This is a genomic window from Delftia tsuruhatensis NBRC 16741, from assembly GCF_001571325.1.
GTDB lineage: Bacteria > Pseudomonadota > Gammaproteobacteria > Burkholderiales > Burkholderiaceae_C > Comamonas > Comamonas tsuruhatensis.
This window is the reverse complement of sequence record NZ_BCTO01000017.1, coordinates 1-54,590: the sequence shown is the minus strand read 5'-3', so window position 1 is coordinate 54,590 and position 54,590 is coordinate 1. Positions and strand designations below refer to the sequence as shown.

Genomic DNA, 54,590 nt, shown 5'->3' with positions numbered 1-54,590 from the left:
CGCACATGGTTGGCCGAGACGTTCAGGCCCACGCTGCGCCAGCCCTCGGGGATGGAGCAGGCCGCGGCCACCGAGCCCAGGGTTTCGGCCAGCACCACGTTCACGCCGCCGTGCAGGATGCCGTAGGGCTGGCAGGTGCGCTGGTCCACGTGCACGCGGCCGCGCAGGAAGTCGTCACCGATCTCGGTGAACTCGATGCCCAGGTGCGAGACGGCCGTGTCGGCGCTCAGCGAGGTGATGTCTTCAAGGGTGAAGCTGCGCTTCCAGATCGGCATGGGAGAAGTCCTGTGGGTGCAACGAAAAAGACGGCCCCGAGGGCCGTCCTTGCATGCTACGCCAGTCCAGGCAGCCATGCCGATGGCCGCCTGTAGCCCAGGAGACTGCGCGCTGGCGCGGTTCAGGCGCGCATGTCGCCCGTTTCGACAAAGCGCTGGTGCCAGCTCAGCGCTTCGCCCAGGATGTGGGGCGTGTGCAGCGCGCCCTGGCGCTGGGCGCGGTCGAAGTAGTCCTGCAGCTGGGGACGGAAGTCGGGATGGGCGCAGCGGTCGATGATGACCTGGGCGCGCTTGCGCGGCGACAGGCCGCGCAGGTCGGCCAGGCCCTGCTCGGTGACGATGATCTGCGTGTCGTGCTCGGTATGGTCCAAGTGCGAGCACATGGGCACGATGCAGCTGATCTTGCCGCCCTTGGCCACCGAGGGCGTGACGAAGAAGGACAGGTAGCCGTTGCGCGCGAAGTCGCCCGAGCCGCCGATGCCGTTCATCATCCCCGTGCCCATGACGTGGGTGGAGTTGATGTTGCCGTAGATGTCGGCCTCGATCATGGAGTTCATGGCGATCACGCCCAGCCGGCGCACCAGCTCGGGGTGGTTGCTGATCTCCTGGGGGCGCAGGATGATGCGATCGCGGTAGAAGTCGATGTTCTCCTCGAAGTCCCTGTAGGCGCTGCCGGACAGCGAGATCGAGGTGGCCGAGGCGCGGCTCATCTTGCCCGCGCGCAGCAGGTCCAGCATGCCGTCCTGCAGCACCTCGGTGAAGCCCAGCAGGTTCTCGAACGGACCCGTCAGCAGGCCGGCCAGCACGGCGTTGGCCACGTTGCCCACGCCCGACTGGATGGGCAGCATCTCCTTGGGCAGGCGGCCCATCTTCATCTCGTGCGCGAGGAAGTCGATGATGGACGCGGCGATCAGGTTGGAGTTGGCGTCGGGCTGGGCGAAGACGTTGTCGCGGTCGCCCTTGTGGGTCTCGACCACGGCGACCACCTTGGCCGGGTCCACGCGCAGGTAGGGCTCGCCGATGCGGTCATCGGCATGGGTCAGGGCAATGGGCACGCGGCGCGGCGGGATGGCCGTGCCGTAGTAGATGTCGTGCATGCCTTCCATCTTGGCCGGCGGCTTGGTGTTGACCTCCAGGATCACCTTGTCGGCGATCTCCAGCCAGGTCTTGTTGTTGCCCACGGCGGTGGAGGGGATGAGGCGTCCGTCCTCGGTCACTCCCAGCACCTCGACCACGGCCACGCTCATGGGGCCCAGGAAGCCGAACCACGCATGCTGGGCCACGTGGGACAGGTGCATGTCGATGAAGTCGATCTCGCCGGCATTGATCCTGGCGCGGCAGGTCGGGTCGGTGTTGAAGGGCAGGCGCTGGCCCAGTGCGCCGGCCTCGGCCAGGGCGCCGTCCATCTCGGCGGCCGTGGAGGCGCCGGTCCAGACATTGATCTTGTAGGGCCGGCCGGCCGCGTGTTCGCTCTTGGCGTGCTGGGCGATGGCCTGGGGCAGGGCCTTGGGGTAGCCCGCGCCCGTGAACCCGCTCATGCCGACGTTGACGCCGTGGGGGATCAGGGCGGCGGCCTGCTCGGCCGTCATGGTGCGCGAAAGGAATTCTGGGAAACGTACGCGGTCTGCGAGGGACATCTATGGCTCCGGCTGACGGCTCGCGCCAGCCGGCAGGGTGCCGCAGCGCTGGCTTGCAAGCCTAAAAAAAACCGCCCCATGCAAGAACGCAAGGGCGGTATATCTCCGGAAACCGATGGTAGCAGCGCTGGCAGCGGCCCTCGGGTTTCCCCGTAAAGGCCCTGCCGCGCAGTCAAAGGCTCAAAGAATGTTTGCGTGTGCTCACATTCAATGAATCAGCGGCTGATCATCGCGTGCGTGATCCAGCAGCGCGTACAGGATGATGGCGCCGAAAGTCGCGGTCCCGATGCCGCCCAGCGCGAAGTCGCCGAACTTGAGCGTGAAGTCGCCCGTGCCCAGGATCAGGGTGATGGCCGCCACGATCAGGTTCTTGTTCTGCGAGAAGTCCACGCGGTTGTCCACCCAGATCTTGGCGCCGGCCACGGCGATCAGGCCGAAGACCACGATGGACACGCCGCCCATCACGGGCAGCGGGATCGCCTGGATCAGCGCGCCGAACTTGGGCGAGAAGCCCAGCAGCACGGCCAGGACGGCGGCCACGAAGAACACGGCCGTCGAGTAGATGCGCGTGGCGGCCATCACGCCGATGTTCTCGGCATAGGTGGTCACGCCGGTGCCGCCAGCCGCGCCGCTGACCATGGTGGCCACGCCGTCGCCGATGAAGGCCCGGCCCATGTACTGGTCCAGGTTCTTGCCCGTCATGGCGGTCACGGCCTTGATGTGGCCCAGGTTCTCGGCCACCAGGATGATGACCACGGGCACGATGAGCACCATGGCCGGGCCGCTGAACACGGGCGCGTGGAACTGGGGCAGGCCGAACCAGGCGGCATTGGCCACGCCCGACAGGTCCACGGGCTTGCCCATGCCCAGCACATTGGTGAACAGGCCGTACAGCAGGCTGGCGGCGATCAGGCCCACCAGGATCAGCAGGCGCTGCACCATGCCGCGCGTGAACACGGCCACCAGGCCCACGCAGACGAAGGTCAGGGCCTGCATCCACGACTCGAAGTTGTTGGCCGCCATGTTCTTGACGGGGATGGCCGCCAGGTTCAGCCCGATCACGGCCACCACGGCGCCCGTGACCACGGGCGGCATGAAGCGCTCGATCCAGCGCGTGCCCACCAGCTGCACCACCAGGCCGATCAGCGCATAGACCGCGCCGCAGGCAATGATGCCGCCCAGCGCCACGCCGATGTTGCCGTTGGCGCCCTTGCCGCCATAGGCCGTGGCTGCGATCACCACGCCGATGAAAGCAAAGGACGAGCCCAGGTAGCTGGGCACCTTGCCGCCCGTGATCAGGAAGAAGATCAGCGTGCCGATACCGCTCATGAGCACGGCCACGTTGGGGTCGAACCCCATGAGGATGGGCGCCAGCACGGTGGAGCCGAACATGGCGATCACGTGCTGTATGCCCATCAGCCCGGTCTGGGGCCAGGGCAGGCGCTCATCGGGGCCGATCACGCCTCCCCGTTGCAGCTGGTCGGCGGATTTCTCCGTCCATTGGAAAAGGCCCATGTGGCATCGCTCCTTGTAAAAAATTGGCGCGATATTAGAGGCATTTGTTTTCTGGCAGGAGGGGGCGAGCGGAAATTTTTTCCCAGTGTTTGTGCGCAGATACGCGATCCGGCCCGCAGACTTTGTCGCCCAGGTGCCAGGCTAATGGCTTTCCCGTCTGGGCTCGCGGGCAGCGCGCGCGTACCGTGGCCGGTCATGAGCCACACCCCTGCCTTCATCCCCCAGATCCGCCTGTACCAGGACTGGCTGCGCGAGCGCCACGGCCTGCAGTTCGACAGCTACGACGCGCTGTGGCGCTGGTCGGTGACCGACCTGGACGCCTTCTGGCAAAGCATCTGGGACTACAACGCGCTGCAGTCGCCCACGCCGCACACGGCCGTGCTGGAGCGCAACACCATGCCCGGCGCCCAGTGGTTTCCGGGTGCCCAGATCAACTACACGCGCCAGGCGCTGCGCCATCTGGATGCCGCCCATGCGGCCGGCATGCCCGCCGTGGTCAGCCGCAACGAGACGGGCCGCCACCGGGAACTGTCCTGGCCCGAGCTGCGCCGCCAGGTCGCCGCCCTGGCCCTGCACCTGAAGGCCCAGGGCGTGGGCCGCGGCGACCGCGTGGCTGCCTACCTGCCCAACATCCCCGAGGCCATGGTCGCCCTGCTGGCCACGGCCAGCCTGGGCGCCGTCTGGAGCATCTGCGCGCCCGACATGGGCACCAACGCGGTGCTGGACCGCTTTCGCCAGATCGCGCCCAAGGCGCTGATCGCCGTCGATGGCGTGCACTACGCCGGGCGCGATATCGACCGCATGGCCGTGCTGGCGGAGCTGCGCGCAGGCCTGCCCAGCGTGGAGCATGTGGTCCTTGTGCCCAACCTGGACCTGCAGGCCAGGCTGGCCGATGCGGCCGACTACGGCCAGGTCACGGCCCGCGACGACGCGGCCACGGCGGCCTTCGAGCCCGAATGGCTGCCCTTCGACCACCCGCTGTGGATCGTCTACTCCAGCGGCACCACCGGCCTGCCCAAGCCCATCGTCCACGGCCATGGCGGCATGGTGCTGGTGGCCCTGCAGCTCAAGGCCCTGCATAACGACGTAGGCTGCAGCTACCACCCCAACAGCTGGGGCGAGCGCTACCACTGGTACAGCTCCACGGGCTGGGTGATGTGGAATGCCCAGGTCTCGGGCCTGCTGGGCGGCACCACCTGCGTGATCTTCGACGGCAGCCCCGGCGGCAGCAAGGACAGGCCCGACTGGGGCGTGCTGTGGCGCTTCGCGGCCGAGACCGGCGTGACCAGCTTCGGCTCGGGCGCGGCCTTCTACGCCAACTGCATGAAGGCCGGCGTGGACCTGGCCCAGTGCGGCGACCTGTCGCGCATCCGCAGCCTGGGCACCACGGGCTCGCCGCTGTCGCCCGAGGTGCAAAGCTGGGGCACGGCGCAGTTCGCAGGCATGGGGCGGCCTGACATCTGGTGGAACAACATCTCGGGCGGAACCGACTTCGCGGGCGCCTTCATCGGCGGCCACCGCGAACTGCCGCAGCAGCCGGGCATCATGCAGTGCCGCCAGCTGGGCGCGGCCGTGGAGGCCTGGAACGAGCAGGGCCAGCCCGTCATCGACGAGGTGGGCGAGCTGGTCTGCACCCAGCCCATCCCCTCCATGCCGCTGTACCTGTGGGGCGATGCGGACGGCAAGCGCTACCTGTCCAGCTACTTCGACATGTACCCGGCCGGCCATGGCCGCGCGCCCGGTGGCGGTGACGGCCCCGCCGCCATGGGCCCGGTCTGGCGCCACGGCGACTGGATACGCATCCTCCCGGAGGGCGGCTGCATCATCTACGGCCGCAGCGACGCCACCATCAACCGCCACGGCCTGCGCATGGGCACCAGCGAGATCTACAGCGCCGTCGAGGCCCTGCCCGAAGTGCTGGACTCCATGGTCGTGGACCTCGAATACCTGGGCCGCGAAAGCTACATGCCGCTGTTCGTGGTGCTGCGCCCGGGCGTGGATCTGGACGACGCCCTGCGCGCCCGCCTGCAGGGCGCCATCCGCCAGGCCCTGTCGCCGCGCTTCGTGCCCGACGACATCGTGCAGGTGGCCGAGATCCCGCGCACGCTCAGCGGCAAGAAGCAGGAGCTGCCCATCAAGAAGCTGATGCTGGGCCAGCCGCTGGACAAGGTGGTCAACAAGGAGGCCATGGCCAACCCGGGCTGCCTGGACTGGTATGTGGGCTTTGCGGCGCAGCATGCCAAGGCACAGGCTGCCTGATATTCAAACGGTATCAGTGGCGCGGTTTTTAATATTGGACTGCGACAGACCGGCTGCCTAGAGTGGGGTCCAACCATGGAGCCCTGCAATGAGCGTGCTTGATTCCCTTGCCCTGACCCGCATCCCCGCCGAGGACGAAGCCCTGCGCGCCGAGGTGCGCGCCTTCCTCGCCCAGGCCATAAGCGGCCTGCCGCCCCATGTGCGTGCGCGCTCCTGGGGCGGCTACAGCGCCGAACTGAGCCGGCAGCTGGGCGAAAAGGGCTGGATAGGCGTCACCCTGCCGCGCAAGTACGGCGGTGGCGGGCGCAGCGCCTTCACGCGCTACGTGCTGGTGGAGGAATACCTGGCCTGCGGCGCACCCGTGGGATCGCACTGGATTGCCGACCGCCAGAGCGGCCCGCTGATCCTCAAGTACGGCACCGAGGCGCAAAAGCAGTTCTACCTGCCGCGCATCTGCCGGGGCGAGGCCTTCTTTTGCATCGGCATGAGCGAGCCCGGCGCGGGCTCGGACCTGGCCAGCGTGAAGACGCGCGCCGCGCCGAACGGCAAGGGCTTCGTGCTCAACGGCCAGAAGATCTGGACCACCAACGCCCACCACTGCCACTACATGATCGCCCTGGTGCGCACCTCGGGCGAGGCGGGTGACCGGCACAAGGGGCTGTCCCAGGTCATCGTGGACCTGTCGCTGCCGGGCGTGACCGTGCGGCCCATCACCGACCTCTCGGGCGACAGCCATTTCTGCGAAGTCTTCTTCGACAACGTGCAGCTGCCGCCCGACGCCCTGATCGGCCAGGAAGGCCAGGGCTGGGAGCAGGTCACGGCCGAGCTGGCCTTCGAACGCAGCGGGCCCGAGCGGCTGTTCTCCAGCATCGTGCTGTTCGACGAATGGCTGGCCTGGCTGCGTGCAACGGGCGAGCGCAGCGAAGGCGCGCTGCGCCTGGCCGGCCGCGTGTTCACCGAGCTGGCCCCGCTGCGCGCCATGTCGGTTGCCGTGCAGGACAAGCTGGTGCGCGGCGAAAGCCCTATCGTCGAGGCGGCCCTGGTCAAGGAGCTGGGCACGACGCTGGAGCAGTCCATTCCCGCCGCCATTGCCGACGACCTGTTCGCACGCGAGGCGTCCGAGGTTCCGCTGGAGCTGCTGCGCACCCTCAACTACGTGACGGAGGTTGCGCCTTCGTATTCGCTGCGCGGCGGCACGCGCGACATCCTGCGCGGAATGATCGCGCGTGGCCTCGGCCTGCGTTGAATAAGGTTCCCCTTAAGTTGGGGCGCGCCAGTTTCAAACGGAACGCCCAAGGCCTGGCGTCATGTGTCATGAATGGAGAGAGACATGGAAGACGATTTGTTTGCCGATGCCGCACGCCAGCTGCTGCAGGGCGAGTGCACGCCCGCGCGGGTGCGCGCCATCGAGGCCGGGGGCTCGCCCCGGGCGCTGTGGCAATCGCTGGAGCAGGCCGGCTTTGCCGATGCCCTGGTGCCCGAGCACGCGGGCGGCGCGGGGCTGGCGCTGGCGCAGCTGTTCGATGTGTGGTCGCTGGCCGGCGCCCATGCGCTGCCCGTGCCGCTGGGCGAGACCATGCTGGCGCGCGCGCTGCTGGCTGGCGCGGGGGCGGAGCGTCCACCAGGCGCCATCGCGTTGGCGCAAGGCCTGCTCCAGCCGGATGGCAGCCTGCACTGCGCACCCGTGCGCCTGGGCGCGGTGGCGGACAGCGCGCTGGTGCAGCATGCGCAGGGCTGGAGCCTGCTGCCCGTGGCGCAGGCGCAGTCCGAGCCGGCGGCCTTCTGCCTGGACGTGAACCTGCGCTGGAGCGCCGATCAGGTCCGCGCAGCATCTGCTCCCGCTTTCGCCCTGCCGGATGGGCTGGACCTGCGCACGCTGCAGGCCGGCCTGGTGGCGGCGCAGCTGGCGGGCGCGCTCATGGAGGTGTTCCAGCGCACGCTGCAGTATGCGAATGACCGCCAGCAGTTCGGCCGCCCCATCGGCAAGTTCCAGGCCATACAGCACCAGCTGGCGGTGATGAGCGAGCATGTCTTCGCCGCGCGCATGGCGGCCCGGCTGGGCTGCGCGGGGCAGGGCATCTTCCCCGATCGGCTGCGCGTGGCCGTGGCCAAGGCGCGCTGCAGCCAGGCCGCGCTGGCCGTGGCCGAGGCGGCCCACGCCATCCACGGCGCCATGGGCTTCACCGAGGAATACGACCTGCAACTGCTCACGCGCCGCCTGCATGCCTGGCGCCAGACGGCGGGCTCCGAGTCGTACTGGCACGGTGTGGCAGGCGCCGCGCTGGTCCATGGCCACGCGGGCAGCACGCTGGACCTGATCCGTTCGACCACCGACATCACCGCATAAACCCTTGCTCAAGGAGTCTTCTCCATGTCCTTTCTGAACATCGCCCGCGACGGCGCCATCTGGACCCTCACCATGAACCAGCCCGAGACGCGCAATGCGCTCACGGGCAACACGGCCGTGGAGGAATTCGTGCAGGTCTGCGACGAGATCCGGCGCGACGCCTCGGTCAAGGCCGTCATCCTCACGGGCGCCGGCCCCATCTTCAGCTCGGGCGGCAACGTCAAGGACATGCAGCGCTTCTTCGACGACGCGCTCACGCCCGATGCCATCCGCGAGGAGTACCGCCAGGGCATACAGCGCATTCCGCGTGCCCTGACCCAGCTGGACGTGCCCGTGATCTGCGCCATCAACGGCCCGGCCATCGGCGCGGGGCTGGACCTGACCTGCATGTGCGACATCCGCATCGCCAGCGAGACGGCCACCTTTGCCGAGAGCTTCGTGCGCGTGGGCATCGTCCCCGGGGACGGCGGCGCCTGGCTGCTGCCGCGCGCCGTGGGCCGCGCCAAGGCGGCCGAGATGGCGTTCACGGGCGAGGCCATCGACGCGCAGCAGGCCCTGGCCTGCGGCCTGGTCAGCCGCGTCGTGCCGGCCGACCAGCTGCTGCCCACGGCACGCGCGCTGGCCGACAAGATCGCCGCCAACCCCGGCGCCGTGATGCGCATGACCAAGCGCCTGCTGCGCGAGGGCGAGCACAGCACGCTGGAGTCGCTGCTGGAGCTGTCCGCCGGCTACCAGGCCCTGGCCCACAAGACCGCCGACCACCGCGAGGCCGTGATGGCCTTCGTGGAGAAGCGTAAGCCCCGGTTTCAGTGACCGGGCCTGCCCGGCCCCCGCCACGGGGGCATGGGCCGTGTGTGACACAACACAAATGGACACTCCCCGGGGCCCGCCTCCCGGCGGGAGTGGGCGCCCATGTACTGCACACACAGTACACTTTGCGCGTCGAGAGGCAACTCTCCCATCCACCGCACTCCCAGTCCCATGGCCGTTGAAACGACGAGTACTGCCCGCCCCAGCTTCGACCTCAAGAGCGCGCAGCTGCCCGTGGTGGCCGTGACCCTGCGGGATACCGACGTACGTGCGCTCGTGGCCGACCTGGCCCAGCGCCTGGCCGACGACCCGGATTTCTTCGACAACGACCCCGTGCTGATCGACCTGGCCCATGTGCGCGAGGCCGAGGAGGCCATCGACTTCGCCGTGCTCGTGGAGGCGCTGCGCTTTCACCGCACCGTGCCCGTGGCCGTGCGCGGCGGCAGCCCCGCCCAGATGGAGGCGGCGCGCGCCGCAGGCCTGGCGCCCGCGCCCGAGGCCGCACCCGTGCGGCCCACGGTGCCCGAGATCGAGATCCAGGAAGTCGTGCGCGAGATCGAGGTGGTGCGCGAGGTGCCTGCTCCCCAGGCCGACGCCCTCATCGTGGACAAGCCGCTGCGTTCGGGCCAGCGCGTCTATGCGCGCGGCACCGACATCGTGGTGCTGGCTATGGTCAGCTATGGCGCCGAAGTCATCGCCGACGGCAACGTCCATGTCTACGCGCCGCTGCGCGGCAGGGCCATCGCCGGGGCGCGCGGCAACACCGAGGCGCGCATCTTCAGCACCTGCATGGAAGCACAGCTGCTGTCGATTGCCGGCATCTATCGCACAATCGAGACCGATCTCCCGGCGGATGTGGCCGCCAGGCCCGCCAAGGTGCGTCTCGACGGCGAGAAAATCCTCATCGAGCCGGTATGACACCGGACCCTTCTTCTTTGCTCTCCAGTCTTTAAGGAACCGTGCAAACATGGCCAAAATAGTCGTCGTGACCTCCGGCAAGGGTGGCGTGGGCAAGACCACCACCAGCGCCAGCTTCGCATCGGGCCTCGCATTGCGCGGGCACAAGACCGCCGTCATCGATTTCGACGTGGGCCTGCGCAACCTGGACCTGATCATGGGCTGCGAGCGCCGCGTGGTCTACGACCTGATCAACGTCATCCAGGGCGAGGCCAACCTCAACCAGGCCCTGATCAAGGACAAGCAGTGCGACAACCTCTTCGTGCTGGCCGCCTCCCAGACGCGTGACAAGGATGCGCTCACGCAGGACGGCGTCAAGAAGATCCTGGACGACCTGGCAGGCATGGACTTCGAGTACATCATCTGCGACTCGCCGGCCGGCATCGAAAGCGGCGCGCTGATCGCCATGCACTTCGCCGACGAGGCCCTGGTCGTGACCAACCCCGAAGTCTCCTCCGTGCGCGACTCCGACCGCATCCTGGGCATGCTCAGCTCCAAGACCGCGCGCGCCATTGCGGGCGAGACCGTCAAGGAACACCTGCTGATCACGCGCTACAACCCCAACCGCGTGCAGGACGGCCAGATGCTGTCGCTGGAGGACATCCAGGACATCCTGCGCATCGAGCTGATCGGCGTCGTGCCCGAGTCCGAAACCGTGCTGCAGGCCTCCAACCAGGGCATCCCCGCCGTGCACATGCAGGGCTCGGACGTGGCCGAGGCCTACCAGGACGTGGTCGCACGCTTCCTGGGCGAGGAAAAGCCCATGCGCTTCACCGAAGCGCAAAAGCCCGGCTTCTTCAAACGCATGTTCGGGGGGAGGTAAGCGGCCATGTCCATGCTCTCTTTCCTGCTCGGAGAAAAGAAGAAGACGGCCTCGGTGGCCAAGGAGCGCCTGCAGATCATCCTCGCGCGTGAGCGCGTGGGCGGCAACGGCGGCGGTCCCGACTACCTGCCTGCGCTGCAAAAGGAGCTGATGGCGGTGATCTCCAAGTACGTGGACATCGACGTCAACGACATCAAGGTGCACCTGGAGCGCCAGGAAAACCTGGAAGTGCTCGAAGTCAAGATCGAACTGCCCGACGCCGCGCGCTGAGCGCCGCCCGGCGCCGTGCTCAGCCCAGGCGCAGCGTGCAGCGCAACCCGCCCAGCGGGCTCGGCCCCATCTCCAGCGATCCACCATAGGTCTCGGCGATGTCGCGCACGATGGCCAGGCCCAGGCCGTGGCCCTGGGCCTGTTCGTCGAAGCGGACACCGCGCTCCATGGCCTGCGCGAGATGCTCCGGCGCCAGGCCTGGGCCGTCGTCATCGATCTGCAGCAGCGTCGTCGTGCCATCCTGGCACACGGCCAGCGTGACGCGGCTGCGCGCCCACTTGCCTGCGTTGTCCAGCAGGTTTCCCGCCATCTCCTCCAGGTCCGAGGCCGCGCCGCGCCAGCGCAGCCCATGGCCGGGCAGCGGCGTGGAGGTCTGGATGGACCAGGACAGGCGCCGCTGGGCGTGGATCTGGCGCATGGCATCCAGCAGCCGGGCCAGCACCTCATCCAGCGCCACGCTGCCGGCGCTGCCGGCGCCGCTGGCAAAGCGCGCCAGATGGCGGTCGATGGTGTGGGACATGGCCTGTACCTGGTCACGCAGCCACGGACCATCGACCTGATGGCCGCGTGCCTGGATGCCGAGCACGGCCAGCGGCTTCTTGAGCGCATGGCTCAGGTCGGCCGCCTGGTGGCGCGCGCGCTCCACGACCTGGGCATTGCGCTGCAGCACCTGGTCCACGGCCTCGGCAATCGGGTCCAGGTCGGGGCCGAAGTGCCGCCCCAGCTGCGTGCGTGTGCCGTCTTCCATGTCCTGCAGCGCCTGCTGCAGGCTGCGCAGCGGCTGCAATCCCAGGCGCACCAGCGCCACCGTGCACAGCAGCAGCGCGGCGACCAGGCCCAGCTCGGTGACCAGCAGGATGCGGTCGATGCGGCGCCATTCCTGGCGCGTACCGTCCAGCGGGCCGAAGACGTGCAGCTGCACGCGCCGGCCCGCGACATCGAAGCTGCGGCGCAGTCCCAGCAGTTCGCGCCCCTGCGGCCCGCGCAGCGACAGCAGCGTCTCCCTGCCCTTGTGCCGGGGCCAGGGACGGGCGTCGTCCAGCTCCAGGCTGTCGTCCCAGACCGAGCGCGACTGCTGCAGCCGCCCGTCCTGCTCCAGTGTCCAGTACCAGCCCGAGAAAATGCGGCCGAACTCGCCGCGATTGAGCCGCGTGCCCTGTCCGGTCAGGGGCCCCGGGGACTGCAGCTCGGCCTGCAGCCGCTCGGCACGGTCCTGCAGGCCGGCCTTGAAGCTGCGCAGCACCGCATCGTGCAACTGCTCGCGCAGCAGCCAGCTGGCGGCCGTGCCGCAGGCCAGCGTGGCCACCAGGCTCAGTGCCAGCAGGCGCTCCGACAGGCCCCAGTGTCTAGGACGCATGGTCGCCGCTGGCCTGCTGCAGGCGAAAGCCCCGTCCGCGCTCGGTATGGATCAGGCCATGCGGGGACAGTTTGCGGCGGATGCGGCCGACCAGCACGTCCACGGTGTTGGAGTCCGGGTCCAGGTCGCGTGCGTAGACATGCTCGCTGATGTCGGCGCGGCTGACGAGCTGTCCATGCCGGTTGGTCAGAAAGCTCAGGATGCGTTGCTCCTGCGCGGTCAGCGCAAGCGGCCGTCCTTCGAGCGTGAAGCGGTCTGCCATGGTGTCGTAGGCCAGCGGGCCTATCTGCACCAGGGGCCGGCTGCCGCCTGCTGCGCGCCGGTGCAGCACGCGCAGCCGCGTGACGACCTCCTCGTGCAGAAAGGGCTTGGTCAGGTAGTCGTCCGCGCCGGCCTGGAAGGCCGTGAGCTTGTCGCTCCAGCGGTTGCGGGCCGTGAGCACCAGCACGGGAAAGGAGCGGCCCTGCTCGCGCCAATGGCGCAGCACCGAGACGCCGTCCTGTCCTGGCAGCCCCAGGTCCAGCAAGGCGGCGTCATAGTGTTCGACGCTGCCCAGTTCCTGGGCGAGGCGGCCGTCCGCGCAGCACTCGGCCAGCATGCCGGCCTCCTGCAGGATGGCCTGCAGGCCTGCAGCAAGATCGGCGTCGTCTTCGACGATGAGCACCCGCATCAGCGCAGTCCGTCCTCTTCGATGGGCTGGCCGCTGTACGCATCCACATGCACTTCGATGCTGCGGCCGGCGCTCAGCTGCAACTCGACCTCGTAGTAGGCGCGCTGCCGGACGTCGATCTTGAGCTCGGCCTCTGTGGCGCGGGCCTGGTACTTGCGCTCCAGTTCCTCAAGAATGCGCGGCAGCGGTTGCAGCGTGGCGGCCTGCTCCCGGCTCAGGACAGGCTCCGCCAGGATGCGGCCCGTCTGGGCGTCGGCGCGCAGCAGCTGCTCACGGCCTTCGCGCGTGAGCAGCTGGATCTCGTAGTAGGGCCTGGGGCTGCGCGTTTCCTCCAGCTCGATCTGCAGCACGGTGCCGGGATGCAAGCGGGTGACGGCTGCCGCCACGGCGGACATGGGTATCAGCACGGCGGTGGTCGCGCCCGGCCGGGGGATGTCCTGTCCCGTGACTGCATCGATATAGATCTCCGTGCGCTGGCCATTGGCGAGCTTGATTTCGTACCAGCGCCGGCCGTCGGCGCCGCGCTCGAGTTCGATGTCGATGACGCGCCCTTTGTGGCGCTGCTGCACGTCCTGGAGGATTTCCGCCAAGGGCCGCAGGCGCTTGGACTGCACCTCGCGGCGCACGCTTTCATGCTCCGCTGGCGTGGTGGCAGAGGCGGGCGCCAGCGGCAGGGCCAGCAAGGCAGCAAGTGCGAGGCGGAGTTTCACGGCCACGCATCTTATGTGCACGTTCTTAAACAGTGCATGAACGCGCCATTCATGCGCGGTTTAGGCGCCTTTGCCGACACTGCAGGCGGTTGCACCGATGGCCCCGCCGCGGTGCCTTTTCATCTGTTTCTTTCTGGCATCGAACACCATGCATTTTCTTCGCTTTTCCCGCTCCGCCCCGCCATTGCCCTGGGTCCTGGGCGCTGGCGCGCTCTCGCTGTCCGTGCTGCTGGCCGCCTGCGGTGGTGGCGGCGGCGGGGCTGACAAGCCCGCCCCCACGCCGGTCACTCCCAGCGCCAGCTATGCGTCGGGCACCATTGACGGCTTCGGCTCCATCCTGGTCAATGGGGTGCGGTATGACGAGCGCCAGGCCCGGATCACCGATGGCGATGGCGTCCTGCTGGCCAGCGATGCGCTCAAGCTGGGCATGGCGGTCCATGTCACGGCCGACCCCGTGACCACCGGCAGCGATGGTGTGGCGCGCGCCATGGCCCGCCAGATTCTTGTGCGCAGCGATCTGGAAGGTCCGTTGAGCGCGGTCGTGGGCGACCGGCTGACCGTACTGGGCCAGACCGTGATCGTCGATGCGGCCACGGTGTTCGAGGACGGCCGCGCGGCGGCGCTGCAGGTCGGCCGTGTGCTGGAAGTCCACGGCCTGCGCGATGCGCAGGGCCGCATTCTTGCCAGCCGCATCGAGATCGAGGATGACGCCGACGAGCCCTGGCGCCTGCGCGCGCCTGTGGATGCCGTTGACATGTCGCGCCGCACCCTGCGCATCGGCGAGGCCGTCGTCAACTGGAGCGGCGTGCAGGTTGCCGCCGCGCTGGCTGCCGGCGACGTGGTCAGCCTGCGCCTGGCGCGCCAGCCCGATGCCGCCGGCCTGTGGGTGGCCACCGCACTGTCGGTGCAGCGTCCCACGCTGCCCGAACAGGCGGGCGTGGAGGCCGACGTCACCGGCCATATCACCCGCATGGACTCGCCGACCCGCTTCGTCGTGGACGGCCTGAGCGTGGACGCGGGCAGCGCCGCACGCCTGCCCGCAGGCCTTGCCGTGGGCGACCTGGTCGAGGTCGAGGGCATGTTCCAGGACGGGGTGCTTCGCGCCTCCGAGGTCGAGCGCAAGCTGCGGCTGGACAGTGACGATGGCTTCGAGATCGAGGGCCGCATCACCGCTGTCGACAGCCTGGCCGGCATCTTCGAGCTGCGCGGCGTGCGCGTGGACTATCGCAATGCGCGCTTCGAGGATGGCAGCGCTGCCCAAATTGCCGTGGGCCGCGTGGTCGAGGTCAAGGGCCGGCTCTCGGTCGATGGCGCGATGGTGGTGGCCACCGAGGTCGAGTTCGACTAAGGGTTCGCGTTCGCCGCAGGCCGCATCGCCTCGCTCTGCGCACGCGCGGCGGCGGGGCGCACCCACAGCAGGTAGGCGGCGCCCAGCAGCACGATCCACAGGCCGCCCACGACCAGCGCGGCTCGGGTGTGGGGGAAGTAGCCGAGCACGCCCAGCACCAGCAGCATGAAGGCGATGGCGGCCAGCGGCGCGGCGGGCCACAGCGGGACCGGGAACTTCAGCGCGGCCACCTGCTGCGGGCTCATGCGGCGGCGCGCCGCGAACTGCGACAGCAGGATCATCAGCCAGACCCAGACCGTGGCGAAGGTGGCGATGGAGGCGATCAGCAGGAACACGTCCTCGGGAATCAGGTAGTTCAGCACCACGCCGGCCAGCAGCGCCACGGCCATCACCACCACCGTCATCCAGGGCACGCCATGGCGCGAGACGCGGCCGAAGCCGGCGGGGGCCTGGCCCTGGTGCGCCATGCCGTACAGCATGCGGCCGGCGCCGAAGATGTCGCTGTTGATGGCGGACACGGCCGCCGAGATCACCACGACGTTGAGGATGGTGGCGGCCGAGGAAATGCCCAGGCCGCTGAAGATCTGCACGAAGGGGCTGCCCTGGCTGCCGATCTGCGGCCAGGGGAAGATGCTCATCAGCACGAACAGCGTGAGCACATAGAACAGCAGGATGCGCAGCGGCACGGCGTTGATGGCGCGCGGGATCACGCGCGCCGGGTCCTTGGCCTCGCCGGCCGAGATGCCGATGATCTCGATGCCGCCGAAGGCGAACACCACCACCGCCAGCGATGCGATCAGGCCCGAGACGCCATGGGGCATGAAGCCGCCGTGCACCCACAGGTTCTGCACGCCGGTGGGCGCCTGGCCGGCCGCCATGCCGAAGCCGAACACCATGATGCCCAGGCCGCCGCCGATCATGGCGATAATGGCCGCCACCTTGAGCAGGGACAGCCAGAACTCCATCTCGCCGAACACCTTGACCGAGCACAGGTTGAGCGCGCCGATGAAGCAGACGATGGACAGCACCCAGATCCAGCGCGGCACCTCGGGAAACCAGAACCCCATGTAGATGCCGAAGGCCGTCACGTCGGCCAGGCAGACGATGACCATCTCGAAGGTATAGGTCCAGCCCGTGACGAAGCCGGCGAACGGGCCCAGGTAGTCGCTGGCGTACTGGCCGAAGGACCCGGGCACGGGGTTGTACACGGCCATCTCGCCCAGCGCGCGCATCACCATGTAGACCGCCGCGCCCGCCAGCAGGTAGGCGATCAGCACCGAGGGCCCCGCCTGCTGTATGGCCTTGGCCGAGCCGTAGAACAGCCCCGTGCCTATGGCCGAGCCCAGTGCCATGAAGCGGATATGGCGGGCCGACAGCCCTCGGTGCAGGCTGCCTGCAGATGGTGAACTCATGTGCTGTCTCCCCCCGTCATTGGTGAAATGGCTGCCGCATCCACGGGCTTCATCAGCCTGCGGATGGGTCTGCGATCAGATGTATAAGCCTGTATATACAATATGCGCAGACACCGATTTCCCGGACCGGGGATTACCCGGAGGCGGGAAGGAACGGGAATGGGGGAGTGGCCGAAAGAGGCGACGGGAGTGCTGCCGCAGGCCCCGGTATCAGCCCAGGCCGCCCGTGTGCATGCGGCCTGCGTGGTACAGCAGCGGCGTGTGGCCGGCCTGATGGCTGCACTGCTCGACCTCGCCGATGAAGATCACATGGTCGCCTTCTTCATGGCGATGGCGGTTGCGGCATTCGAAGACGGTGGTGGCTTCGGACAGCAGCGGCACGCCCTGGGCCGAGCTGCGCCAGGCGGTGTTGGCGAAGCGGTCCACGCCCTTGCGCGCGAACAGCTCGGCCAGGGGCTTTTGCGAGGCCGACAGCACGTGGATGGCGTAGTGCGAGCAATGCTGGAACACGGGCAGCGAGGCCGCCGACAGCGCCATGCTCCACAGCACCAGCGGCGGTGTGAGCGAGACCGAGTTGAACGAGCTCACGGTGACGCCCACCGGATGGCCCTGCGGGCTGCGCGCGGTGACGATGGTCACGCCCGTGGCGAACTGGCCCAGCGCGTCGCGGAACTCGCGCGACGAGAACGGGGCCTGAGGGGCCAGGTTGGCCATGGCGGCAGGAGGCAGGGCGGAATTCACGGGTGCAAGAACCAGGCGGCAGCAAGGCGGCAGCAGGGCTGCCGCGTTTGGGACGGGCGCCCGTAGCCGGGCAGCAACCGTGCATTATGGGTGCGGATGCCGGCAGATGCGGCCGATGGGGATTTGGCCAGGGAGGTCTTTGCCTTGCGTGCGCTGTGCCGGCTCACAGCGCCATGCGCATCTGGGCGGGCGCGGCGTTCTCCCGCAGCCAGCCTGCCATGCGGGCGCGCGCGCAGCGCTGCAGCCGCATCAGCAGGGCATGCTCGGGCCAGGCCAGCGCATAGCGCCGGCACAGGTCCTGCTGCATGCGCGCCAGCAGGGCGGCGGCCATCTCGGCATCGGCCAGCGCCCGGTGGGCACGCTCGGCCACGGGCAGGCCCAGGTGGGCGGTGAGCCGGCTCAGGCTGTGGCTGGGCGCGTCGGGATAGATGCGGCGCGACAGCAGCACGGTGCAGGCAAAGGGCTGGGGCGCGGCCTCGCCGGCCAGGGCCAGTTCGGACTGCCAGAACTTGCTGTCGAAGGCCGCGTTGTGCGCCACCATGGGCGCGCTGCCCACGAAGCGGGCGGCATCGCGCATCACGTCCTCGGCGGGCGGCGCGGCTGCGACCATGGCATTGGTGATGCCGGTCAGCCGCGTGATGAAGGGCGGTATCCAGGCGCCCGTGCGCATCAGGCTCTGGAAACGGTCCACGACCTGGCCGCCCTCGATCAGCACGATGGCGACCTCGGTGGCACGCGCGCCCTGGGCAGGCGCCATGCCCGTGGTTTCAAAGTCGATGACGGCAATCGGCTGCGGCATGAGGCGATTGTGCCCGGCAGTGCCCGACCGGCGTGCCGGGGCGGCTATTCCTCGGCCTGGCTGCCGTCGGCCGCGCCCAGGCGCTGCACGACCTGGTCGAGCAGGGCGTAGAGCTGCTCGATCTCTTCATGGCCCACCAGGCGCTCGATCTCGGCATAGGTCTCGGAGGAATGCGGCGCGATCTCGGCCACGATGGCGTGGCCGGCCGCCGTGAGTTCGAACTCGGCGCCGCGCATGTCGCTGGCGTGGCGCGAGCGCTCCACCAGCTGCCGGCCTTCCAGCGTCTTGAGCAGGCGCGAGAGGCTGGGCATGCTGATGTAGGTGGCCTGCGACAGCTCCATGGGCCGCAGCCTGTGCGTGACCGCCGCCATGGCGCGCAGCACGCGCCACTGTTGTTCGGTCAGGCCATGGGCGCGCAGCATGGGCCGAAAGCGCACCATGACCGATTCGCGTGCGCGCAGCAGCGCCATGGGCAGGGAGCGCGAGAAGGCGCGCAGCGACTCGGGGGCAAAAGAGGTCGTGGTCTGGGGCATGTTCGGCAGCATCTGTCGGCTGGATTCTATGCAGCCGCCGCTCCCTCCCCGGAGCGGCGTTGCGCGCGCCTTGTCAGGCCGGGGCCTCAATAGGTCTGGCTTTTCGGCGCGGGGGCCGCTGCCTGCTTGAAGCGCGCAGCCAGCGCGCTGGTGGCCTGCACCAGCACGCTGGTGTCCAGGCCCACGGCCGTGAAGGTGCAGCCCAGCTCCAGGTACTTGCGCGCCAGGGCCTCGTTGGGCGTGAGGATGCCGGGCGCCTTGCCGGCGCGGCGTATGCGCGCGATGGCGTCGGCAATCGCCTCCTGCACCTCGGGATGGCCGGGGTTGCCGATGTGGCCCATGGAGGCCGACAGGTCGGCCGGGCCGATGAAGACGCCGTCCACGCCCTCGGTGGCGGCAATGGCGTCCAGGTGGGCCAGCGCCTGGCGCGTCTCCACCTGCACCAGCACGCATACCTGGGCGTTGGCTTCATGGGCGTAGTTGGCGCGCCGGCCCCAGGCCGATGCGCGTGCGCCGCCCATGCCGCGGATGCCGCCCTGGCCGTCGGCCTGCGGATAGCGCGCGGCGCGCACGATGCGTGCGGCCTGCTCGGCCGTGTCCACCATGGGCACGAGCAGGGTCTGCACGCCGATGTCCAGGTACTGCTTGATCAGCATCTCGCCGACCTCGCCGTGTCCCATGGGCACGCGGGCAATGGCATGGCTGTCGGGATAGGCCGCGATGGCCTGCAGCTGCGCCAGCAGGGTGCGCGTGTCGTTGGGCGAATGCTCGCCGTCGATCAGGAGCCAGTCGAAGCCGGCGCCCGCGCAGATTTCCGCCGAATAGGCGTCGGCCAGGCCCAGCCACAGGCCGATCTGGGGTTGGTCGGCCGCAATGGCGGCCTTGAAGCGGTTCACAGGTGTCTGCATGGTGTGATTGTCCGGGCCTCAGTGGCCCATGCACAGGTACTTGGTGCTCAGGTATTCCTCTATGCCGGCGGCGCCGCCCTCGCGGCCCATGCCCGACTGCTTGACGCCGCCAAACGGCGCCACGGCCGTGCTGATGATGCCGCTGTTGATGCCCACCATGCCGTACTCCAGCGCCTCGCCCACGCGCCACACGCGGCCCACGTCGCGGGCGTAGAAGTAGGCGGCCAGGCCGTACTCGGTGTCGTTGGCCATGCGGATGGCTTCTTCCTCGGTCTTGAAGCGGAACACGGGCGCCACGGGGCCGAAGACCTCTTCCCTGGCGATGCGCATGCGGTCCGTGGCGTTGGCCAGGATGGTGGGCTCGTAGAAGGTGCCGCCCAGCGCGTGGCGCTTGCCGCCCAGCACGACCTCGGCGCCGTTCTTCACGGCATCGGCCACCAGTTCCTCGACCTTGTCCACGGCGGCCTGGTCGATCAGCGGGCCCTGGCCCACGCCGGCCTCCAGGCCGTTGCCCACCTTGAGGGCCTGCACGGCGACCTTGAGCCTGGCCATGAAGGCGTCGTACACGCCGTCCTGCACCAGCAGGCGGTTGGCGCACACGCAGGTCTGGCCGGTGTTGCGGTACTTGGAGGCCATGGCGCCTTCCACGGCGGCATCCAGGTCCGCGTCATCGAAGACGATGAAGGGCGCGTTGCCGCCCAGCTCCAGAGACATCTTCTTGAGCGTGGGCGCGCATTGCTCGGCCAGCACGCGGCCCACTTCGGTGGAGCCCGTGAAGGTCAGCTTGCGCACGGCCATGCTGGCCGTGAGCACGCCGCCGATGGCGCGCGAGGAGCCCGTGATCACGCTGAACACGCCCTCGGGAATGCCGGCGCGCTGGGCCAGCTCGGCCATGGCCAGGGCCGACAGCGGTGTCTGCTGCGCGGGCTTGACGATGATGGTGCAGCCCGCCGCCAGGGCGGGCGCGACCTTGCGCGTGATCATGGCGGCCGGGAAGTTCCAGGGCGTGATCGCGGCGCAGACCCCCACGGGCTCCTTGGTCACGATGATGCGCTTGTCGGCCCAGGGCGCCGGCACGGTGGAGCCGTAGATGCGGCGCGCTTCCTCGGCAAACCACTGCACGTAGGAGGCCGCATAGGCGATCTCGCCGCGCGACTCGGCCAGGGGCTTGCCCTGCTCGCTGGTCATGATCAGGGCCAGGTCCTCCTGGTTCTCCATCATCAGCTCGAACCAGCGATGCAGCAGGCGTGCGCGGGCTTCGGCGGTCTGCTGCTTCCAGAGGGCGAAGGCGCGCTCGGCGGCGGCGATGGCGCGCTGCGTCTCGGCCTCGCCCATGCGGGGCACATGGCCGACGGCTTCGCCCGTGGCGGGGTTGTGGACGTCGATGCGGCTGCCATCGTCGGCGGCCAGCCATTGGCCGTCGATCAGGCAGAGGTTCTTGAGCAGGCTGGGGTCGCGCAGTGCAAGCGGCATGGGAAATCTCCAATAAGGGCGGGGCCGGCGTCGGGACGACGGCGCCTAGACAAAACGGAATTGCAGGCGGCCCAGCGGGCCGTAGTCGGCATCGAACAGGTCGCCGGCCCTGGCCGCCACGGGGCGCGTGAACGAACCGGCCAGCACGGTCTGGCCGGCCTCCAGGGCCTCGCCCCAGGGCGAGAGCTTGTTGGCCAGCCAGGCCACGCCGATGGCGGGATGGCCCTGCACGCCGGCAGCCAGGCCGGTCTCCTCGACCACGCCGTTGCAGCGCAGTATGGCGCCGCACCAGGGCAGGTCTATCACCTGGGGGTCAGCGCGGCCGGCGCCGGTGACGATGCCCGCATTGGCCGCGTTGTCGCTGATGGTGTCGTAGACCTTGCGCATGGCCTTGGTGTGGCGGTCGAACTGCTCGATGCGCGCGTCGATGATCTCGATGGCCGGCGTCACATGGTCGGTGGCGTCCAGCACGTCCTGCAGCGTGATCTCCTTGCCGCCGGGCAGGTCCGGGCCGCGCAGCGGCGCCTTGAGCACGAAGGCCAGCTCCACCTCCACGCGCGGCGCGATGAAGTGGGCGGCCGGGATGTCCAGCACCTGGCCCGGCGTGCAGCGGTAGAGCATGCTGTCGAGCAGGGTGCCGTAGTCGGGCTCGTCGATCTGGCTCGATATCTGCATGGCGCGCGAGGTCAGGCCGATCTTGTGGCCGATCACCTTGCGCCCCGCCGCGATCTGCAGGCGCACCCATTCGCGCGAGACGCGGTAGCCATCCTCCACGGTCATGCCGGGAAAGCGCTTGGAGAAATGCTCGACCTGCACGCGCGTCTTCTCGCTGCGGTCCAGCTCCTGGGCCAGTTGGGTCAACAGTTCTTGGGAAAACATTTCAAGGCCTGGAAAAGAGAGGGTGGAGGGTGCTGTGCTTGCCGTCGTAGACCTGGCCCGGGCTTTCATCGACCTGCACGGTCAGGCCCAGGTGGCGCTGCGCGAACAGCGGCTGCAGATGGCGGCGCGCGCAGGCCAGCAGGGCGTCGCCCGCTTGCTGCTGCACGGCGGCCGTGCGGCCCCGGCCCATGCGCAGGTTGATGTAGATGAAGCCGTAGTCGCCATCGCCGCCCGCTGCGCGGCCCGCAGCCCCGCCATCGGCCACGGCGCTGTGCGGCGCGGGGTAGGCCAGCACGCGCGTGCCGCCCGTGGGAAAGACCTGGGCGCCGTCTTCGGCGCGCACGGTGAGCATGGTGTCGGCCAGGGCGCGGCACAGCTGCGTCATGTCGGTGTGCGCGTCCAGGCTGGCCGTGTAGAGGATGACCACGTGCGGCATTCAGGCCACCTCCATGGTGGCGGCCGTGCAGCTCACGGCGAAGATGGGAATGGGCTGGCAGTACAGCACCTGGCCCGCGCCGCGCGCGGCGGCGGCCACGGCGATGAAGCTGCGGATCTCGAAGCCGCCCTGGCCGCCGTCGCGGTAGGTTTCGGCGTCGGTGTACGACAGCAGCGCGTCCCGGTCGTTGCGGCACCAGCGGTCCATGAACTGCTGGTCCCATTCCCAGTTGACCTTGCCCGAGTCGGGCGTGGCCGGCCAGTGCGAGATGCCGCCCGTGCCCACGATGGCGATGCGCTCGGGCGCCTTGTCGCAGGCGCGGCGCAGGGCCTCGCCAAAGGCCCAGGCGCGGTGCAGCGGCGTCAGCGGCGGGCCCTGGCAGTTGATGTTGACGGGGATGATGTCCTTGTCATAGGCCGGCGTCAGAAAGTGCAGCGGGACCATGATGCCGTGGTCGAACTTCCACTCCTCGGCAAAGGCCACGTCCACGGTCTGCATGACCTCGGCGATCAGGCGCCGCGACAGCTCGGCATTGCCGGGGATGCGGTGGCGCTCTATGCCCAGCCAGGCCGGGTCCTCGATGGGCCCTTCGTAGTGGTCTGCCATGCCGATGGCATAGGCCGGCATGTTGTTCATGAAGAAGTTGGCGAAGTGCTCGGCCGCGATGACGATCACGGCGTCGGGCCGCGCCGCCTCCAGCCGTGCGCCCATGTCGCGGAAGGCGGCATGGAAGGCATCCCGGGTGGCCGGATCGGCCAGGTGTGCGCGGCCCGTGATGCCGGGCGCGTGGCTGCAAACGCCTGCAAATACCAGACTCATCTCAAACTCCTGCGATCTTTTCGTTGGTGGCTGTCGTCATCGCGTAGACGCCCGCGCGCACCGGTCCGTGCTTTTGCACGCCGTCGCGCATGGCCTGCAGGTAGTCGGCCCAGGGCATGCCCAGCAGCGGCGCGAAGTGCATCAGCAACTGGCCGTTGCAGCCCAGCACGTAGAGCTTGCCGATGTCGCCGTGGAACATGGCTTCGTACTCCTCGGGCTCCAGCGCGTACTCGGCCAGCAGCGCGGCGCGGTCCTCGGCAAAGCGCCGCTGCACCTCGGGCTCGCGGTTGAGCTGGAACAGGAATTTCTGCATGGTGTACAGGCTCATGGCGTCTCCCGGTGGCTCGGCCTCAACCCAGCGTGATGTTGGCGCGGCGGATGATGGCTTCGTACTTGGCGATTTCGCTGGTGACGAAGGCCGCGAACTGCTGCGCCGTGCCGGCCTGCGAGACGATGCCGCCGCGCGCGAAGGCGTCCACCACGGCGGGCTCGGCCAGGGCCTTGACCACGGCGGCATTGATACGCTGCACCAGCGCATCGGGCGTGGCGCCGGGTGCCAGCAGACCCTGCCAGGAGTTGGATTCCAGCGCCACGCCCTGCTCGGCCAGCGTGGGCACCTGGGGAGCGAACTGCGAGCGCTGGCGCGTGGCCATGCCCAGTGCCACCAGCTTGCCGCTTTGCACATGGCCACGGAACTCGGGCCAGTTGCCGAACATCACGTCCACCTGGCCGCCCAGCAGGTCGGCCAGCGCCGGGCCCTGGCCCTTGTAGGGGATGTGGACCATGTCGATGCCCATCTCCTGGCACAGCAGCGCGCCCGACAGATGGGCCGAGGTGCCGTTGCCGAACGAGGCATAGCTGAGCTCGCCGGGCTTGGCCTTGGCGCGGCTGCGCAGATCGGCCAGCGTCTTCAGGCCGCTGCCCGGGTGGGTGGCCAGCACATGCTCGGACAGGCCCATCAGCGCCACGGGCTTGAGGTCGCGCGTGGTGTCGTAGGGCAGGTTCTTCACCAGCGTCTTGTTGGCCGTGAAGCTGTTGGCCACGCACACCAGGGTGTAGCCGTCGGCCGGCTGCTTGGACACATAGTCCACGCCGATCACCGTGCCCGCGCCGGGCTTGTTCTCCACGATCACAGGCTGGCCCAGGGACTTGCCCAGCTCGGTGCCCACCAGGCGCGCCACCAGGTCGGTGGTGCCGCCCGGCGTGAAGGGCACGATGATGCGCAGCGGCTTTGCGGGCCAGGTGCCGGCCGGGCTACCGGGCTGTGCCTGGGAAAGGCCCGGGAGCATCAGCGCTGCGGCCGTGGTGGCTGCGGTGGATTGCAGGAAATGGCGGCGTTGCATGTCTTGTCTCCTCGGTTCTCTTTGTCGTTGTCGCTGGTCGCCCGTTCAGACGCCCCAGTGCGGAATATGGTGCGAGCCCAGCGAGACGGCCACGTTCTTGGGCTCGCAGAAGACTTCGTAGCTCCAGCTGCCGCCCTCGCGGCCCGTGCCCGAGGCCTTGGTGCCGCCGAAGGGCTGGCGCAGGTCACGCACGTTCTGGCTGTTGACGAAGCACATGCCGGCCTCGATGGCGGCGGCCACGCGGTGGGCGCGGCCCACGCTCTCGGTCCAGACGTAGCTGGACAGGCCGTACTGGATGTCGTTGGCCAGGCGCACGGCCTCGGCCTCGTCGCTGAAGGGGATGATGCAGGCCACGGGGCCGAAGATCTCGTCCTGGGCGATCTGCATGCGGTTGTCCACGTCGGCAAACACCGTGGGCAGCACGTAGTTGCCCTTGCGCACGCGCTCGGACAGCACGGGCGCATCCAGGCCGCCGCACAGCATGCTGGCGCCTTCCTTCTGGCCCAGTTCGATGTAGTGGCGCACCTTGGCCAGGTGGCTGGCGCTGATCATGGGGCCGACGATGGTGGATTCGTCCAGCGGGTCGCCCACGGTGATCTTCCTGGCGCGCTCCACGAAGCGGTCCACGAACTTCGCGTAGATGCCCTTTTGCACCAGGATGCGGCTGCCGGCCGTGCAGCGCTCGCCGTTGTTGGAGAAGATCATGAACACGGCCGCATCCAGCGCGCGCTCGAAGTCGGCGTCGTCAAAGATCACGAAGGGGCTCTTGCCGCCCAGCTCCATGCTGAATTTCTTGAGGCCGGCGGCCTGCACGATGCGGTTGCCGGTCTGGGTCGAGCCCGTGAACGAGACGGCGCGCACATCGCGGTGGCGCACCAGGGGCTCGCCCGCGTCCTTGCCGTAGCCGTGCACCAGGTTGAGCACGCCGGGCGGAATGCCGGCCTCCAGCGCCAGCTCGCCCAGGCGCGCGGCCGTCATGGGCGACAGCTCGCTCATCTTGAGCACGGCCGTGTTGCCGAAGGCCAGGCAGGGCGCCACCTTCCAGGTGGCCGTCATGAAGGGCACGTTCCAGGGCGAGATCAGCGCGCACACGCCCACGGGATGGAACAGGGTGTAGTTCAGGTGCGTGGGCGTGGGATAGGTGTGGCCGTCCACGCGCGTGCACATCTCGGCAAAGTAGTAGAAGTTGTCGGCCGCGCGCGGCACCAGCTGCTTGCCCGTCTGGGCGATGACCTGGCCGCAGTCGTTGGTCTCGGTCTGCGCGATCTCGGGCACATGGCGGGCGATCAGGTCGCCCAGCTTGCGCACGAGCTTGGCGCGTTCGGTGGCGGGCGTGTTGGCCCATTTCGGGAAGGCGTTCTTCGCGGCGGCAACGGCGGCCTGCACCTCGGCCTCGCCGCCTGCGGCGACCTCGGCCAGCACCTCCTGGGTGGCGGGGTTGACGGTCTCGAAATAGTCCTTGCCGGCGACGGCCTTGCCGTCGATCAGGTGGTCAATGCGCATGGGGATTCCTTGGCGTGTGCGGTGGGTTCAGGAGGCGGCCGGCGCGTCGCCGACGATGGTGTTGACCAGGCGGCCCAGGCCTTCGATCTCGGTGACGATCTCGTCGCCCACGCGGGAGTCGGCCACGCCGTCGGGCGTGCCGGTGAGGATGAGGTCGCCGGGGTTCAGCGTCATGAAGCCCGACAGGTGGGCGATCAGCGAGGGGATGTCATGCACCATGTCGCGCGTGCTGCCGTCCTGCTTGAGCTCGCCGTTGACCCAGCTGCGCAGGCGCAGGTTCATGGGGTCGGGCACATCGGCCGCATCGACGAACCATGGGCCCACCGGCGTGGCGCCGTCGCGGTTCTTCACGCGCAGGTTGGGCCGGTAGAAGTTCTCCAGGTAGTCGCGTATGGCGTAGTCGTTGGCCGTGCAGTAGCCGGCGACCACGCCGTAGGCGTCTTCGCGGCGCACGTTGCGGCAGGTCTGGCCGATGACCACGCCCAGCTCGCACTCGAAGTGCATGTAGGCCACGTCGGCGGGCCGGTACGTGCGGCCGTGGTGGCCGTTCAGCGTGTTCGGGCCCTTGAGGAAGACCAGCGGTTCCTCGGGCGCCTTGTTGAAGGCGATTTCCTTGGCATGGTCCGCATAGTTCAGGCCCAGCGCGAAGACCGTGCCGAACTGCAGCGGCGGCAGCCACTGCACGGCGGTCTCCGCCACCAGGCGGCCATCGGGCAACTGCACCTGTCCGTGCGGGCCTTCGGTGACCTGCAGGCTCTGTCCTTCGAAGATGACGCGTCCGTGCTTCATGCTGCTGCTCCCTGCTCTGCCACCACCGAATGCGTGAGCCGGCCCAGGCCGGGCACCTCGATGACCACGCGGTCCCCGGGCCGCGCCAGCGGCGCGCCTTCGCCCGGGCCCAGCAGCAGCACGTCGCCGGGCGACAGCGTCATGAATTCGGTCACGTCGGCCAGCAGCCTTGCGGGCGGGCGCACCAGATCGGCAAAACCGCGCTGCCAGACCTGTTCACCATTGATGGACACCGTGAGCATGGCCGCCTGTGCGTCAAAGCCTGTGCCGCGAACGAGGGCGCCCAGCGGGCAGAAACCGTCGCGGCAGCGCTGGCGGATGGCGGGGCGGTAGTAGTTCTCGTGCGGCAGCGTGAGGTCGCTGGCGATCAGCCAGCCGGCCACATGGTCCAGGGCCGTTGCTTCGCTGACGCGCGTGGCGCTGCGGCCGATCACCAGGCCGATGCTGGCATCGACGCGGACCTCGCCGGGATCGGCCGGCACGGCCACCGCAGCGCCATCGCGCGCCCAGGTGTTGCGCGGCTTGAGGTAGAGCACGGGGGCGCACGGAGCGGCCTTGTAGGGCGCGCTGTCGAACTGCGGCGACAGGCGCTGCACGGTGACCTGCTGGTTGAGCAGCGTGCCGTAGACCGTGCCCAGCGCAAGGCCGTCATCCAGGAGAAAGGGCTGAATCTGCATGGTGTGGATTTAGTTAACGTGGTAATTATTGTTTTTGCAACAAGCCCCGTCAACACGGTGGATTCAGGGTTTTCCCAGGCCGCAGCAAAAAGCCCCTGCGCGGCGAACCGTGCAGGGGCTTGAAGGGGGTACCGGGCGCTGCTGGTGCTGGCCGGTGCTGGCGTCAGCCGCGGCGGCGGCGCAGTGCGGCGATGCCGCCCAGGGCCAGCGCCAGCAGCGCCTGGGCCAGTGTGGACAGGCCGGGCACGGGGGTGGCCGTGGCGCCGGGCGGCAGGGCCGCAGGCGCGGCCACCGCCACGGGGTCCACGATGACGCCGTTGACGGCCAGGTCGCTGTCGCCCGTCTGCCCGTCGGTGATGTCGAAGCTCACCGAGCGGCGGTCGGGTGCGAAGCGGTAGGCCGAGGCGCTCAGCTCATACCAGTGCGCCGTGGGCGTGGCGGCCGTGGGACCGTACTTCCAGAGCGTGGCCTGGGCGGGTGCGGCTTCAGGCAGGTCCATGCGGATGGTGGCCATGGAGCCCGGTGTGCCGCCCATGAGCACGAAGCTCAGGCTGCCGTAGGGCAGGCGCAGGTTGCCCGGCAGCGGGCTTTGCGAGGGCGCGGGCTGAAAGCCTGCCGAGTTCGAGGCGAACTGCCATTGGTCTGCACCCACATTGCCCGTGCCGTTGCTGACACCTGCCGTGTTGCTGCCCGTGCCGATCTGCGTGCCGATGGGCACGGGCTTGCTCAGGGCCAGCACAGCCGGCGCGCTGGCCGTGCCCGATGCCGGCAGGTTGACCGCATGCACGCGGTAGCTCACGGCAGGGTCCAGGCCGGTGAAGGACAGCGTGGCAGCGGTATTGGCCGCGGTGCTGACCGTGTTGCTGGCAGGGGCCGGCAGGCCGGCGGCATCCAGGCCGGCCATGACCTGTTCCCAGCTGGGGACGGGCGCATTGGCGGGCAGGGCCACGGCGCGCAGGCTGCCGCCCACGCTGGGCGTGGCCTGGACCACGGCCGATGTCTGGTCCACTGCCTGGGCGGACAGGGCCACGGTGGACAGCGCCGGCACCGCCAGGCTGTCCAGGCGCGCCTTTTTCCAGGCTGCATGGGGCAGGTCCTTGGCCACGGTGCCATCGCCGTAGAAATCGGCATCGCCGCAGTCGCTGAGGATGTCCACGCTGCCGCCCGCGTCCAGGCTGGCGGGCATGGCGCCTATGCCTTCGGCCGAGCAGGCGGTGTGGGGTGCGGTGATGGCGGCCAGGTCGGCAGCGCGCGGTCGCAGGTTCAGGGCCAGGCCTGCGCCGTTCACGCGGCCATCCCAGGAGTAGAGCTGGAAGTTGCGCGGCGCGGTGCCCGTGGCGCTGGCCGAGGGGCCGGCAATGATCAGGTACTCGCCCGCCGCGTTCTTGCGGATTTCGCGGATGCCGCGGCCGCCCAGGTCCAGGCGAATCGGCGGGCCCATGGACGCGCTGCCCTTGCTGCCGCCATCGGCCGCAGGCAGGGCCGCGAAGTTGGTCACGGGCACGATCAGCGCATGCGTGCGGCCCGTGGCGTCGTCGGCCGTGACGGCGGGCGCGCCCGGCGCCGGCACCAGCGGCGCGCGAAAGCCCAGCCATGCGGCGGAGTCGTCGGGGCTGGTGGACATGCCTTCGATGGAAAAACCGCTCATCGTCTCGGCCTCGGGCGCCTTGGTGGCACCTCCGTCCGAGCTGGCCACCAGGCCCAGATAGTTGGCGGCAAGGCCGTCATGCGCGGCCGCGTCCCAGCTGCGCAGGTCCTCGCGCAGCCAGCGGTAGTAGCCACTGGCGGTCAGCGCCGTGGAGGCGCCGGAGCCGGTCACATCCATCGCCGCCAGGCGCCAGCGGTCGGTGCGCGACTTGCCGCTCTTGTTGTTGGAGTGCGAGCCCGCCACGTACACGCGGCTGCCCAGGGCAAAGCTGGCCTCGATGTCCATTTCCTCGTCGCTCTTGCAGCTGTCTAGGCCCGTGAGGCCGGGGGCGGTGCAGGCGGCGGCATCGGCCAGGCCGAGCGCGGTCCTGTCCAGCATCAGCGGCTTGACGGGCAGCCCGCCGGCCGGGCCATAGGCCGAGAAGGAGTTGCCGGCCGGCAGCGCATTGCCCGAGGCATCCTGGGCAGGCGCCTCGTCGTCGCCCACCAGCATGGTGGCGGCATCGATGACGATGGCCGTCGATGCGTCCGAGCGCCCGGCCAGCCAGCGCGGGCTGGTGTTGGCTGCGGTGTTGGCCGAGGCCGCGTACTTGATGGTGCGGCTGACGGAGGCGCCGCCCGCGTTGGTCAGCGTGACGGTGATGTCGGCATAGCCCACGCCCGTGGGCGTGATCCTGAGCACGGCGTTGCCGGCCTGGTTGGACGCGGCCAGGCCGGCGTCGGCCACCACGGCCTGGTTGCTCGAACGCGCAGTGACCTGTACGCCGCCAGCGCCCCCCGCATCCTGCACCGTGAAGCCGATGCCTGCCGAGGCCAGCGGGTCGTTGGCGTCGCCGACCACGCCGGAAAACGCGGTCAGTTCGGGCAGCGAGGCCGTCGGCGGGGCCGAGGCCATGAAAGGCACGCTCACTGCAGCCGTGCTCCCGCCGAGGCCGTTGACGGCGCGCACGCGCAGCGTATAGCTGCCGGGCTGCAGGCCTTCCAGCGCCTGGCTGTTGCCCAGGGCCACGGCCGTGGAGGCTACCGATGCAAAGCTGTCCTGCGACAGCTCCACCACGTAGTAGGCGGCGCCCGGCACGGCGTCCCAGGCGGCCGTCACGCGGTTGCCGGCCGGGGTGGCCGCCAGGTTGGAGGGGGCGGGGGGCACGGTCGCCGGCACGGTCTCCAGCGGGGCCCAGGCCACGCCATAGAACACGCCGTCCTGCGGCGCAGCGATGGACTCGGCCGTGCCCGACAGCGTGCCGGCGTAGCCGCCGTGATCGAAGGCGCGGTACAGGCGGCCCGTGGTGTCGGTGGCCATCAGCATCACATTGCCGCCGCCGGTATCGAAGGCGGCCAGGCCGTGGACCTTGGACAGGCCGGCAATGGAGCCTGCGGGCTGCCAGCTGGTGCCGTCCATCGAGAGGCGGAATTTCCGGATGGCGCCGGTATCGTTGTCCGCCACGTAGACGGTGTTCGCCAGGGCGGGGCCGCCATCGAGTTGCAGGAAGGCGATGCCGCGGTAGGTGGAGGGCGTCAGGCCCGCCAGGGGCAGGGCCGTCTGGATGCCCGTGGTCGGCAAATTCGTGCCGATCTGGTTGAGCGAGCCTCCGTTGATGGCGGCGATCAACTGGCCGCCGGCGACCGCCAGGCCCTGGACATTGCTGCTGTTCAGTTGGGAGATGCCCGTGCCATCGGCAGCCACGTGCCAGATGCCATTGTTGGCCGTGGCCGTACCCTTGCCGCTGGCCCAGACGGCGCCGCAGTCGCTGCTGGCTGCACCGCGGATGGTGTCCTTGCTGAAGGCCGTGGTGCCGAGCGCGCGCAGGCTTTTCACGTCGGAGTCGAACCCCACCACGGCCACGGCGCGCGGGGCCGCCGCTGCCGTGACGCCGTTGGGCTCGGTGCCGCCGGTGGCCACGGCATAGCCGGGAACCACCAGGCACAGGCCATTGTCCGAGCGGTTGAGCAGGCCTTCCGAGCCCTTGCTGCTGGCCGTCAGCGGCGTCGCTCCGCCTGACAGCGGCAGCGATTGCACCAGCGTGCCGTCCACGCGGTACTCATCCAGGAACACGGGCAGCGCGCCTGTGCCCGTGCCCACGCGGTAGGCCACCAGGTTGCCCGGGGTGAAGGGCGCGGACCATGCAGCGCCACACAGGGCCAGGCAGGCCGTTGCAATCGCCTTGTGCCGCCAATCCAAAGTACTCGCGCGCATGCTCACCATCCCCCTGTGTGACAAATCGCGCGACTGTAAGAGGCGGCTGTGACAGCCCGGTGACGGCAGGCCCGCAGGACGGTGGGAAGGCACCATGCAAAAAAAGACGGCTCCCTCAGGGGAGCCGTCCTTGCCTCATTGCGCCGTGATGCCCGCGCTTTGCTTTTTCTGGTTATGGGCGCTGCGTGTGCACGGGGCAGCGTATCGAGCGGTCGATCAGCGGATCAGCAGCACAGGCACCTGGCTGCCGGCCAGCACCTGGGTGCTGACCGAGCCCATGACCAGGCGGCCCAGCGTGCCGTGGCCATGCGTGCCCATGACCAGAAGGTCGAACTTGCCTTCTTCGGCCGCCTTGATGATGGAGTCGGCAATCGGGCCGACCTTGCTCAGGCGGGCTGCCTGCACGCCGTGCTCGGCCAGGTAGCTGCACACGGGGTCCAGCACCTTGGTCGACTCCTCGGCGTAGTACTCGTCCACCACGTCCTTGCCCAGGGCGGCGCGCGCGCGGGCCGGCAGCTGGGGCTGGACGGTGATGGCGCTGTAGCTGTGGGCCGAACCCAGGATCTCCGGGTGCGAGGTCAGGTAGGCCAGCATCTTCTGGGTGTAGGGGCTGCCATCGACAGCGAGCAGGATGTTCATGAAGGTCCTCCTTGGATATGGCCCGAGACTAAGCCCAAGCCGGGGTGGAGTGCTTGATCCAGGTCAAGCACGGGCCGGTGCCTCTGCCGCCCCTGCGGTCGCATGCACCGGCAACTCGATGGTAGAGCGCGGCGAAAACCCCTCCTGCTCGCCCTTGCGCGCGTAGCCCAGCGGGTTGGCCACCACGCGGCAGCGCCAGGCGCTGCCATCGCCGCGCAGGCCCTCGGCCACATAGTCGCTGGGCGAATGCAGGTGGCCGTGCAGCCACAGATCGGCAAAGGGCAGCAGTTCATCCAGCACGTTGCAAAAGCCGGCCGTGCCCGGCACCAGGCCGTAGCGCGGGTCGGCGCTGCGCAGGCTGGGCGCGAAATGCGTGACGGCCACCGTGGGGCCATCGAAGGGCCTGGCCAGCGCCTGGCGCAGCCATTGCTGGCAGACCAGCGACTGCTCGCGCATGGGCTCGGCCAGGAAGGGCTCGCCGTCGCGCGTGCCGCCGGTCTTTTGCAGGTAGAAATTGGCGGCGCGAAAGGCCTTCTCGCGCAGCTTGAGCAGCCGGGCCAGATCGGTCACGCCTTCATGCATGGACATGGCGTCGTAGTCGCTCCACAGCGTGGTGCCCACGAAGCGCACGCCGTCCAGCACGGCCGTCTCGCGCTCCAGCCAGACCATGCCCATGCGCTCGCAGGTGGCACGCAGGCGGGCGTGGGCGGCGTCGAAGTCCTGCATGTCGTACTCATGGTTGCCCGGCACGAAGATCACGGGGCAGGGCCAGCCCGCGTACTGGGGCAGGGGAGAGAAGCGCTCCAGCCCGAAATCCTGGCCCGGCAGCAGGCTGCCGCTCTGGTAGGAGCCTATGTCGCCGGCCAGCACCAGCACGTCGGCATCGGGTGCGGGCTCGGCGATGAAATGCGGATGGGCCTCGAGGTGCAGGTCGGACAGCAGCTGGATCTTCATGCGGCCAAGTGTAGAACCTGCGCTGGCGCGGGCGCCCCGCAAACGGCGCTCAGGTGTGCGGGAAGGTCGCCTCTGCAGAGCGCGTGAGCGTGCGCAGCAGCCAGTCGTAGGCCTGAGGATGCTGGCCGCGCCGGCGCCACAGCGCGTCCACATGCACGGGCTGCACGTCGAAGGGCAGCTCGCGCAGCACCAGCTTGTCGGCCATGCCGGTCACGGGCACGAAGTGGCGCGGCAATATGGTCAGCAGGTTGGAGGTCATGACCACGCGCCCGGCCGTGAAGAACTGGTTGACGGTAAGCACCACCTGGCGCGTGCGGCCCAGCGAGGCCAGGGCCTCGTCGATGAAGCCGAAGGAGCGGCCCGAGAAGCTCACCAGCATGTGGCGCGCCGCGCAGTAGTTGTCCAGCGTCAGCGGCACATCGGCCAGCGGATGGCCCTGGCGCATCACGCACAGGTACTCGCCTTCATACAGGCGCCGGCTGTCGAAGGCCACCAGGGCGCCCGACTGCGCGCGCGCCGTCAGGTCGGCCAGCGCGGCGGGGAAGTAGCCCACGGCCATGTCGGCCTCGCCGGCCTCCAGCAGGCTGCGCGGGTCGCGCGTGGTCAGCGGCAGCACGCGGATGCCGATGCCGGGCGCCTCGCGCTCCAGCAGGCTGAACATGGGAGGAATCAGCGTGGCGGCCGTGGCGTCGGCCATGGCCAGCACAAAGGTGGCGGTGGCGGTGGATGGGTGGAATTCGCCTGGCGTCAGCGTGTCCTGCAGCTGCTGCAGCGCCTCGCGGATCACGGGCCACAGCGCCAGCGCGCGCGGCGTGGGCTCCACGCCCTGGCCCTGGCGCACCAGGAGCTCGTCGCCCAGCGCCTCGCGCAGGCGGCGCAGCGCATTGCTCACGGCCGGCTGGGTGATGGCCAGCTTGTGGGCCGCCCGCGTGAGGCTGCGCTCCGCCATCACCTCGTCGAAGACGCGCAGCAGGTTCAGATCCAGTGAGCGGAAGTTCAGGGCAGACATGGCGGCGGGCGCTGAGTCATCACTGGTGTGAATGCTACAGATTCAAGATATAAATTTGAAGAGCTCTAGGGTAAACCCTATAGTTACACCTAGTCGCCCGCCACGCCGTCAAAAGCGGCCATTTAACTGGGTTTATCTGCCATGAGCAACTTCATTTACAACTCCTACTGTGTCGAGCACCCTGGTGTGGTGCATGTCTATCAAGCCGCCGACGACCGCAAGAGCGCCGTCAAGCGTTTCTCCGGCAAGCGCGGCGCCAGCGCCCTGCTGCTCGCTGCCCTGGTGGCCGCGCTGATGGTGGTGGTCAACGAGGTCGCCCACAACTGGACCGACGGCCACATGCTGGGCGCCTGGGTCGTGCTGTGGGTTGCCGCCTTCATGGGCCTGGCCCTGTTCTCCGCCCCCGCCCGCCGCGCCGCCATGATGGCCCGTGCCGGCTACCGCGCCTGGACCGAGAGCCGCCAGCAGGCCGCCGCTGACGAGCGCATCTGGAACGCCGCCCTGCAGGACGCCCGCCTGATGGCCGACCTGGCCCGCGCCATGGATAGGCAAGGTAGCTGATCTCTGCCTGGGGCGCCTTGCGGCGCTCCTCCAAAAAAAGCCGCTGCCCACAAGGCGCGGCTTTTTTGTTGTCTGGGGGCGTCGTTGAAACGCCACAAAAAAAGCCTCGCACTGCGAGGCTTTTTCCATGGGTCGAGAGCTACTCAGGGATTCATTGTTCTGTGCATCTTCCACAGTCCATGAAACGGGCGCTGCCCAAAGCAAGGGGCACCGAGGAAGGGCCTACGCCGGCCGCGCCGCCCCGCACCGAGGGTGCCGTCCCCCCCGCGAAGCGAGAGGGGGAAGCGGCGTAGCCGCTCAGGGGGAGCTTTATGTCCCCAGGCGCTTTTCCAGTTCGGCCTTGGTCACCAGCAGCTCCTGGGGCAGCTTGTGGGCCAGCTTGTCGAAGTGCTCGGTGTGCAGCTGCATTTCCTCGGCCCAGGCGGCCTTGTCGATGCTGGTCACGCTGGCGAACTGGTCGGCGGAGAAGTCCAGGCCGGTCCAGTTGATCTCGGCGTACTGGGGCGCAATGCCGAAGGCGGTCTGCTCGCCCTGTGCCTGACCTTCGAGGCGGTCGATCATCCACTTGAGCACGCGCATGTTCTCGCCGTAGCCGGGCCAGACGAACTTGCCGTCGGCATTCTTGCGGAACCAGTTGGTGGTGAAGATCTTGGGCAGGGCCGCGCCCTGGGCCTGGATCTTGGCGCCCAGCGTGAGCCAGTGCTGGAAGTAGTCGCTCATGTTGTAGCCGGCAAACGGCAGCATGGCGAAGGGGTCGCGGCGCACCACGCCCTGGGCGCCGAAGGCGGCGGCCGTGGTTTCCGAGCCCATGGTGGCGGCCATGTAGACGCCTTCGGTCCAGTTGCGGGCCTCGGTCACCAGCGGCACGGTGGTGGAGCGGCGGCCGCCGAAGATGATGGCGTCGATCTTCACGCCCTTGGGATCGTCCCAGGCTTCGTCCAGCGCGGGGTTGTTGGTCGCGGCCACGGTGAAGCGGGCGTTGGGGTGGGCGGCCTTGGCGCCGGTCTCGCGGGCGATCTGGGGCGTCCAGTCCTTGCCTTGCCAGTCGATCAGGTGATCGGGCAGCTTGCCGGTGTCCTTGTCCATGCCTTCCCACCACACGTCGTTGTCGTCGGTCAGCGCGACGTTCGTGAAGATCACGTTCTTGTCGAGGCTGGCCATGCAGTTGGGGTTGGTGTGGTAGTTCGTGCCCGGGGCCACGCCGAAATAGCCGGCTTCGGGGTTGATCGCGCGCAGCGAGCCGTCGGCCTGGGGCTTGATCCAGGCGATGTCGTCGCCGATGGTGGTGACCTTCCAGCCTTCGAAGACCTTGGGCGGCACCAGCATGGAGAAGTTGGTCTTGCCGCAGGCGCTGGGGAAGGCCGCAGCCACGTGGTACTTCTTGCCTTCGGGGTTGGTCACGCCCAGGATGAGCATGTGCTCGGCCAGCCAGCCCTGGTCGCGGCCCATGGTGGAGGCGATGCGCAGCGCAAAGCACTTCTTGCCCAGCAGGGCGTTGCCGCCGTAGCCCGAGCCATAGCTCCAGATTTCGCGCGTCTCGGGGTAGTGGACGATGTACTTGGTCTTGTTGCAGGGCCAGCTGGTCTGGTCCTTCTCGCCTTCGGCCAGGGGCGCGCCCACGGTGTGCACGCAGGGCACGAACTCGCCTTCCACGCCGATCACGTCATACACGGCACGGCCCATGCGGGTCATGATCTTCATGTTGACGGCCACATAGGCGCTGTCGGACAGCTCCACGCCCACGTGGGCGATGGGCGAGCCCAGCGGGCCCATGGAGAAAGGCACCACATACATGGTGCGGCCGGCCATGCAGCCGTCGAACAGCGGCTGCAGCGTGGCGCGCATCTCGTTCGGGGCCATCCAGTTGTTGGTCGGGCCTGCGTCTTCCTTGTTGGCCGAGCAGATGTAGGTGCGGTCCTCGACGCGCGCCACATCGGACGGATCGGACCAGGCCAGGTAGCTGCCGGGGCGCTTGACGGGATCGAGCTTCTTGAAGGTGCCGGCATCGACGAGCTGCTGGCACAGCTGCTCGTATTCCTCCTGCGAGCCATCGCACCAATGGATTCTGGCGGGCTTGCACAGTGCGGCCATCTCGGCCACCCAGGCGATCAGGCGGCTGTTCTTGACATAGGCGGGGGCCTGGATGTTCAGGCCTTGCATGACGGGTGCGTTCATCGCGGAGCTTCCTTCAATTGAAAAAACCAGTTTTTCAAAGGGGACGCGCCTGCTGCACCGCGCCAACTTTGAGAAACGGGCTCTCGTTCAGTCGGCGCGCGAAGGAAGCTCTTCTCTGGGCGGCGAAGCGGCGCTGGCGGAAGCTGGCGGCGCACCGGCTGGGGATTCGATTCTAGGGAGCGGTCACGAATTTGTCAGCAAACGAATGGCAAAAACTATGCATTCTATGCATTGAAGTATGCAATATGAACGATGAAATTGCCTGTTGAAAAGGCAAGCAAAAAGCCCCGCAAAGCGGGGCCTGGTGCAGGGGCAGGAGGGCCGGATTCAGGCCATGTTGACGGCAATGAAGGCCAGCAGAAACATCAGCACGGCGCCTGCCAGGGGCAGGATGACAGGCATGTAGGGGACGACGGCCTCGGTGGCGTCTTCGGGGGCCGGCTGCTCGCCGTGGTGCGCTGCGGGATCGTGCGTCATGCAAAAGCTCCTGGCTTGCCAATGGGGATGCCTGATTCTAGGCAGGCCTGTCCCCTGGCGCCTTCGGGGAAAGCCATGACATCGGGCCTGCTAGACGGCATTGACCTGCATGCCTTCGGCCTGAAGGGCGGCTATGACCTCGTCGATATGGGCCTTGTTGCGCGTCTGCAGCACCAGCTCGATTTCCACGCTCTGCGCGGCCAGCATGGTGAAGGCGCGCTGGTGGTGGACTTCCTCGATATTGGCGCCCGCTGCAGCCACTGTGGCCGTGATGCGCGCCAGCACGCCGGGCACGTCGCGCGCGCTGACCTTGATGCGTGCCAGCCGCCCGGAGCGCACCATTCCGCGCCCGATGATGGCCGCCAGCAGCAGCGGATCGATATTGCCGCCCGACAGGATCATTCCCACCTTCTTGCCCGCAAAGCGCTGCGGATGGCGCAGCAGCGCGGCCAGGCCCGCGGCGCCCGCGCCCTCGACCAGGGTCTTCTCGATCTCCAGCAGCATGAGCACGGCCTGCTCGATATCGCCCTCATCGACCAGCAGCATGTCGTCCACCAGGCGTGCCACGACTTCCTGCGTGATCGCGCCGGGCTGGGTGACGGCAATGCCTTCGGCGATGGTCGAGGTGCCCATCGGCAGCTCGGCCTGGCGCACGGCATTGAACATGGACGGAAAGCGCTGGGTCTGCACGCCGATGATTTCGATGTCCGGGTTCAGCCCCTTGGCCGCCGTGGCCACGCCCGCGATCAGGCCGCCGCCGCCAATGGCCACGACCAGCAGGTCCAGATCCGGCTGTTCGGCCAGCATTTCCAGCGCCAGGGTGCCCTGGCCCGCCGCGATCTGCTCGTCGTCATAGGGATGGACAAAGCACAGGCCCTGCTGCTCGGCCAGCGCGTAGGCGTGCTGGCGCGCCTCGGCCAGGGAGTCGCCGTGCAGCACGACCTCGGCGCCGAAGCCGCGCGTGCGCTCCACCTTCACCCCCGGCGTGAAGCGCGGCATGACGATGACGGCACGCACCCCCAGGCGCTGCGCGTGGTAGGCCACGCCCTGGGCATGGTTGCCGGCGCTCATGGCGACCACGCCGCGTGCGCGCTCCTCGGGCGAGAGCTGGGCCAGCTTGTTGAGGGCGCCGCGTTCCTTGAACGAGGCCGTGAACTGCAGGTTCTCGAACTTGAGATACACCTGCGCGCCCGTGATCTGGGACAGCGTGCGCGATTCCACGCAGGGCGTTTCGAGCACGGCGCCGCGCAGGCGGCCGGCGGCGTTCTGGATGTCTTGGAGGCTGAGCATGGCGCATTGTGGCGCACACGCGGGCCTGCGCGCGCCAGGCCATGCAATGGATTCCCCGCAGCCAGCGTGGTGCAGGGGGCTTTCATAAAATAAGAATCATTCTTGTCTGTGGGGCGCGCACCGCTCCGGCTGGCCATGGCTTTCTCCTCTGTCCAAACACCTGCACGCCCTCCGCGCTGGCTGGGGCGGGGCACGCTGCGTGCCTGTGACTTCAGCGGGCCCGACTACCGCATCCTCGATGCCGAGGTCACGGCGCAGGATGCGCTGCTGGCCGGGCACCTGCAGGCCTGGCAGGTCCAGCCCGGCCTGTGGCTGCATGGCGTGGAAGCCCGCGACCTGCGCACCATGAGCACGCGTTCGCCGGCCGTGCCGGGCCTGCACATGGTCGTGCTGCTGGAGGGGTGCGTGGACGTGGCCTTCGGCAACCAGGGCCTGCAGCTGCAGGTGGCGCCCGCCAGCGCCGCCGGTGCCCAAGTGCAGGCCTGCGGGGCCGTCATCCACACGCGGCCCGGCGACATGTTCATGCGGCAGTGGCGGCGCGGCAAGTTCGAGCGCAAGCTCAGCATCACCGTGCAGCCGCAGTGGTTTGCCGCACAGACCCTGCCCATGGCGGCGCCGCCGCTGCTGCAGCACTGGATGGAGCAGCAATTGCTGGCCATACGGCCCTGGCAGCCCTCGCCGCGCGCCGTGGCGGTGGCCGAGCAGATCATCCAGCTGGCACGCGAGGGCTCGGCGCCCCTGCTGCTGGCCAGCCGCACGCTGGAGCTGGTGCACGAGGCCGTGCAGTCCCTCGAGGTGCCCGAGCCCGATCCGGCGCAGACCGTGCCGGGCGTGCTGGGCGTACGCGAGCACCGGCGCATGGCGCGCCTCAAGGCCCTGCTGGACAGCGGCGGCGACGGCTGCCGCACGCTGGCCGAGATCGCACGCGAAGTGGGCCTGAGCGCCAGTGCGCTGCAGCGCCAGTTCCGCCTGGCCTATGGCTCCAGCATCGACGAGTACCGGCGCGAGCAGCGGCTGGCGCGCGCCTGGGCCGCGCTGGAGCAGACGGGCTGCAGCGTGGCCGAGGTCGCACATGGGGCCGGCTATTCCAGCGCGGCCAACTTTTCCACGGCCTTCAAGCGCCGCTTCGGCATCTCTCCCAAGCTGGTGCGTGCCCGGGTCTGACGCCCGGCGGGCGTCTTTGGCGCGTGGCGCAAACATCGGCAGGCCTGCCGCAAAGCCTGCTTGCGCCAGGCGGTGCTGCAATCTGGCAAAAGAAAGGACATACGCGAATGACACAGCTGCAGGCGCGCACCTCGGTGCACATGGACAGGCCCGACGAAGCCATTGCCGCCATCGTCGGGCACATGCAGGAGCACGACATCACCGTGCGCCGCGAAGGCACGCGCTGGGTGGCCGACTACGAAGGCGGCCGGGGCCAGCTGTGGCTGGAGGGCCGGCAGGTGCATGCCGAGGTGGCCGCGCCCGGCGTGGAACTGCTGCAGGACATGAAGCTCATGCTGGCCCACCTGCTGCTGGAGGCCACGGGCGCCGCCGACGGCTCCCTGGCCTGGGAGGGTGACGGCGCCGCGCTGCAGCGCCCGCCGGCCTTCCGCGTGCTGCAGGTGCTGGCCGTGCACGACCTCACGCCGCACATGCGCCGCGTGCGCTTTGCCTGCGACGACATGGCGCGCTATGCGCAGGACACCCACATCCACGTCAAGCTGCTGTTCCCCCAGCCCGGCGTGACCGAGCCCGAATGGCCCACGCTGTCGGCCAGCGGCCTGCTGCGCCTGCCCGAGGGTGACATGCGCCTGGACATGCGCACGTACACCATGCGTGCGATGGGTGTGGATGGCGTGGACAGCGAGGCGGGCGGCGCCAACGGATGGATCGACGTGGACTTCGTGCTGCACGAGGACGCCGGCCCCGGGTCGGCCTGGGCCGCGCGCGCCCAGCCGGGCCAGCGCATCGGCATGACCGGCCCCGGCGGGCGCACGGCCACCCCGGCCGACTGGATGCTGCTGGCCGGCGACGACACCGGCCTGCCCGCCATGCTGCGCATTGCGGCCGCCCTGCCCGCGCACACGCGCGGCCATGTGTTTGCCGAAGTCCAGGGCCCGCAGGACGAGCAGCCCGTGCAGGCGCCCGAAGGCCTGCAATGGCACTGGCTGCACCGGGGCGCTGCCGAGGCCGGGACCACCACGCTGCTGATCGACGCGCTGCGCGCCGTGCGCTGGCCGGATGCGTTGGCCGGTCATCCCGCCAGCCGCTTCGTCTGGGCCGCTGGCGAGTTCGACACCGCCCAGGCCGTGCGCCAGTGGGCGCGCGAGGAGCGCGGGCTGGAAAAGCACGAGCAGCTGGTCGTGGCCTACTGGCGGCGGGGCATGAGCGAGTCGGATTTCAAGGCCGCGAAGTAGGCCGCCAAGTAGGCCGCCAAGTAGGCCGCGAAGCAGGCCACGCAGGAGGCCGGCGCCTCAGGGGGCGCTGCGCTCCTGACGCAGCAGAAACTTCTGCAGCTTGCCTGTGGGCGTGCGCGGCAGGCTGGCCGCAAAGACGAATTCACGCGGGATCTTGTAGCGCGCCAGCCTGTCGGCCAGGAACTGCTGCAGTGCCTCGGCCTCCGGCGCGGCCTCGCCGCGCGTCACCACGTGGGCGACGACGGTCTCGCCCCATTCGGGGTGGGGCCGGCCCACGACGGCGACGTCGGCGACCTGGGGATGGGCCGAGATCGCATCCTCCACCTCCTTGGAATACACGTTCTCGCCCCCTGTGATGACCATGTCCTTGGTCCGGTCCACGATGAAGAGATAGCCCGCGCCGTCCAGGCGCGCAAGATCGCCCGTGCGGTACCAGCCGCCGGGCGCGAAGGCGGCGGCCGTGGCCTGGGCGTCGTGCAGATAACCGTCCATCACGCTGCCGGTGCGCAGCCAGATCTCGCCGGTGTCGCCCGGGCCGGCATCCTCGCCGTCGTCGCGCACCACGCGCATGTCCACGCCGGGCAAGGCCACGCGGCCTATGGAGCCTGCGCGCTCCACCTGCTCCTCGGGGTAGAGCGTGGTGCCCGTGGGGCCGGTCTCGGTCATGCCGTAGACCTGGTAGAAGCGGTCGCTGCGGTAGGCCGTGGCCAGCTTGCGCGCCATGTCGGCACCGATGGGGCCGCCGCCGTAGACCCAGGCGCGCACGCTGCTCAGGTCGTAGCGGGCAAAGTCGGGCAGCATCTGCAGCGGCGCGAAGTAGGAGACGGGGGCGCCGAAGTACAGCGTCACGCCCTCGTCCTGCACGGCCTGCAGGAAATGCTGCGGGTGGTACTCGCGCAGCAGCACCACGGTGCCGCCCATGTACAGCGTGCCGCCAAACCAGTTGTTGAGCGGCGAGGAATGCCAGATGGGCATGGCCATCAGCGTGCGTTCCTCGCGCGTGATGGACAGGCCCAGCGCGGCCGTGATCGCCGCCAGCGTGACGGCGCGATGGCTCAGCAGGCAGCCCTTGGGCCGGCCCGTGGTGCCGGAGGTGTAGAGCACCTGGGCGATGTCGCCATCGGCGGGCCGCGCGCCTTCCAGGGGCCTGGCGGCCGCCACCAGCGTGTCCCAGTCCTGGACACCCGGGACGGCCTCTTGCGCCTCGGTCACAAGGCGGGCGCAGGGGTGTGGCGCGGCGGCGACCACGGGCGCGAGTGCGGCGTCAAACACCAGGGCCTTGCACTGTGCGTGGCCGAGGATGTACTGCAGCTCGGGCGCCTGCAGCTTGTGGTTGACGGGCACCAGCGCGGCGCCCAGGCGCCAGGCGCCGAACAGGGCTTCGACAAAGCCCGGCGTGTTCAGGCACATCAGGGCCACGGTATCGCCCCGGCCCACGCCCTGGGCCTGGAGGACGGCGGCCGCGCGCTGCGAGCGCCGCTGCATGTCGGCATAGCTGATGGAGGCGCCGCGGTCGCGCAGAAAGGCCTTGGCAGGCGTCTTGCGCACGGCGCTGTCGAAGGCGTCGAGCAGGTTCATGTCTTGTCTCCTTGTGCTTTGTTGTGTGGTGGGCCGGCGGCCACTTCAGGCGGGCAGCGCGCGCTGCAGGATGGCGGCAATGTCCAGGCCTGCGGGATCGAAGGCGCCCGCCACCATGGCGCCCTGCTGCGCGCCCAGGCGCGTGGCGATGAAGCCGTCGGCCATGGCGGGCGGCGCATGGCGGCGCAGCAGGCAGGCCTGGGCCAGCAGCACCAGGTCCTGCACCAGGCGGCGTGCCTGGGCCTCGAGCTGGTCAGGCGGGCCGGACAGGCGCCGGGCCAGCGACTGCGCCTGCTGCAGCAGCGCGGGCTCGCCCGCCGCCGTGTCGATCAGGTCCTGCAGCAGCAGCTGCGCGCCGTCGGGCTCGCGCGAGATGGCGCGCAGCACGTCCAGGCACATGACGTTGCCCGAGCCTTCCCAGATCGAGTTCACGGGCGCCTCGCGGAACAGGCGCGCCATCACGCCCGTGTCCACATAGCCGTTGCCGCCCAGCACCTCCATGGCCTCGCCCGTCAACTCCACGCCGCGCTTGCAGACCCAGAACTTGGCCGCCGGCGTCATGATGCGTTTCCAGGCGCGTTCCAGCGGATCACCCTCGTCGCCTCCACGCTCATAGGCCTGGGCCAGGCGCATGGCGATCTGCAGCGCGGCCTCGCTCTCCAGCGCCAGGTCGGCAAGCACGCTGCGCATCAGCGGCTGCTCGGCCAGCCGCTTGCCGAAGACGCTGCGCCGGCGCGCATAGGCCAGGGCCTGCACCGTGGCCGAGCGCAGGATGGCGGCGCTGCCCAGCACGCAGTTCAGGCGCGTGTAGGTGGCCATCTCGATGATGGTGGGAATGCCCCGGCCTTCCTCGCCCATCAGGATGCCCCAGGCGTCCTCGAACTCCACCTCGCTGCTGGAGTTGCTGCGGTTGCCGACCTTGTCCTTCAGGCGCTGCACGCGCACCGCATTCTTTGTGCCGTCGGGGCGCCAGCGCGGTACGTAGAAGCAGGCCTGCCCACCGCCTTCCCCCATGCGCGCCACCACCAGGTGGGCATCGCACATGGGGGCCGAGAAGAACCACTTGTGGCCGCGCAGCAGGTACTCGCCGCCGCGCCCGCCGGCGTGCACCGGCATGGCCACCGTGGTGTTGGCGCGCACGTCGGAGCCGCCCTGCTTCTCGGTCATGCCCATGCCCAGCCACATCGATGCCTTGTCGGCTACGGGCAGGTCGCGCGGATCGTATTCGTGGCTGAACAGCTTGCCCTGCAGCTGCTGCCACAGCGCCGGTTCCTTTTGCAGCAGCGGGATGGCGGCCGTGGTCATGGTGGCCGGGCACAGCGTGCCCTGTTCGACCTGGCCGTGCAGGTAGAAACCTGCGGCCCAGGCGCTCCAGCGGCCCGCGCTGCTGTCCTCGAAGGGCAGGGAGATCAGCCCCTGCTGCCGGTATAGTCCCAGCAGCGTGTGCCAGCTCGGGTGGAACTCCACGGCGTCGATGATGCGGCCGCGTGCGTCGAAGCGGTGCAGCTCGGGCGTGTGGCGGTTGGCCTGCTCGGCCAGCTCCCAGGTGGCGCGCTCGCCCAGCTGCTGCGCATAGCGCGACAGCGAAGGGATGTGGCGCGCAGCGCCGCTGCGCTGAAGGGCCTCGGCCAGGGCGGGGTCGGCCTCCAGCAGGTTGAAGTCGGTGAGTTCGTCGACCTGGTTCAGGACGTCGTGCGTGTTCCAGGTGTGCCGTGTCTGCAAAGTTTGGCCGGTGCTCATGCGTGTCTCCGTGATCGTGGATCTCAACGCAAAAGTCTAGGAAAAATGCCCAGCAAAGGTGTTCGGGTTTCACGGCAGCAGCCGCAGCCGCCCAAAGTGCGGCGCCGCCCCCTGCAATCGCGCGCGCAGGCCACCTCGCAGGCGCTGCAGGACGCCTTTGTTCGGCTTGTGATCGAGCAGGGCTACGAGCGCACCACGGTGCGCGAGGTGGCGGCCGTGGCCGGCGTGGGCCTGGGCACCTTCTACGAATACTTCGGCAACATGGACACGCTGGCGGCCATGTGCATCCACCGCCAGGTGCAGGCCCTGCATGCCCAGGGACTGCAGGCGCTGCAGGGATGCGCCGGCATGGCGCCGGCCACGCGCGTGGACCGGCTGCTGGACACCTTGGTGGACGGCATTGCGCGCGAGGCGCCGATGTGGGCTGCGCTGTTCATGCTCGAGCGCAAGGTGTCCGCGCCCGAGCCCTTCCGGCGCCACTACCAGGCCTATGTGCAGCTGTGGGCCATGGCGCTGCAGGACTGCGATCCGCCGCTGCCCGAGCCGGCCCAGCCCCTTGCGCGGCTGCTGCACACGATGACCTATGGCTGGGTGTCGCAGTCGCTGCTGGCGCTGGGGCCGCAGCAGACGCCGCAGCAACTGCGCGAGCCGCTGGGCTGGGCCATTCATGCGCTGCTGCGCAAGGCGCAGGCTGCGTAGTCCCTCAGGGCCCAGGGGCCCGAGACTCAGATGCGCGGAAAGCGCAGCGTGAAGCGGGCGCCGCCCCGCTCGGAATCGTCGGCCTCCACGCTGCCGCCCTGGGACAGGGTCAGCGCCTTGACGATGGACAGGCCCAGGCCAGAGCCCTCGCGGCGGCGCTTGCCGGGCACCTGGGCAAAGCGCTGGAAGGGATGGGCGCGCAGCTCGCTGGGCAGGCCGGGGCCTGCATCGCTGATGCGCAGCACGGTCCAGGCGCGGCCTTCGATATCGGACTCCACCGTGAGCGCCACGCCCAGCCAGGCGCCGCTGGCCGCATGGCGCATGGCGTTGCTGACCAGGTTGGAGAGGATCTGGCGCATGCGGTCGGCATCGGCGCGGATGTCGGTCATGCCTTCGTCGGTGGGGCCGGGCAGGGACAGGTCCAGCTGCATGCCGTGCTGCTGCAGCTGGGGGTGGAGCTGGTCCAGCGTCTCGGCCACCAGCAGGGTCAGGTCCATGCGCTGCTTTTGCAGCGAGAGCTGGCCTGCATCGGCCATGGACAGCGTGTGCAGGTCGTCCACCAGCCGGCCCAGGTGCTCGACCTGGGACAGCAGGGTGTTCAATTCGGTGTCGTCCGCCGCGATGACGCCATCGCAGATGGCATGCAGTCGCGCCTGCAGCACCGTCAGCGGCGTGCGCAGCTCATGCGAGATCGAGGCCGCCGTGGCGCGGCGCTCGGTCTCCAGCGTCTCCAGCGAATCGATCATGCGGTTGAAGGCCACCACCATCTCGGCCATCTCGCCGTGGGCCTTGCCGGGCAGGGCGCGCGCGCTGAAGTCGCCCAGCTCCACGCGCTTGGCCACCTCGACCATGGACGCCAGGGGCCGCGTCACCAGGCGAGACACCCAAAAGCCCACGGCCAGTCCGAAGGGCAGGCACACCAGCAGGCCGATGACCAGCGACCATTTCTCGCCGAACAGCAGATCGCCCGTCCAGTACTGGCCATAGATCTGCATGGCGCGCGGGCTGTCCTCCAGCGACTGGGCGTTGAGTTCGTCCAGCTCGATCTGCACGGCCGGCGGCAGGCTGTTGTAGAAGTCGCGGTACTGGATCTCGGAGAACACCAGCACGCCGATGGCCAGCAGGGCGATGGTGCTGAGCACTGTGGCCGTGATCCACAGGCCGAAGCGCACCCAGATGCGGTTGGGCCTCAGTCCCAGGGCCATAGCCGGTAGCCGATGCCACGCACGGTTTCGATCAGGCCTTCCTGGCCGGCCAGCTGCAGCTTGCGGCGCAGCTTGGACAGGTGCGAGTCGATGACGCGCTCCAGCGCATCGCTCTCGGGCAGGCAGTGCTCGATCAGGTGGGAGCGCGAGAAGCAGCGCCGGGGCTGGGCCGCCAGGCAGGCCAGCAGGCGGAACTCGGTCAGCGTCAGGGGCAGTGGCAGGGCGCGGCCCTCGTTGTCGTAGACCACGGCGCTGTGCGCCTCGGTATCGATCTCGATGGGGCCCACGCGGATGGGCGCGGGCGCCGGGTTCTTGCGTGCCTGGGTGCGGCGCAGCACGGCGCGCACGCGGGCCACCACCTCGGGCGGATTGAAGGGCTTGACCACGTAGTCGTCGGCGCCCAGGCGCAGGGCCAGCAGCTTGTCCACATCGTCGGCCAGGGCCGTGACCATGATCACGGGCGTCTGGCTGTCATCGCGGATGGCGCGCAGCACGTCGATGCCATCCATGCCGGGCAGGTGGATGTCCAGCAGCACCAGATCGGGCCGCAGCTGGCGGAACAGCTGCAGCGCCTCCTGCCCGTCCGAGGCCATGCGCGAACGCAGCCCGTCCCGCTCGAGATAGGCCGTCAGGATGCTGGCGATGGCGGGCTCGTCTTCGACGACGAGCACGAGGGGGGTGGTTGCCGTTGGCTGTGCTGTGGAGTTCATGGGAAAGCTGGCAGGGCCAAGCGCACATTATGGTGCGATGCCCTGCGAGCCGCAGCCCTCCATATTGGCTCCACGAAGTCTGCAATCGCGCGCAAGGCTGGCGCTGTTCATTTCCTGCAGGCCCATCAGCGGCTATTGGTAGCTCATCGTGAAGGTCGCCCTGCCATAGGCCACGCCAGGTGTCACGCTGCCGGCTGTCTGCACCAGGCGCGCGCTCAGCGGAATCTTCAGGCTGTTCTGCCCCTGTGCGACCTGGCCCGCATTCCATTGGTTGGCATTGCCCAGGCTGCCGGAGTCGGGGCCGAAGCTCACGGGCACGTTGTTTCTCAGTACCTGTATGCCGACACCCCGGGCCTTGGAGTTTTGGGCCAGCGTCAGCGTGCTCGATCGGTTGGTCGCCTGGGTGGCGTCCGTCAGCGTGATGAAGGCGGTCAGGCGTGTATTGGCTTCGCCTCCCGCGCAGGTCAACTCGATGCTGAAGTCCTTGGCTGCCGTGACGGTCCCGATTCCCTTGAAATCGGCGAACGGGGCGGGGGCCATGGCCACGTCGATCTTGCCCGTGGACACCCGGCAGGTCGGCGGCCTGGGGCGGCTGCTGACGTTGACGGTGATGCCACTCGAAAAGAATACCGTGGCCAGCAAGTCACGGGCATTGCTGGTCCCAGAGTAGATTCGTGCGAAGCTGCCATTCAGGAAACCGCCAGATGTGAGTTCCCCGGTTTTCACGAGCTCGATGGTCATGTTGTTGCTTGGCAGTGAATGGAATATGCCCTGTTTCAGCATGGACCCGGAATAAGGCGCGGCTCTTTCCCACGTGATTCTCATGCCCAGGTTGGGAATGGAGGTGGAATATATTCCACCGCTTTCCGTTCCAATGCCTTCTATGTAATAAAAATCATTGTCGCAAGAAATGTGGTAGCTGCCGGCCCCGGTATTTTGCAAAGCCATTGTCCTGGAATAGACAACGCTGCCAATCGGATAATTTTCGTTGACGATGGTGGGGGTGTTGGCCGAACCCGGAAACTGGGCATTCCAGCCCTGGGAGGAACAACGGGCCCAGGATGAAATAGGGGCCATGAAGAAAATCAAGAGGAGCGGCATGGCCAATGCATGGCGCAAGATGGCTGTGAAAGGCATGCTGTGGACTCCAGCCAGGAAGATATGGATCAATGTCCTTGGGACAGGCGGCACCGGGCGCGATATCCGGTCAATATACCGACCTGTATGCGGCATTGGAATCGGAGTGTTCTGAAAATAAACTCGGAATCATCCGAGTCCGCGGTAATCTGGCGCGGTCCGCGACTGACTCCCGCCCGGGATGGGCAAGAGAGGCTTGCGCACGGCGCCGCGTTCTCCATGTTTCCTCCATAAAGCCTGCAACCTCGCGCAAGCTTGGCCGCGTCCAATGGCTATCCGGGGACATGGTTCCCTGGCCTCGTTTTCCCGGTCCTCCCCCTCGATCATCCCCTCCCGCCTGTCCATCCCGTGAACCACGCCGCCGCGACGCAACGCCTCTCCAGCCTGTGCCTGGGCGCCGCCCTGGCGCTGGCCGGCTGCTCATCGCCGCCCCCGGCACAGCTCGACGGCTCGGTGCCTGCGCAGTGGACACAGCCCCTGCCCGCCGCCGCGCCGGGCGCATCTGGCTCGGCCGCCGCACCCGACCTGCAGGGCTGGTGGAAGGCCTGGGGCGATGAATCCCTCAACACCCTGGTCGAGGAGGCGCTGGCCGCCAACCTCGATCTGTCCCAGGCCCAGTCGCGCCTGCGCCAGCAGCGGCTGCTGGCGGGCACGGCCGGCGCTGCCTTCCGGCCCGTGTTCACGGCCGGTGCGCGCACGCTGCAGGACATCGCAGCCATCGACTCGTATTTCCACGCCAGCATCGACGTGAGCTGGGACCTGGGCCTGTTCGGCGCCCGCGAGGCCGGCGAGCGCAATGCCGCAGCTGCCGTGCTCGATGCACGGGGCCGCCTGCAGGCAGCGCGCGTGGCCCTGGTGGCCGACGTGGTGCACCGCTACCTGGACATCCGCATGGCCCAGCGCCAGCTGGCCCTGATCGACGAGCAGGCGCAGCTGGACGCGCGTGCCCTGCAACTGGCCCAGGTGCGCCAGCAGCAGCGCCTGGGCACGGCCGAGGCCGTGCGCCAGCTGCAGCTGCAGGCCGGCCAGAGCGCTGCCCTGCGTGCGGGCCTGCGTGAAACCCAGGCCCGCAGCGCCCACATGCTGGCCGCACTGCTGGGCCGCACACGGCCCGATGCGCAATGGCTGCAGGCCGATGCGACAGCGCCGCTGCCCGGCCCGCAGGCGCTGGGCGTGGCGGTCCTTCCGGCCGACCTGCTGCGCACGCGCCCCGACATCCAGGTGGCGCAGGCCGGCGTGGAACGCGCCGCAGCCGAGCAGGGCATTGCGCAAGCGGCGCTGTACCCGCGCTTCGTGATCGGCGGCTCGCTGCTGTATTCGTTCAACATCACCCAGAACCTGCGCACCACGCAGGACAACGCGCCCACCTTCGGGCCGCAGATCGACATTCCCCTGTTCGACTGGGGCCGTCGCCGCTCGCAGGCCGATGCCAGCGAGCTGGCGCTGCAGGCTGCCATCCAGGGCTACCGCCAGAGCGTGCTGGACGGCGTGGCCGAGGTCGAGTCCGCACTGGCCGCCATCGGTGCCCAGCGCCAGCGCATCGCCGCGCTGCAGGACTCGCAGCAGGTGCTGGCCGAGCGCGAACGCGTGCAGCACCAGCGCCAGAAGCTGGGCCTGGACAGCGAGTTCGGTGGTCTGGCGTCCCGGCGTGCCGCATTGCAGGCGCGCAGCGAGCAGACCACCGCCCTGGCCGCCCATGCCCTGGCCTATGTGGCGCTGTACAAGGCCCTGGGCGGCGCGCCGCTGCCTGCCGAGGACAGGCCGGAGGACGATTCCGGCAACGGCCCTGCGCCCGTGGCTCAGGGGGCATCCTCATGATCGCGCTGGCGCGCAAGACGCTGGTGCACGAGTGGCGCCGGTTCATTCCCTCCGTCTTCGCGGTGGGCTTCTCCGGCGTGCTGCTGGCCATGCAGGCCGCGCTGGTGCTGGGCATCTTCGGATCGGCCGCGCTGTATGTGACGGCGTCCTCGGCCGATCTGTGGATCGGCTACCCGGGCACGCAGAGCGTGAATTTCGGCCGCACCATCGGCCGCGACGTGGACATGCGCCTGCGCATGGACCCGGACATCACTGCCGTCGAGCCCTACGTCTGGGTCGATGGCGACTGGCGCTCCAGCACGCCGGCCGGCGGCGCGGCCAGCGAACACGGCGGCGGCGTGTCGGTCTACCTGTCCGGCATTGCCACCGATGATGCCTCCATGCTGTTTTCCCGCGTGCTCCAGCCCTGGCAGCGGCAGCGCCTGCGCGAACCCGGCGCCGTGATCGTGGACCGGGCCGACCTGCAGACGCTGGGCGCCAGCGAGGGCGGCGTGGCCTGGGTCAACAACCACCGCGTGCAGGTGGTGGCCGCCGTGGACGGGCTGCGCGGCCTGGGCGGCGTGAACGTGCTGGCCTCGCTGGCCACGGCGCGCGAGATTGCCGGTGACCCGGGCCAGGGCAGCACCTACTTCGTGGCGCGCGTGCGCCCCGGCGCCTCGGCCAAGGCCGTCCAGCAGCGCCTGAACCAGTCCACGCCCAGCTTCGGCCCCTACGAGGCATGGACAGCCAAGGAATTCGCGCGGCGCTCGCAGCGCTACTGGATGTTCGACACGGGCGCCGGCGCGGGCGTGCTGTTCATGGCCGTCATCGTCTGCCTGGTGGGCTCGGTGGTCACCAGCCAGTCGCTCAAGGCCGTGGTGGCTGCCTCGTCGCGCGAGTACGCCGTGCTCAACGCGCTGGGCGTGAGCCGCGCGGCCCTGGGCCGCGTGGTGGTGGAGCAGGCCTGCTGGATCGGCGGCCTGGGCTTCGTGATGGCCGCGCTGGCCAGCGCCGTGCTGCTGGCCGTGGCCACGGCCTACCGCGTGCCCGTGGCGCTGAACGCATCGGCCGTGCTGGCCTGTGCCGTGCTGGTGGCCGTGCTGTCCCTGCTGTCGGGCCTGGGCGCCATGCGCAGCCTGCTGCGCGCCGACCCGGCCACGCTGCTGCGCTGAAGACTTCCAGACACCATGAACGTGATGAATGCCTCTTCCCCCGCGCCCACGGCGGTGCCTCGCACGGCGCCCAGCCTGGAGGCCGTGCGGCTGTGCAAGTCCTTCCTGTCGGGCATGGTCAGCGTGCAGGTGCTGCAGGGCCTGTCGGTATCGCTGTACGCGGGCGAACTGAGCCTGATCTCTGGCCCTTCGGGCTGCGGCAAGAGCACCCTGCTGTCGCTGATGTCGGGCCTGCAGGCGCCGGACAGCGGCTACGCCATGGCGCTGGGCGAGGACCTGGGCAAGCTGGGCACGCGAGCGCTGGAGAAGTTTCGTCTGCGCCACACGGGCTTCGTCTTCCAGGGCTTCAACCTGTTCCCGGCACTGACGGCCATCGAGCAGGTGCAGCTGCCCCTGGGCTACATGGGCCTGCGCAGCGACGAGGCCCTGCGCCGCGCGCAGCAGGCGCTGGACGAGGTCGGCCTGTCCCACCGCGCCCACATGCGCCCGGCCGAACTGTCGGGCGGCGAAAAGCAGCGCGTGGCCATTGCGCGCGCCATGGCCAAGGCGCCGCAGTTGCTGTTCGCCGACGAACCCACGAGTGCGCTGGATGCCGAAAGCGGCCAGCGCGTCATCGACATCCTGCACCGCGCGGCGCGCAACCATGGCACGACCGTGCTGTGCGTGAGCCATGACCCGCGCCTGGTGCGCCATGCCGACCGCGTGCTCGGCATGGAGGACGGCGCCATCCGCAGCGACTGGCGCCAGACCTCCCCGTTGAAGGAAAAACAATGAAGCACCCCCTGAGCGGCCTTGCCGCTTCCACTGCCGGACTGGCTGCGGCGCTGGCCGCCGCCGCGCTGCTGGCGGGCTGCGGTCCTTCGCACGATGCGCCCGCCAATGCGGGCCAGGCCAGCTCCAGGGCGCAGCAAAGCGGCCCGGCGGCAGTGGCGGTGGCGCGCGGCAAGATCGAGGTGGAAGGCGGGCTGCTGGACCTGTCGCCCGCCGTGGCCGGCGTGGTACAGCAGCTGTCCGTCAAGGAAGGCCAGTCCGTGCAGCGCGGCCAGCTGCTGCTGAGGCTGGCCGACGAGACGGGCCAGGCCGACCTGGCCGTGGCCGAGTCCGAAGCCCAGCTGGCCAAGGCCCGCCAGAAGGCACGCGCCGCGCGCCTGCCCCAGCTCAAGCAGACCCTGGCGCGCTGGCAGGCAGCGGCCCGCGAGGGCGCCGCCGATGCGCAGAACGTGGACGAGGCCGCGCAGGCGCTGCGCGATGCCCAGGCCGAGATCGACGTGGCCGCGGCCGAGGCCCAGGTGGCACAGCGCAAGCTCGAACAATTGCGCGCCCAGCACAAGCGCCAGGAACTGCGCGCGCCCGAGGCCGGCACCGTGGTGCGCCTGGCCACCCACGCGGGCAGCCAGGCCGTGCCCGGCACGCCGGCCGTGGTGCTGCTGCCGCAGCGCCCGCTGCAGGTGCGCGCCGAAATCAACGAAAGCTTCGCCGCCGCCGTGCGCGAAGGCATGCGGGCCACGGTGACGCTGGATGCCGATGGCTCCGCACAGCAGCAGCTGCCTTCGGCACGCGTGCTGCGCATCAGCCCCGTCTATGGCACGGCGCGGCTGCAGGACGACCAGCAGCGCGGGCCGGTGCGTGTCATCGAATGTGTGCTGGTCTTCGAGCAAGCTCCCGCCGCCGCCGTGCGCGTGGGCCAAAACGTAAGGGTGCAGTTCCATGAATAAGCGCATTCCCCTGTATCTGGACACCGCCGCGCTCGGCTGGATGGTGCAAAGCGATTTCGACGGCACGATCAGCCTGCTGGACGTGACCGACACCCTGCTCAACCGCTTCGGCAAGCCCGGCTGGCAGGAGCTGGAAGACGCCTGGGAGCGCGGCGAGATCGGCTCGCGCGAATGCATGAAGGGCCAGGTCGCGCTGCTGGACATGGACGAGGCCGAGCTGCGCGCCCACCTGGACACCATCGAGATCGATCCCGGCTTCGCCGGCTTCGTGGCGGCCGCCCAGGCCCACGGCATGGTGGTGCAGGTGGTCAGCGACGGCATCGACTACGCCATACGCCATGTGCTGGAACGCCATGGCCTGGGCCATCTGCAGGTCATCGCCAACCGTCTGGTGCCGACCGGCGAGCGCAGCTGGCGCCTGGACTCGCCCTGGGCCAGCGCGCAGTGCGCGCGCGCCAGCGGCAACTGCAAGTGCGAGCGCCTGGCCGAGCAGCAGGCCCAGCATGGCCGCGTGCTCTATGTGGGCGACAGCACCTCGGACTTCTGCGTCTCGGGCCGCGCCGACTTCGTGCTGGCCAAGTACAAGCTCATCGCCCACTGCGAAAGCCGGGGCATCGCCCATGCGCCCTTCGAGCATTTCGAGCAGGCCACGGCCTTGCTCGACAAGGTGGTCCTGGGCCTGGAGGCGCTGGCATGACGTACCACCCCCTGAGTCGCTTCGCGCCTTCCCGTTGCACGGCGCCCCCCAAGGGGGACGACACCTTCGGTGCGGGGCGGCGCGGCCGGCCAAGGCCCTTCCTTGGTGTCTCTGGCTTCAGGGCACGCCATTTTCATGGTCAGAGGGCGACGCGCAGCGTCATGGAAAATTGACATGAATTTGAGTGATGGGCTCTCCCTGGTTCAGCGCAGCGAGCCTGCCACGGGGCTGGAAAGCGTCTGCGTGACCGAGCATGAATTCGTCATGCCCGGCACGGGCGCGGCCGCGCGCACCGGCGTGCTGCTGGTGCACGGGCTCACGGGCACGCCGGCCGAGATGCGCCTGCTGGCCAAGGGGCTGAACAAGCAGGGCTTCACCGTCTATGCGGTCCAGCTGGCCGGCCATTGCGGCAGCATGGAAGATCTCGTGGACACGCGCTGGACCGACTGGCTGGCCAGCGTGGAAGGCGGCCTGCAGCGGCTGTCGCAGCATGTGGACCATGTGGTGGTCGGCGGCCTGTCCATGGGCGCCGTGCTCTCGCTGGCCGTGGCCCAGCGTCATCCCGACAAGGTGGACGGCGTCTGCGCCCTGTCCACCACCTTCCGCTACGACGGCTGGAGCATCCCCTTCTACACGCGCCTGGCCTTTTTGCTGCCGCTGTTCCGCGCGCTGGGCGTTGGCCGCCGCAGCGTGTTCATGGAGCAGCCGCCCTACGGCATCAAGGACGAGGCCCTGCGCGCACGCGTGGTCGAGCAGATGCACTCGGGCGACAGCGCGGCGGCCGGCCTGCCGGGCAATCCCTGGTGGTCCATCATCGAGCTGCGCCGCCTCTCGGCCCACGTGCTGGCGCGCCTGCCCCAGCTGCGCTCGCCCTGCCTGGTCATCCATGCGCGCAACGACGACATCTCGTCGGTGGCCAACGCCCACGACATCGTGCACGGCGCCAGCCAGGCCCATGTCGAGCTGGTGCTGCTGGACAACAGCTACCACATGGTCACCATCGACCGCGACCGCCGCACCGTGATCGCGCGCACCACCGAGTTCGTGGCGCGCATCGCCAGCGGTGCCGCCCCCCGCGAAGGCCGGGCTGTGGAGGCTGCGCCGCATGGGCAGTGATCTCTCGCCGCTGGTCATCACGCTGTGGGTGCTGAACGTGCTGGTGGACAGCGGCGGCCAGCTGGCCTTCAAGGCCGCTGCCAGCCAGCCCGGTGATCTCGACGGCCTGGCACGCTGGCGCTTCATGGCCTCCAGGCCCTGGCTGTGGCTGGGCGTGGGCTGCTATGTGGCCGAGTTCGTGCTGTGGCTGGCCTTTCTCTCGCTGGTGCCGCTGTCCGAGGGCGTGCTGCTGGGCTCCATCAACATCGTGGCCATCATGATCGCGGGCCGGCTGCTGTTTGCCGAGAAGCTGGCACCCATGCGCGTGGCAGGCATCGTTCTGGTGTCCATAGGCGTCGCCATCGTGGGCCTGCATTGAGATGAAACAGCACCCCCTGAGTCGCTTCGCG

At 69.1% G+C, this 54,590-nt stretch carries 51 protein-coding genes and 1 pseudogene (1 of these 52 running past the window's edge); 20 read left to right on the top strand and 32 right to left on the bottom strand.

Annotation, left to right across the window (positions count from 1 at the left end; genetic code table 11):
• From DTS01S_RS07715 to DTS01S_RS07705, 3 genes are all read right to left on the bottom strand, one after another.
• A protein-coding gene (locus DTS01S_RS07715; RefSeq protein ID WP_061287528.1) for a hotdog fold thioesterase crosses the window boundary here: on the bottom strand, positions 1-275 show its 5' portion. It extends 199 nt beyond the left edge of the window; 275 of the gene's 474 nt are visible here — the first part of the coding sequence; its start codon is at positions 273-275; its stop codon lies off the left edge, out of view.
• A gap of 122 nt (positions 276-397) precedes the next feature.
• Positions 398-1,912 (bottom strand): acetyl-CoA hydrolase/transferase family protein, encoded by a 1,515-nt coding sequence (locus DTS01S_RS07710; protein ID WP_061287527.1) that lies wholly within the window; start codon positions 1,910-1,912, stop codon positions 398-400.
• A 207-nt stretch (positions 1,913-2,119) separates the two neighbouring features.
• Complete coding sequence (locus tag DTS01S_RS07705) at positions 2,120-3,427, bottom strand: solute carrier family 23 protein (RefSeq protein WP_061287526.1); 1,308 nt, start codon at positions 3,425-3,427, stop codon at positions 2,120-2,122.
• A 195-nt stretch (positions 3,428-3,622) separates the two neighbouring features.
• Here DTS01S_RS07705 and DTS01S_RS07700 point away from each other — a divergent pair, with 195 nt between their 5' ends.
• The 7 genes from DTS01S_RS07700 (at position 3,623) to minE (ending at position 10,893) form a co-directional block, all read left to right on the top strand.
• Positions 3,623-5,686 (top strand): acetoacetate--CoA ligase, encoded by a 2,064-nt coding sequence (locus DTS01S_RS07700; protein ID WP_061287525.1) that lies wholly within the window; start codon positions 3,623-3,625, stop codon positions 5,684-5,686.
• A gap of 88 nt (positions 5,687-5,774) precedes the next feature.
• Positions 5,775-6,932, top strand: coding sequence for an acyl-CoA dehydrogenase family protein (locus DTS01S_RS07695; RefSeq protein ID WP_061287524.1), 1,158 nt, complete (start codon positions 5,775-5,777; stop codon positions 6,930-6,932).
• Positions 6,933-7,016: 84 nt separating this feature from the next.
• Entirely contained in the window at positions 7,017-8,033 is a 1,017-nt protein-coding gene (locus DTS01S_RS07690) for an acyl-CoA dehydrogenase (protein ID WP_061287523.1), read from the top strand.
• 24 nt (positions 8,034-8,057) lie between these two features.
• A complete protein-coding gene (locus tag DTS01S_RS07685) occupies positions 8,058-8,846 on the top strand; it encodes a crotonase/enoyl-CoA hydratase family protein (RefSeq protein WP_016447325.1) in 789 nt (262 codons plus the stop codon).
• A gap of 168 nt (positions 8,847-9,014) precedes the next feature.
• On the top strand, positions 9,015-9,761 hold the full coding sequence (gene minC / locus DTS01S_RS07680) for a septum site-determining protein MinC (protein WP_034348623.1): 747 nt from the start codon (positions 9,015-9,017) through the stop codon (positions 9,759-9,761).
• A gap of 49 nt (positions 9,762-9,810) precedes the next feature.
• Positions 9,811-10,623: a septum site-determining protein MinD gene (gene minD, locus DTS01S_RS07675; protein ID WP_061287522.1), complete on the top strand. Its 813-nt coding sequence runs from the start codon at positions 9,811-9,813 to the stop codon at positions 10,621-10,623.
• A gap of 6 nt (positions 10,624-10,629) precedes the next feature.
• Complete coding sequence (gene minE / locus DTS01S_RS07670; RefSeq protein ID WP_016447328.1) at positions 10,630-10,893, top strand: cell division topological specificity factor MinE; 264 nt, start codon at positions 10,630-10,632, stop codon at positions 10,891-10,893.
• Positions 10,894-10,912: 19 nt separating this feature from the next.
• On the opposite strand, the gene DTS01S_RS07665 is transcribed toward minE, so the two are convergent.
• Genes DTS01S_RS07665 through DTS01S_RS07655 form a run of 3 tightly spaced genes read right to left on the bottom strand, consistent with a single transcriptional unit; the run spans position 10,913 to position 13,630 of the window.
• Positions 10,913-12,250 carry a sensor histidine kinase gene (locus DTS01S_RS07665; protein ID WP_017405685.1) on the bottom strand — a complete coding sequence of 446 codons (1,338 nt, stop codon included), beginning with the start codon at positions 12,248-12,250 and terminating at the stop codon, positions 10,913-10,915.
• On the bottom strand, positions 12,240-12,920 hold the full coding sequence (locus DTS01S_RS07660) for a response regulator transcription factor (protein WP_013800000.1): 681 nt from the start codon (positions 12,918-12,920) through the stop codon (positions 12,240-12,242). Before DTS01S_RS07660 ends, DTS01S_RS07665 begins: the two co-directional genes overlap by 11 nt.
• Positions 12,920-13,630, bottom strand: a complete 711-nt coding sequence (locus DTS01S_RS07655) for a PepSY domain-containing protein (RefSeq protein ID WP_223275184.1) — start codon at positions 13,628-13,630, stop codon at positions 12,920-12,922. The genes DTS01S_RS07660 and DTS01S_RS07655 overlap by 1 nt, the downstream gene beginning before the upstream one ends.
• Before the next feature lie 148 nt (positions 13,631-13,778).
• On the opposite strand from DTS01S_RS07655, the gene DTS01S_RS07650 reads away from it, so the two are divergent.
• Positions 13,779-14,978 (top strand): DUF5666 domain-containing protein, encoded by a 1,200-nt coding sequence (locus tag DTS01S_RS07650; protein ID WP_061287535.1) that lies wholly within the window; start codon positions 13,779-13,781, stop codon positions 14,976-14,978.
• On the opposite strand, the gene DTS01S_RS07645 is transcribed toward DTS01S_RS07650, so the two are convergent.
• The 18 genes and pseudogenes from DTS01S_RS07645 to DTS01S_RS07560 form a co-directional block, all read right to left on the bottom strand.
• Positions 14,975-16,390, bottom strand: a complete 1,416-nt coding sequence (locus tag DTS01S_RS07645) for an amino acid permease (RefSeq protein WP_061287521.1) — start codon at positions 16,388-16,390, stop codon at positions 14,975-14,977. The two genes, DTS01S_RS07650 and DTS01S_RS07645, sit on opposite strands and share 4 nt — an antisense overlap.
• A gap of 210 nt (positions 16,391-16,600) precedes the next feature.
• A complete protein-coding gene (locus tag DTS01S_RS07640) occupies positions 16,601-17,104 on the bottom strand; it encodes a flavin reductase family protein (RefSeq protein WP_046986323.1) in 504 nt (167 codons plus the stop codon).
• Positions 17,105-17,294: 190 nt separating this feature from the next.
• Positions 17,295-17,930 (bottom strand): 3'-5' exonuclease, encoded by a 636-nt coding sequence (locus DTS01S_RS07635; RefSeq protein WP_046986324.1) that lies wholly within the window; start codon positions 17,928-17,930, stop codon positions 17,295-17,297.
• A gap of 44 nt (positions 17,931-17,974) precedes the next feature.
• Complete coding sequence (hpaR, locus tag DTS01S_RS07630; RefSeq protein WP_174538872.1) at positions 17,975-18,463, bottom strand: homoprotocatechuate degradation operon regulator HpaR; 489 nt, start codon at positions 18,461-18,463, stop codon at positions 17,975-17,977.
• Positions 18,464-18,549: 86 nt separating this feature from the next.
• Positions 18,550-19,371, bottom strand: coding sequence for an aldolase/citrate lyase family protein (locus DTS01S_RS07625; RefSeq protein ID WP_012202038.1), 822 nt, complete (start codon positions 19,369-19,371; stop codon positions 18,550-18,552).
• Between the two features lie 18 nt (positions 19,372-19,389).
• Positions 19,390-20,844, bottom strand: coding sequence for an NAD-dependent succinate-semialdehyde dehydrogenase (locus tag DTS01S_RS07620; protein ID WP_016452253.1), 1,455 nt, complete (start codon positions 20,842-20,844; stop codon positions 19,390-19,392).
• 45 nt (positions 20,845-20,889) lie between these two features.
• Positions 20,890-21,723: a 2-oxo-hept-4-ene-1,7-dioate hydratase gene (gene hpaH / locus DTS01S_RS07615; protein WP_061287519.1), complete on the bottom strand. Its 834-nt coding sequence runs from the start codon at positions 21,721-21,723 to the stop codon at positions 20,890-20,892.
• 1 nt (position 21,724) lies between these two features.
• Positions 21,725-22,159, bottom strand: a complete 435-nt coding sequence (locus DTS01S_RS07610) for a 5-carboxymethyl-2-hydroxymuconate Delta-isomerase (RefSeq protein WP_016447338.1) — start codon at positions 22,157-22,159, stop codon at positions 21,725-21,727.
• Positions 22,160-22,978 carry a DODA-type extradiol aromatic ring-opening family dioxygenase gene (locus DTS01S_RS07605; protein WP_046241330.1) on the bottom strand — a complete coding sequence of 273 codons (819 nt, stop codon included), beginning with the start codon at positions 22,976-22,978 and terminating at the stop codon, positions 22,160-22,162.
• A 1-nt stretch (position 22,979) separates the two neighbouring features.
• Positions 22,980-23,306 carry an aromatic ring-opening dioxygenase subunit LigA gene (locus tag DTS01S_RS07600; protein WP_012202043.1) on the bottom strand — a complete coding sequence of 109 codons (327 nt, stop codon included), beginning with the start codon at positions 23,304-23,306 and terminating at the stop codon, positions 22,980-22,982.
• Positions 23,307-23,328: 22 nt separating this feature from the next.
• A pseudogene (locus DTS01S_RS07595) lies at positions 23,329-24,324 on the bottom strand (tripartite tricarboxylate transporter substrate binding protein); the annotation flags it as partial.
• A 42-nt stretch (positions 24,325-24,366) separates the two neighbouring features.
• Positions 24,367-25,824, bottom strand: a complete 1,458-nt coding sequence (gene hpaE, locus DTS01S_RS07590) for a 5-carboxymethyl-2-hydroxymuconate semialdehyde dehydrogenase (protein ID WP_061287518.1) — start codon at positions 25,822-25,824, stop codon at positions 24,367-24,369.
• Between the two features lie 27 nt (positions 25,825-25,851).
• Positions 25,852-26,613, bottom strand: a complete 762-nt coding sequence (locus DTS01S_RS07585; RefSeq protein ID WP_061287517.1) for a fumarylacetoacetate hydrolase family protein — start codon at positions 26,611-26,613, stop codon at positions 25,852-25,854.
• Positions 26,610-27,290 (bottom strand): fumarylacetoacetate hydrolase family protein, encoded by a 681-nt coding sequence (locus tag DTS01S_RS07580; protein WP_061287516.1) that lies wholly within the window; start codon positions 27,288-27,290, stop codon positions 26,610-26,612. The genes DTS01S_RS07585 and DTS01S_RS07580 overlap by 4 nt, the downstream gene beginning before the upstream one ends.
• A 163-nt stretch (positions 27,291-27,453) precedes the next feature.
• Positions 27,454-31,131, bottom strand: coding sequence for a choice-of-anchor U domain-containing protein (locus DTS01S_RS07575; protein ID WP_061287534.1), 3,678 nt, complete (start codon positions 31,129-31,131; stop codon positions 27,454-27,456).
• Between the two features lie 216 nt (positions 31,132-31,347).
• Positions 31,348-31,770, bottom strand: coding sequence for a universal stress protein (locus DTS01S_RS07570; RefSeq protein WP_016447345.1), 423 nt, complete (start codon positions 31,768-31,770; stop codon positions 31,348-31,350).
• Between the two features lie 63 nt (positions 31,771-31,833).
• The gene (locus tag DTS01S_RS07565) at positions 31,834-32,724 is read right to left on the bottom strand and encodes a metallophosphoesterase (RefSeq protein ID WP_034365844.1); all 891 of its coding nucleotides are present in this window, start codon (positions 32,722-32,724) and stop codon (positions 31,834-31,836) included.
• 49 nt (positions 32,725-32,773) lie between these two features.
• The gene (locus DTS01S_RS07560) at positions 32,774-33,733 is read right to left on the bottom strand and encodes a LysR family transcriptional regulator (RefSeq protein WP_061287515.1); all 960 of its coding nucleotides are present in this window, start codon (positions 33,731-33,733) and stop codon (positions 32,774-32,776) included.
• 141 nt (positions 33,734-33,874) lie between these two features.
• On the opposite strand from DTS01S_RS07560, the gene DTS01S_RS07555 reads away from it, so the two are divergent.
• A complete protein-coding gene (locus DTS01S_RS07555) occupies positions 33,875-34,294 on the top strand; it encodes a hypothetical protein (protein ID WP_016447348.1) in 420 nt (139 codons plus the stop codon).
• Positions 34,295-34,603: 309 nt separating this feature from the next.
• On the opposite strand, the gene DTS01S_RS07550 is transcribed toward DTS01S_RS07555, so the two are convergent.
• Positions 34,604-36,469, bottom strand: a complete 1,866-nt coding sequence (locus DTS01S_RS07550) for a phosphoenolpyruvate carboxykinase (GTP) (protein ID WP_061287514.1) — start codon at positions 36,467-36,469, stop codon at positions 34,604-34,606.
• On the opposite strand from DTS01S_RS07550, the gene DTS01S_RS30305 reads away from it, so the two are divergent.
• Positions 36,453-36,704 (top strand): hypothetical protein, encoded by a 252-nt coding sequence (locus DTS01S_RS30305; protein ID WP_126311565.1) that lies wholly within the window; start codon positions 36,453-36,455, stop codon positions 36,702-36,704. The two genes, DTS01S_RS07550 and DTS01S_RS30305, sit on opposite strands and share 17 nt — an antisense overlap.
• A gap of 92 nt (positions 36,705-36,796) precedes the next feature.
• On the opposite strand, the gene DTS01S_RS30850 is transcribed toward DTS01S_RS30305, so the two are convergent.
• Positions 36,797-36,946, bottom strand: coding sequence for a hypothetical protein (locus DTS01S_RS30850; protein ID WP_016447350.1), 150 nt, complete (start codon positions 36,944-36,946; stop codon positions 36,797-36,799).
• Positions 36,947-37,036: 90 nt separating this feature from the next.
• Positions 37,037-38,236 (bottom strand): threonine ammonia-lyase, encoded by a 1,200-nt coding sequence (locus DTS01S_RS07545; RefSeq protein WP_016447351.1) that lies wholly within the window; start codon positions 38,234-38,236, stop codon positions 37,037-37,039.
• A 135-nt stretch (positions 38,237-38,371) separates the two neighbouring features.
• Here DTS01S_RS07545 and DTS01S_RS07540 point away from each other — a divergent pair, with 135 nt between their 5' ends.
• A complete protein-coding gene (locus DTS01S_RS07540) occupies positions 38,372-39,400 on the top strand; it encodes a helix-turn-helix transcriptional regulator (RefSeq protein ID WP_061287533.1) in 1,029 nt (342 codons plus the stop codon).
• 107 nt (positions 39,401-39,507) lie between these two features.
• The gene (locus DTS01S_RS07535) at positions 39,508-40,635 is read left to right on the top strand and encodes a siderophore-interacting protein (protein WP_061287513.1); all 1,128 of its coding nucleotides are present in this window, start codon (positions 39,508-39,510) and stop codon (positions 40,633-40,635) included.
• Positions 40,636-40,692: 57 nt separating this feature from the next.
• Here DTS01S_RS07535 and DTS01S_RS07530 read toward each other — a convergent pair whose 3' ends face one another.
• Both DTS01S_RS07530 and DTS01S_RS07525 read right to left on the bottom strand, forming a co-directional pair.
• On the bottom strand, positions 40,693-42,213 hold the full coding sequence (locus DTS01S_RS07530; RefSeq protein WP_061287512.1) for a class I adenylate-forming enzyme family protein: 1,521 nt from the start codon (positions 42,211-42,213) through the stop codon (positions 40,693-40,695).
• Positions 42,214-42,258: 45 nt separating this feature from the next.
• Positions 42,259-43,953, bottom strand: coding sequence for an acyl-CoA dehydrogenase family protein (locus DTS01S_RS07525; protein ID WP_061287511.1), 1,695 nt, complete (start codon positions 43,951-43,953; stop codon positions 42,259-42,261).
• 45 nt (positions 43,954-43,998) lie between these two features.
• Here DTS01S_RS07525 and DTS01S_RS07520 point away from each other — a divergent pair, with 45 nt between their 5' ends.
• Positions 43,999-44,652, top strand: coding sequence for a TetR/AcrR family transcriptional regulator (locus tag DTS01S_RS07520; RefSeq protein ID WP_061287510.1), 654 nt, complete (start codon positions 43,999-44,001; stop codon positions 44,650-44,652).
• Positions 44,653-44,678: 26 nt separating this feature from the next.
• On the opposite strand, the gene DTS01S_RS07515 is transcribed toward DTS01S_RS07520, so the two are convergent.
• The 3 genes from DTS01S_RS07515 to DTS01S_RS07505 form a co-directional block, all read right to left on the bottom strand.
• Entirely contained in the window at positions 44,679-45,857 is a 1,179-nt protein-coding gene (locus DTS01S_RS07515; protein ID WP_016452240.1) for a sensor histidine kinase, read from the bottom strand.
• The gene (locus tag DTS01S_RS07510; RefSeq protein ID WP_016447358.1) at positions 45,842-46,567 is read right to left on the bottom strand and encodes a response regulator; all 726 of its coding nucleotides are present in this window, start codon (positions 46,565-46,567) and stop codon (positions 45,842-45,844) included. Before DTS01S_RS07510 ends, DTS01S_RS07515 begins: the two co-directional genes overlap by 16 nt.
• Positions 46,568-46,699: 132 nt before the next feature.
• Positions 46,700-47,704, bottom strand: coding sequence for a fimbrial protein (locus tag DTS01S_RS07505; protein ID WP_034365836.1), 1,005 nt, complete (start codon positions 47,702-47,704; stop codon positions 46,700-46,702).
• 348 nt (positions 47,705-48,052) lie between these two features.
• On the opposite strand from DTS01S_RS07505, the gene DTS01S_RS07500 reads away from it, so the two are divergent.
• From DTS01S_RS07500 to DTS01S_RS07470, 7 genes are all read left to right on the top strand, one after another.
• Positions 48,053-49,522 (top strand): efflux transporter outer membrane subunit, encoded by a 1,470-nt coding sequence (locus tag DTS01S_RS07500; protein ID WP_061287509.1) that lies wholly within the window; start codon positions 48,053-48,055, stop codon positions 49,520-49,522.
• Positions 49,519-50,673 carry an ABC transporter permease gene (locus tag DTS01S_RS07495; protein WP_016447361.1) on the top strand — a complete coding sequence of 385 codons (1,155 nt, stop codon included), beginning with the start codon at positions 49,519-49,521 and terminating at the stop codon, positions 50,671-50,673. Before DTS01S_RS07500 ends, DTS01S_RS07495 begins: the two co-directional genes overlap by 4 nt.
• A 15-nt stretch (positions 50,674-50,688) precedes the next feature.
• Positions 50,689-51,447: an ABC transporter ATP-binding protein gene (locus tag DTS01S_RS07490; RefSeq protein WP_016447362.1), complete on the top strand. Its 759-nt coding sequence runs from the start codon at positions 50,689-50,691 to the stop codon at positions 51,445-51,447.
• Positions 51,444-52,388 (top strand): HlyD family secretion protein, encoded by a 945-nt coding sequence (locus tag DTS01S_RS07485; protein ID WP_061287508.1) that lies wholly within the window; start codon positions 51,444-51,446, stop codon positions 52,386-52,388. The genes DTS01S_RS07490 and DTS01S_RS07485 overlap by 4 nt, the downstream gene beginning before the upstream one ends.
• A complete protein-coding gene (locus DTS01S_RS07480; protein ID WP_061287507.1) occupies positions 52,381-53,085 on the top strand; it encodes an MtnX-like HAD-IB family phosphatase in 705 nt (234 codons plus the stop codon). Before DTS01S_RS07485 ends, DTS01S_RS07480 begins: the two co-directional genes overlap by 8 nt.
• Positions 53,086-53,259: 174 nt before the next feature.
• On the top strand, positions 53,260-54,201 hold the full coding sequence (locus DTS01S_RS07475; RefSeq protein WP_061287506.1) for an alpha/beta hydrolase: 942 nt from the start codon (positions 53,260-53,262) through the stop codon (positions 54,199-54,201).
• Positions 54,191-54,559 carry a DMT family transporter gene (locus DTS01S_RS07470; RefSeq protein WP_012202070.1) on the top strand — a complete coding sequence of 123 codons (369 nt, stop codon included), beginning with the start codon at positions 54,191-54,193 and terminating at the stop codon, positions 54,557-54,559. The genes DTS01S_RS07475 and DTS01S_RS07470 overlap by 11 nt, the downstream gene beginning before the upstream one ends.
• The last annotated feature ends 31 nt before the right edge of the window (positions 54,560-54,590 follow it).

Excerpts from the sequence above, each read along its gene's own strand:
- DTS01S_RS07710 (WP_061287527.1), bottom strand. The coding sequence starts at position 1,912 with ATGTCCCTCGCAGACCGCGTACGTTTCCCAGAATTCCTTTCGCGCACC.
- DTS01S_RS07705 (WP_061287526.1), bottom strand. The coding sequence starts at position 3,427 with ATGGGCCTTTTCCAATGGACGGAGAAATCCGCCGACCAGCTGCAACGG.
- DTS01S_RS07700 (WP_061287525.1), top strand. The coding sequence starts at position 3,623 with ATGAGCCACACCCCTGCCTTCATCCCCCAGATCCGCCTGTACCAGGAC.
- DTS01S_RS07695 (WP_061287524.1), top strand. The coding sequence starts at position 5,775 with ATGAGCGTGCTTGATTCCCTTGCCCTGACCCGCATCCCCGCCGAGGAC.
- DTS01S_RS07690 (WP_061287523.1), top strand. The coding sequence starts at position 7,017 with ATGGAAGACGATTTGTTTGCCGATGCCGCACGCCAGCTGCTGCAGGGC.
- DTS01S_RS07685 (WP_016447325.1), top strand. The coding sequence starts at position 8,058 with ATGTCCTTTCTGAACATCGCCCGCGACGGCGCCATCTGGACCCTCACC.
- minC (WP_034348623.1), top strand. The coding sequence starts at position 9,015 with ATGGCCGTTGAAACGACGAGTACTGCCCGCCCCAGCTTCGACCTCAAG.
- minD (WP_061287522.1), top strand. The coding sequence starts at position 9,811 with ATGGCCAAAATAGTCGTCGTGACCTCCGGCAAGGGTGGCGTGGGCAAG.
- minE (WP_016447328.1), top strand. The coding sequence starts at position 10,630 with ATGTCCATGCTCTCTTTCCTGCTCGGAGAAAAGAAGAAGACGGCCTCG.
- DTS01S_RS07665 (WP_017405685.1), bottom strand. The coding sequence starts at position 12,250 with ATGCGTCCTAGACACTGGGGCCTGTCGGAGCGCCTGCTGGCACTGAGC.
- DTS01S_RS07660 (WP_013800000.1), bottom strand. The coding sequence starts at position 12,920 with ATGCGGGTGCTCATCGTCGAAGACGACGCCGATCTTGCTGCAGGCCTG.
- DTS01S_RS07650 (WP_061287535.1), top strand. The coding sequence starts at position 13,779 with ATGCATTTTCTTCGCTTTTCCCGCTCCGCCCCGCCATTGCCCTGGGTC.
- DTS01S_RS07645 (WP_061287521.1), bottom strand. The coding sequence starts at position 16,390 with ATGAGTTCACCATCTGCAGGCAGCCTGCACCGAGGGCTGTCGGCCCGC.
- DTS01S_RS07640 (WP_046986323.1), bottom strand. The coding sequence starts at position 17,104 with ATGGCCAACCTGGCCCCTCAGGCCCCGTTCTCGTCGCGCGAGTTCCGC.
- DTS01S_RS07635 (WP_046986324.1), bottom strand. The coding sequence starts at position 17,930 with ATGCCGCAGCCGATTGCCGTCATCGACTTTGAAACCACGGGCATGGCG.
- hpaR (WP_174538872.1), bottom strand. The coding sequence starts at position 18,463 with ATGCCCCAGACCACGACCTCTTTTGCCCCCGAGTCGCTGCGCGCCTTC.
- DTS01S_RS07625 (WP_012202038.1), bottom strand. The coding sequence starts at position 19,371 with ATGCAGACACCTGTGAACCGCTTCAAGGCCGCCATTGCGGCCGACCAA.
- DTS01S_RS07620 (WP_016452253.1), bottom strand. The coding sequence starts at position 20,844 with ATGCCGCTTGCACTGCGCGACCCCAGCCTGCTCAAGAACCTCTGCCTG.
- hpaH (WP_061287519.1), bottom strand. The coding sequence starts at position 21,723 with ATGTTTTCCCAAGAACTGTTGACCCAACTGGCCCAGGAGCTGGACCGC.
- DTS01S_RS07610 (WP_016447338.1), bottom strand. The coding sequence starts at position 22,159 with ATGCCGCACGTGGTCATCCTCTACACGGCCAGCCTGGACGCGCACACC.
- DTS01S_RS07605 (WP_046241330.1), bottom strand. The coding sequence starts at position 22,978 with ATGAGTCTGGTATTTGCAGGCGTTTGCAGCCACGCGCCCGGCATCACG.
- DTS01S_RS07600 (WP_012202043.1), bottom strand. The coding sequence starts at position 23,306 with ATGAGCCTGTACACCATGCAGAAATTCCTGTTCCAGCTCAACCGCGAG.
- hpaE (WP_061287518.1), bottom strand. The coding sequence starts at position 25,824 with ATGCGCATTGACCACCTGATCGACGGCAAGGCCGTCGCCGGCAAGGAC.
- DTS01S_RS07585 (WP_061287517.1), bottom strand. The coding sequence starts at position 26,613 with ATGAAGCACGGACGCGTCATCTTCGAAGGACAGAGCCTGCAGGTCACC.
- DTS01S_RS07580 (WP_061287516.1), bottom strand. The coding sequence starts at position 27,290 with ATGCAGATTCAGCCCTTTCTCCTGGATGACGGCCTTGCGCTGGGCACG.
- DTS01S_RS07575 (WP_061287534.1), bottom strand. The coding sequence starts at position 31,131 with ATGCGCGCGAGTACTTTGGATTGGCGGCACAAGGCGATTGCAACGGCC.
- DTS01S_RS07570 (WP_016447345.1), bottom strand. The coding sequence starts at position 31,770 with ATGAACATCCTGCTCGCTGTCGATGGCAGCCCCTACACCCAGAAGATG.
- DTS01S_RS07565 (WP_034365844.1), bottom strand. The coding sequence starts at position 32,724 with ATGAAGATCCAGCTGCTGTCCGACCTGCACCTCGAGGCCCATCCGCAT.
- DTS01S_RS07560 (WP_061287515.1), bottom strand. The coding sequence starts at position 33,733 with ATGTCTGCCCTGAACTTCCGCTCACTGGATCTGAACCTGCTGCGCGTC.
- DTS01S_RS07555 (WP_016447348.1), top strand. The coding sequence starts at position 33,875 with ATGAGCAACTTCATTTACAACTCCTACTGTGTCGAGCACCCTGGTGTG.
- DTS01S_RS30305 (WP_126311565.1), top strand. The coding sequence starts at position 36,453 with ATGACGGGTGCGTTCATCGCGGAGCTTCCTTCAATTGAAAAAACCAGT.
- DTS01S_RS07550 (WP_061287514.1), bottom strand. The coding sequence starts at position 36,469 with ATGAACGCACCCGTCATGCAAGGCCTGAACATCCAGGCCCCCGCCTAT.
- DTS01S_RS30850 (WP_016447350.1), bottom strand. The coding sequence starts at position 36,946 with ATGACGCACGATCCCGCAGCGCACCACGGCGAGCAGCCGGCCCCCGAA.
- DTS01S_RS07545 (WP_016447351.1), bottom strand. The coding sequence starts at position 38,236 with ATGCTCAGCCTCCAAGACATCCAGAACGCCGCCGGCCGCCTGCGCGGC.
- DTS01S_RS07540 (WP_061287533.1), top strand. The coding sequence starts at position 38,372 with ATGGCTTTCTCCTCTGTCCAAACACCTGCACGCCCTCCGCGCTGGCTG.
- DTS01S_RS07535 (WP_061287513.1), top strand. The coding sequence starts at position 39,508 with ATGACACAGCTGCAGGCGCGCACCTCGGTGCACATGGACAGGCCCGAC.
- DTS01S_RS07530 (WP_061287512.1), bottom strand. The coding sequence starts at position 42,213 with ATGAACCTGCTCGACGCCTTCGACAGCGCCGTGCGCAAGACGCCTGCC.
- DTS01S_RS07525 (WP_061287511.1), bottom strand. The coding sequence starts at position 43,953 with ATGAGCACCGGCCAAACTTTGCAGACACGGCACACCTGGAACACGCAC.
- DTS01S_RS07520 (WP_061287510.1), top strand. The coding sequence starts at position 43,999 with ATGCCCAGCAAAGGTGTTCGGGTTTCACGGCAGCAGCCGCAGCCGCCC.
- DTS01S_RS07515 (WP_016452240.1), bottom strand. The coding sequence starts at position 45,857 with ATGGCCCTGGGACTGAGGCCCAACCGCATCTGGGTGCGCTTCGGCCTG.
- DTS01S_RS07510 (WP_016447358.1), bottom strand. The coding sequence starts at position 46,567 with ATGAACTCCACAGCACAGCCAACGGCAACCACCCCCCTCGTGCTCGTC.
- DTS01S_RS07505 (WP_034365836.1), bottom strand. The coding sequence starts at position 47,704 with ATGCCTTTCACAGCCATCTTGCGCCATGCATTGGCCATGCCGCTCCTC.
- DTS01S_RS07495 (WP_016447361.1), top strand. The coding sequence starts at position 49,519 with ATGATCGCGCTGGCGCGCAAGACGCTGGTGCACGAGTGGCGCCGGTTC.
- DTS01S_RS07490 (WP_016447362.1), top strand. The coding sequence starts at position 50,689 with ATGAACGTGATGAATGCCTCTTCCCCCGCGCCCACGGCGGTGCCTCGC.
- DTS01S_RS07485 (WP_061287508.1), top strand. The coding sequence starts at position 51,444 with ATGAAGCACCCCCTGAGCGGCCTTGCCGCTTCCACTGCCGGACTGGCT.
- DTS01S_RS07480 (WP_061287507.1), top strand. The coding sequence starts at position 52,381 with ATGAATAAGCGCATTCCCCTGTATCTGGACACCGCCGCGCTCGGCTGG.
- DTS01S_RS07475 (WP_061287506.1), top strand. The coding sequence starts at position 53,260 with ATGAATTTGAGTGATGGGCTCTCCCTGGTTCAGCGCAGCGAGCCTGCC.
- DTS01S_RS07470 (WP_012202070.1), top strand. The coding sequence starts at position 54,191 with ATGGGCAGTGATCTCTCGCCGCTGGTCATCACGCTGTGGGTGCTGAAC.